Source organism: Sphingomonas yabuuchiae (assembly GCF_014199595.1).
GTDB classification, from domain to species: Bacteria; Pseudomonadota; Alphaproteobacteria; order Sphingomonadales; family Sphingomonadaceae; genus Sphingomonas; species Sphingomonas yabuuchiae.
On record NZ_JACHNX010000003.1, the window covers coordinates 226,542 to 283,730 of the forward strand.

The following is a 57,189-nucleotide window of genomic DNA, read 5'->3' on the forward strand; positions in this document are numbered from 1 at the left end:
CTTGACCAGCAGGGTCGCCGACTTGATCCCGGCCTGTTCGCCCGCATGATAGTCGATCAGCTCGACCTTCATGCCGTGCCGCTCGGCCCAGCGCGTGTACATGCGCTGGAGCATCCCGGCCCAGTCCTGGCTCTCGGTTCCGCCCGCGCCCGCGTTGATCTCGATATAGCTGTCATTGGCATCGGCTTCACCGGCCAACAGCGCCTTGATCTTGTCGGCCTCGGCCTTCTTGGCGAGTTCGCCCAGGCTGGCGACGGCTTCCTTCTCGAGATCCTCGTCGCCCTCCATCTCGGCCAGCTCGATCAACTCGACCGTGCCCGACAGCTCGTTCTCGATCGCGCGGGTGGCGGTGATGGCCTCGTCCAGGCGGCGACGCTCGCGCATCACCTCCTGCGCCTGCTTGGGGTCGTTCCACAGGGCCTGGTCCTCGACGCGCGCGTTCAGCTCGTCCAGGCGACGCAATGCGCGGTCCCAGTCGAGGAAGCGGCGCAGCAGCTCCAGGGCGTCCTTGATCTTGTCGACATGAGCCTGCGCTTCAGCGCGCATGAAAATTCTCCGAATCGGTCGTACGGCCGCCCGAACGGGGACGGCAAAACGAATATGGGAAGCGGGCTAGTAGATTCCGCCTTCTCTTTGCAAGAAATCGCTGTCGCGCGGGGGCGCTGGCCGAGCCGGGCCGGTCGGCGTCGCGGGCGCCTCGGCAGCCGCGGCACGGCGCGCGCGGCGGCGCGGCTCGCTCTCCGGCTTGAACGCTTCCCAGATCACGGCGGGCTTGGGATCGTCGCCGGTCGGGAAGGTGCCATAGACCGGCCGCCCGCTCGCGCGGTCGATGCGGACCATGCGAATGCCGGGCGCCGCGCGGAAGGGCAGCTTCTCGAGCCCCTCATAGGCCTTTTCGGCGAACTGGCGGAAGATCGGCACCGCGATGGTCCCGCCCTGCGCATAGCCGCCCAGCGAGCGCGGCGTGTCATAGCCGATATAGAGGCCGCCGACGAATTGCGGCGTGCCGCCGACGAACCACACATCGGTCGGGCCGTTATTGGTGCCGGTCTTGCCGAACATCGGGCGGTTCAGGTCGCGCAGGCCGGTGGCCGTGCCGCGCTGGATCACGCCCTCGGTGATGTGGACCATCTGATAGGCGGTCATCGCGTCCAGCACCTGGCGCTGGCGCGAGACCGGGCGCGGCATCGGCTTGCCGTCATAATCAGCGGCGTTGCAGCGGTCGCAGGCGCGCCAGTTTTCCGGCCAGATCACTTTGCCGTGCCGGTCCTGCGCGAAGTCGATCAGCGAGGGATCGCCGCCGCGCCCGTTATTGGCGAGGATCGCATAGGCGTTGACCATCTGCCCCACCGTCGTTTCGCCCGCGCCCAGCGCATAGGCGAGATAGGGCGGAAAATCGCCGATCCCCATCTGCTTGATCGTCGCCACGACATTCTTCATGCCGACGGTCGAGGCGGTCCGCACGGTCATCAGGTTGCGCGACTGTTCGATGCCCCAGCGCATCGTGTGCGGCCCCGCCCCGGCCGAATTGCCGAAGTTGCGGAAACACTTCGTCCCCAACCCGGCCCCCTGATCGACGCAGAACGGACCGTCGACGATGATCGAGGCGGGCGTCATGCCGTTGTTCAGCGCGGCGGAATAGACGATGGGCTTGATCGTCGAGCCCGGCTGACGCTCGGCCTGGGTGGCGCGGTTGAACGCCTGGAGCCGGGCGTCGAAGCCGCCCTGCATCGCCAGCACGCGGCCGGTCGCGGGCTCCTCGACGACGAAGCCGCCCGAGATGCGCGGGATGGAGCGCAGCTGGAACTGCTCGCCCGCCGGCGACACGGCGATGATGTCGCCGACCTTCAGCGCGCTGAACGCGGTCGCCGCCGTGCCCCGGCGCGGCATCTGCGCGAAGCTGCGGGGCAGCGTGCCGGTGCGGCCATTGGCGAAGCCGATCGTCGCCTCGCCCGAGGTCTTGGCGGTGACGATCCCGGCGCGCCAGTCGCGATAGTCGAGACCGATATTGGTGTTCAGCAGCACCTGTTGCCAGTTGCCGTCCTCGATATCCTCATGCCGGATCGGCCCGGACCAGCCGCGCCCGCCCTCGAACCGGATCAGGCCGTCGCGCAACGCTTCGGCCGCCAGATCCTGCAACCGGGTATCCAGCGAGGTGCGCACCCAGAGGCCACCGTCATAGACGCTGTTCGGTCCGCTCTCCGCCTTTTCGCCATAGCGCTTGATCAGCTGGCGGCGGACCTCCTCGACGAAATAGCCGCCGACCTGCGCATATTTGGGCGTGCGGCGCAGCACGGTGCCCAGCGGCTCGGCCATCGCCGCGTCATATTGCGCACGGGTGATGAAGTTGTTCGACAGCATCTCGCGCAGCACATAGGCGCGGCGCTCCAGCGCGCGGTCGGGGTGGCGAACGGGATCGTAATTGGCCGGTCCCTTGGGCAGAAGCGCCAGATAGGCCATCTGCCCCAGCGTCAGCTCGTCCAGTTCCTTGTCGAAATAGGCATGGGCCGCCGCCTCGACGCCAAAGGCGTTCCGGCCGAGCGCGATCTGGTTGAGATACAGCTCCAGGATCTGCGGCTTGGTCAGCGTGTCCTCGATCTTATAGGCGAGGATCGCCTCCTTGATCTTGCGGGTCGGCGAATAGGCGTCGCCGATCAGCAGGTTCTTGGCGACCTGCTGGGTAATGGTCGAACCGCCGCGCGCGCGCCGCCCGCTCCCGAATTTCTTGGCATAGTCGATGACCGCGCCCGCCAGGCCGGGATAATCGACGCCGCCATGCTCGAAGAAGCTCTTGTCCTCCGCCGCCAGGAAGGCACGGACAAGGAGCGGCGGATATTCATTGTAGGACAGCTCGACCCGGCGCTCGCGCGCATAGGATTGGATCGGGGTGCCGTCGATTCCGCGCACATGGGTCGGCAGCGGCGGCTCATAGGCCTTGAGCGCGTCGACCGAGGGCAGGTCGCGGATGAACACGAACCAGAACACGCCGCCACCGATCGCCGCGAGCAGCGCAAGGACGGCGAGCACCCGCACCCACCAGCGGCGCCAGAGCGGGCGACGCGGCGGTTCGGCGGGTTCGGAGGGGGAAAAGGTTTCGACGGCCATGGCTTTGCGGGGCTTCGTGTAGCAGGTTCGCCCCGGCTTGCCACCCGCCTGCGGATCGGTTGCGCGTTACAGGGGCTGCGGTTCGTCGCGCGCATCTTCCGCGGACGGATAGCGTGCGCCGACATGCGCCTGCCCCCGCGCCGCCGCCAGCGCTTCCTGACGGTGCCGTTCGGCATAGGCCGCCAGCCGCTCCGCGTCGCGCGTGCCGTGACAGGCGGGGCAGCTCACCCCCTCGACATAGAGCGGCGAGGCGCGATCCTCCGGGCTGACCGGCATCCGGCAACCATGGCACAAGCCGTGCGATCCTTGCGCCAGCCCATGGCCGACCGCGACGCGCGCATCGAAGACGAAGCATTCGCCGTTCCAGCGGCTCTTCTCTTCCGGCATCGTCTCCAGATATTTCAGGATGCCGCCGTCGAGGTGGAAAACGTCCGCCACCCCTTCCGCCTTCAGGAACGCCGTCGCCTTTTCGCAGCGTATGCCGCCGGTGCAGAACATCGCGACCTTGGACTTGCCCGCCATCAGTTCGTCGCGATTCTGGCGGAACCAGTCGGGGAAATCCCGGAAGCTGCGCGTCCCCGGATCGACCGCGCCGTCGAACGTGCCGATCGCGACCTCGTAATCATTGCGCGTGTCGATCAAGAGGGTGTCGGGATCAGCGATCAGCGCATTCCATTCCTCGCCCGCGACGTAAGTGCCTACCTCCCGCGTGGGGTCGATCCCCTCCACGCCCATCGACACGATCTCGCGCTTCAACCGCACCTTCATCCGATGGAACGGCATCGTCTCGGCGCTCGAGTCCTTATAGTCGACATCGGCACACCCCGGCAGCGTCCGGATATGCGCGAGCAGCGCCTCGATCGCGTGTGTGCTGCCCGCCACCGTGCCGTTGATCCCCTCGCTCGCCAGCAGCAGCGTGCCGCGAATCCCGTTCGCCTCGGCGATGGCGAGTAGGGGTTCGCGCAAGGCGGCGGGGTCGGGGAAGGACGCAAAACGATACAGGGCACAGACGCGGATCATGCCCGCGCCTTTACGCGGATCGGGTGAAAGGGGCCAGATGCTCGACCGGCAAGCCCCTGCGCGACGCAGTCACTTTCCCCGAAACTGTCGATTTTGATGGAAAAACGGGAAAGATGGCAATGCTGCTCTACCGCGCCGCCATCCGCCGGGCGAAGTGGACTTCGACCGCCTGCAGTACCGCCTTGGCGATCCGCTCGCGCCCCTCTTCGCTGGCGAGGAACGCGGCGTCCTGCATGTTCGAGATATAGCCGGTCTCGAACAGGATGGACGGCATGTCGGGCGCCTTCAGCACCATCAGAGAGGCCATGCGGTGGAAGGTCGGCTTGACCGGGATGAGCGGCTGCGCCTCGCGGCCGAGCAGACGCGCAAAGCTGGCCGAGGCGTTCATCGTCTCGCGCTGGGTCAGGTCGATCAGGATCGAGGAGACGTCGCTGTTCCCGCCCAGGTCGACACCCGCGATCACGTCCGCCTTGTTCTCGCGCGCCGCCAGCCGTGCGGCTTCCTTGTCGGAGGCCACGTCGGACAGGGTATAGGCCGTCGCGCCGCGTGCTTCCCCTGCCCCTGCGCTGTCGCAATGGATGGAAATGAACAGGTCGGCATGCAGCCGCCGCGCAATGCCGTAACGCTCGCGGTGGAGGATGTAGCGGTCGTCCTCGCGGGTCAGCGCGGCGCGCACCCGGCCCGAGGCGACCAGCGTGTCGCGAATTTCCTTCGCGATGGCCAGCGTCACGTCCTTTTCGCGCAGCCCGGTCTGCGGATTGATCGCGCCGGGATCGACCCCGCCATGCCCGGCGTCGATCACCACCAGCGGACGGTTGTCCGCCCCCTTCACGCGCGGCAGCGGCAAGGCGCGCGACGGGCTCGGCACCGGGACGGTCAGCGTGTAGGCGGGCTTGCGCTGGAAATGGAACGGGAAGAAGTCGAGCACGCCCGCAAAGCTCGCCTGGGTATAGCGGCCGACCATGGGCTTCAGCGTCAGCGACAGGGTCTTGCCGTCATCGTCGAACCCGCCGTCGAAGATCGCCGCATCCTGCGCCAGCGCGAAGGTCAGCCGGGTGACGCCGGGCTGGATCCGGGTCTGGGTCAGCCCGCGCACCACACCGTCGTCGATCGTGGCGGGGCCGGGCGACGCGCCGGTCACGTCGATCGCGACGCGGCGCTGTTCGGTCAGCATGACGCTGCGCGCGCGTTTGACCGGCGTGTCGAACCGGATGATCAGGCGCGCGCCGCGCACCACCACTTTCTGCACCGTCGCGGCCATCGCGCTCATCGGCGCGAACAGCCCGATCAGGAATGTGAACAGCATCAGCACGACACGGCGTCCATGCCGTGCCCGTGCGTCGCTGGTCCAGCGAAAAGCCATTACCGCTTACCCTTTTCCACGATCCGGGGATCGAAACGCCGGGATAGCGAAACGTGCCTGTCTCCAGGCTTTCGGCCATTGGTTAACCGAAAATTCGGCATGTTTTGGCCGCTCGATCGGCAGATTTCCGCCTGTTGCGCAAACGTTCCGATGATGCTAGCACTCCTGCGGACCCCGGCCTCGATCACCTCTCCCACGATCGGGACGGGGCCATCTCTAAAAGGGCTGGGACTGCGAGGATTTCGCGCCCGGACCAACCAGGTTGACGCTCGCATGACGCATATGATCCACCCCGCTGACCGACCGGCCTTTGCCGGTGGGATCGCGGTGTCGTGGGTCCGCACCGGCCCCGTTGCCGATGCTGCGGCTGCGACCGGCACGCATTCCGTTTTTTCCAGCGGACCGGCGCCCCGCGCCGCCGCCCACCTTATTTACCGCGCGCGACGGCTGCCACCAGGCCCGGCGCGCGCGTGGAGACTTCACAATGACCACGCGTATGCTGATCGACGCACGCCACCGGGAAGAAACCCGCGTGGCCGTCGTCAAGGGTAACCGGATCGAGGAATTCGACTTCGAGTCGGCCGAGCGCAAGCAGCTCAAGGGCAATATCTACCTCGCCAAGGTGACCCGCGTCGAACCGTCGCTGCAGGCGGCCTTCGTCGATTACGGCGGCAACCGTCACGGCTTCCTGGCCTTTTCGGAAATCCACCCCGACTATTACCAGATCCCGAAGGAAGATCGCGAAGCCCTGCTGCGCGAAGAGGCCGAGCATGCCGCGGAAGAGGCCGCGCTGCGCGCCGAACTCGACGCCGAGGATGATGACGATCATGACGGCGAGGATCATGACGATCACGCCGACGACCATCACGATGACGAGGACGGTGAGGCCGCGCCGCGCGCCCGCAAGTCGACCGTCAACGACGATCAGGTCGAGGCACTGCGCCAGCGTCGCCAGAATTTGCGCCGCCGCTACAAGATTCAGGACGTCATCCATCGCCGCCAGGTGCTGCTGGTCCAGATCGTCAAGGAAGAGCGCGGCAACAAGGGTGCGGCGCTGACCACCTATTTGTCGCTGGCGGGCCGCTATTGCGTCCTGATGCCCAACACGTCGCACGGCGGCGGCATCAGCCGGAAGATTTCGAACGCGGCCGACCGCAAGCGCCTGAAGACCATCATGGCCGAGATGCAGCTGCCCTCGACCATGGGCTGCATCGTCCGCACCGCGGGCCTTCAGCGCACCAAGACCGAGATCAAGCGCGATTTCGACTATCTAGCGCGCCTGTGGGACGGCATCCGCGAAAAGACGCTGCATTCGTCGGCGCCCGCGCTGATCTATGGCGACAGCGACCTGATCAAGCGTGCGATCCGCGACATCTATAATCGCGAGATCGAGGAAGTCATCGTCGAGGGTGAGGAAGGCTATCGCCAGGCGAAGGACTTCATGCGCCTGCTGATGCCTGCGCACGCCCGTCGGGTGAAGCAGTATGCCGATGCCGTGCCGCTCTTCCAGCGCGCGCATGTCGAGGACCAGCTGGCCGCGATGTACAATCCGGTCGTCCAGCTGAAGTCGGGCGGCTATCTGGTCATCAACCCGACCGAAGCGCTCGTCTCTATCGACATCAACTCCGGTCGTTCGACCCGCGAGCATAATATCGAGCAGACAGCGACCGCGACCAACCTGGAAGCCGCGCAGGAAATCGCGCGCCAGCTGCGTCTGCGCGACATGGCGGGCCTCGTCGTCATCGACTTCATCGACATGGACAACAACTCCAATGTCCGGAAGGTCGAGAAGGCGATGAAGGAGGCGCTGAAGAACGATCGCGCCCGTATCCAGGTCGGCCGCATTTCGTCCTTCGGCCTGATGGAAATGAGCCGCCAGCGCCTGCGCACCGGCGTGCTCGAAGCCTCGACCCGCCCCTGCCCGCATTGCGAAGGCACCGGCCTGGTCCGCACCGCCTCGTCCTCGGGCCTGTCGGCACTGCGCCTGATCGAGGACGAGGCCGCGCGCGGTCGCGGCTCGATCCTGACGCTGCGCGCCAGCCAGGAAGCGGCCGTCTATGTGCTGAACCGCAAGCGCGCCGACATCGCCGAGATCGAGGATCGCTACGGCGTGACCGTCGAAATCATCCCCGACCGCGAGGAAGAGGGTGCGCGCATGACGGTCGAGGCCTCCGGCCCGCCGCCCGCCTATGCGCCCAAGATCGACATGCTCCTTCCCGTCGAGGAAGATGAGGACGATCTGGTCGACGAGATCGAGGAGGAAGAAGAGGACGAGGTCGAGGAGGAAGCGACCGAGGCGCCCCGCCCGCGCGAATCGCGTGACGAGGGCGACGGCAATGGCCGCAAGCGCCGTCGCCGCCGTCGTGGTCGCCGCAACCGTGGCGAGGGTGAAGGCAGCGAACAGGCCGAGGGCGAAGAGCAGGCGGACGACGCTGGGCAGCACGAGGCCGAGCAGGACGAGACCGACGCCGAGGAATCGGCCGAGGACGACACCGCCGAGACGGTCGAAGCCACCGAAGCCGAGCCGCGCGAAGGCGGACGCCGCCGTCGTGGTCGTCGCGGTCGCCGTGGCGGTCGTCGTGGCGAGGGTGCCGCGAACGACACGGCCGAGACCGCTGCCGAAACCGTGTCGGATGACGACGCGTCGGACGCGCCGCTGCCGATCGTCGAGCCGATCGAGGCAGGCGATGCCGCACCGGTGACGACCCCGCTCGCAGTGGCCGAGGCCGAAGCGAGTGACGCGCCCAAGACCCGCCGCCGTCCGCGCGCCCGCAAGGCCGCGCCGGTCGTCAGCGAAACGGTCGAGACGCCGGTCGTCGAGGAAGCCCCTGCTCCGGTCGCGCCGGTGGCGGAAGTCGAGGCGGAAGCTCCGGCCAAGCCCAAGCGTGTCCGCAAGAAGGCCGCTCCCAAGGTTGCCGCCGAGGAAGCCGCTCCGGTCGCCGAGGCGGAAGCCGAAGCCCCGGCCAAGCCCAAGCGCGTCCGCAAGAAGGCGGCCCCCAAGGTCGCCGCCGAGCCGGTCGCCGAGGAAGCCCCTGCCGCCGAGGCCACTCCGGCCGAGGAACCGGCCGCGACGGAGACCGACGCCGAAAACGCGACCGGGGAAACCCCGCGCCGCGGCTGGTGGCAGCGCACCTTCGGCGCCTGATCGCCCCGGCACTGAACGGCAAGACGCCCTCCTTCCCCAGCGGAAGGGGGGCGTTTTTCGTTTGCGCCCTTCTTTCCCATTCCTCCCCTGCAAGGGAAGGTGGCAGGCCAAAGGCCTGACGAAGGGGGGGCACCTTTTGCGAGGGCGGTGATGCGCCTTGAAGCGGGACACCCTCCCCTACAGGGGAGGATTAATGGCTGGGATCAATCGACGGGAAAGGTCCGGCTGCTCTTCACCACCCCATAGGCAAAGGTGGTATCCAGGCTGGCGATCCCGGCGATTGCGTGCATCTTGCGGCGGATGAAGCGCTCATAGGCCTCCAGATCGGCAACGATGACCCGAAGCAGATAATCCGCATCCCCGGTCAGCAGGTGACAGTCCATCACCTCGTCCAGTTGCCGGATCGCCTCCTCGAACTGCTGCACCAGATCGCGGGCATGGCGCTCCAGCCGAACCCGAATGAACGCGGTCACCGGGAGGCCATAGCGCTGCTGATCGACGATCGCGCCATAACCTTGAATCACCCCCGCCTGTTCGAGCAGCCGCACCCGCCGCAGACAGGGAGACGGCGACAGGCCGACCCGTTCGGACAATTCCTGGTTGGTGAGGCGTCCGTCCTGCTGGAGCAGGCGAACGATCTGGCGATCCTTGGTGTCCATGCCCGATCTTAGCAGATTCTGCCAATTCGGCATGCATGATTGGCAAAGAACGCAATTTCGGCGCGTGGCTTCCGCCCTAGAATAGTGGCATCACGCAGAGAAAGCCTGTCTACCATGTCGACCCCCGCCCCCTTCGGTTTCGCGACCGCCGCCATCCATCATGGCTATGATCCCCAGGATCATGAGGGCGCGCTGACCCCGCCGCTTCACCTGACCTCGACCTTCGCCTTCGAAAGCGCGGAAGACGGCGCGGCGCGCTTCTCGGGCGAGGCACCGGGCCATGTCTATAGCCGCATCTCCAACCCGACGCTCGACCTGCTGGAACGGCGCATCGCGCATCTGGAAGGCGCCGAAGCGGCGCTGGGCACGGCATCGGGCATGGGGGCGATCACCGCCACCCTGTGGACGCTGCTGCGTCCCGGTGACGAAATCCTGACCGACATGACGCTTTATGGCTGCACCTTCGCCTTCATGCAGCATGGGCTGGGCCGGTTCGGCATCCGCGTCACCCATGTCGACATGACCGACATCGCCGCGGTCGAGGCGGCGTTCGGGCCGGACACCAAGCTCGTCTATTTCGAGACGCCCGCCAATCCCAATATGCGGCTGGTCGATATCCAGGCGGTCTGCGCCCTCGCCAAGGCGCATGGCGCGTGGAGCGTGGTCGACAACACCTATGCCACACCGGTCATCACCCGCCCGATCGCGCTGGGTGCCGACTTCGTCGTGCACTCCGCCACGAAATATCTGGGCGGACATGGTGATCTGGTGGCGGGCATGGTGCTGGGCCGGGCGGCGGATATCCAGCAGGTTCGGCTGTTCGGCGTGAAGGACATGACCGGCGCGGTGCTGTCCCCGTTCAACGCCATGCTGATCCTGCGCGGCCTGAAGACGCTGGAACTCCGCGTACAGCGTCATGCCGCCTCGGCACAGGCGATCGCCGAGCGGCTTCAGGCGCATCCGGCGGTGCATGCGGTCCATTATCCGGGGCTGGAGAACTTCCCCCAGCATGACCTAGCCCGGCGTCAGATGGCGCTGCCCGGCGGCATGATCGCCTTTCAAGTGTGCGGCGGGTTCGAGGCGGGCAAGCGGGTGATGAACCGGCTAAAGCTGATCCAGCGCGCCGTGTCGCTGGGCGATGCCGAGACGCTGATCCAGCATCCCGCCAGCATGACCCATTCCACCTATCCGGTCGAACAGCTCATCGCGCATGGCATCATGCCCGATCTGGTCCGGCTGTCGGTCGGGCTGGAGGATGTGCGGGATATCTGGGCCGACCTGGGTGCGGCCTTGGATGCTGAGTTAGGCACTTTGTCGCACGCGGCGTGATGCAAGCGGGGCCGGTCGCTAACGGCGCTGCCGCCACCTCGTACCCTCCGTTCAGCGCCTAGTCGCGAGTCGATCAGCTTCATGTTTCAGGCTCGGCATTCCGCCCCCTTGCCGGAGAAGAGCGACGGAAAGCCGAAAACGGGTATCAGCGGATCGCCGGGATCGTCCGTGCGATCGCGTAACCGAACACGACCGAAGCGGCCAACCAGGTCACACCAATCTCGATTGCCAGCGCCATAAAACCCCTCCTGCTCCCTATGGCGCTTTCAATATCGCACGAACCCCTATCGCGCTAACGGACTTGTCCGCATTCTGTGATCGGATTTGCGATATAATCGGCGCGCCGGGTTGGGCGATTGGCAATGTCGATGGTCGCTCCCACGAAAAAGGGCCGGACGTTTCCGTCCGGCCCCGTTCCTGACTGGCTAGCCTGATTACGCCGCCTTCGAGCGAGCCGCACGCTTGCGCTCGTTCGGGTCGAGGTAGCGCTTGCGCAGACGGATCGACTTCGGGGTCACTTCGACCATCTCGTCGTCGTCGATATACGCAATGGCCTGTTCCAGCGTCATCTTCTTCGGCGGGGTCAGGCGGATGGCGTCATCCTTGCCGCCCGACGCGCGGAAGTTGGTCAGCTGCTTCGCCTTCATCGGGTTGACCTCGAGGTCATCCGTCTTGGCGTTCTCGCCGATGATCATGCCCTCATAGAGTGCCTCACCATGACCGACGAACAGGATACCGCGCTCTTCGAGCGGACCCAGGGCATAGCCCTGCGCTTCGCCCGCGCCGTTCGAGATCAGAACGCCGTTCTTACGGCCTTCGATCTTGCCCTTGTGGGGGCCATACTTCTCGAACAGGCGGTTCATGATGCCGGTGCCGCGCGTGTCCGACAGGAACTCGCCGTGGTAACCGATCATGCCGCGCGACGGCGCCGAGAAGGTGATGCGGGTCTTGCCGCCGCCCGAGGGACGCATGTCGGTCATCTCGGCCTTGCGCAGGTTCATCTTCTCGACGACCGTGCCCGAATATTCCTCGTCCACGTCGATGATGACGGTTTCGTACGGCTCGGTCTTCTTGCCGTCCTCATCCTCGCCGAACAGCACGCGCGGGCGGCTGATGCCCAGCTCGAAGCCTTCGCGGCGCATCGTCTCGATCAGAACGCCCAGCTGGAGTTCGCCGCGACCGGCAACCTCGAAGCTGTCGCGGTCGTCGCTCTCGGTGACCTTCACCGCGACGTTCGATTCCGCTTCGCGCATCAGGCGGTCGCGGATCATGCGGCTGGTGACCTTCGAGCCCTCACGGCCCGCCATCGGCGAGTCGTTGACGGCGAAGCGCATCGACAGCGTCGGCGGATCGATCGGCTGCGCCTTCAGCGGCTCGCTGACGCTGGTGTCGGCGATGGTGTTCGCCACGGTGGCGACCGCCAGACCCGCCAGCGAGATGATGTCGCCCGCCTTGGCTTCCTCGACCGGCACGCGGTCCAGGCCACGGAACGACATGATCTTCGACGCACGGCCGGTCTCGACGATGTTGCCATCGGCGTCGAGCGCGTGGATCGCCTGGTTCAGCTTGACCGTGCCCGAGTTGACGCGGCCGGTCAGGATACGACCCAGGAAGTTGTCGCGGTCGAGCAGCGTCACCAGGAAGGTGAAGGGCACGTCCTCGACTTCGACCTTGGGAGCGGGCACGTGATTCACGATCGTCTCGAACATCGGGATCAGCGTGCCTTCGCGCGCGTCCATGTCGGTCGAGGCATAGCCGTTGCGGCCCGAGGCGTAGAGGACGGGGAAGTCCAGCTGCTCGTCATTCGCGTCAAGCGAGACGAACAGGTCGAACACTTCGTCCAGCACTTCCTGGATACGCGCGTCGGCACGGTCGACCTTGTTGACGACGACGATGGGCTTCAGGCCCAGCGCCAGCGCCTTGCCGGTCACGAACTTCGTCTGCGGCATCGCGCCTTCCGACGAATCGACCAGCAGGACGACGCCGTCGACCATCGAGAGGATGCGCTCCACCTCGCCGCCGAAGTCGGCGTGGCCGGGCGTGTCGACGATGTTGATACGGATCGACTCGTCGCTGCCCGGGGGAGTCCAGTCGACCGAGGTCGGCTTGGCGAGAATGGTGATCCCGCGCTCCTTTTCGAGGTCGTTGGAATCCATCGCGCGCTCTTCGACGCGCTGGTTGTCACGGAAGGTGCCCGACTGGCGGAACAGCTGATCGACCAGGGTGGTTTTGCCATGGTCGACGTGCGCGATGATCGCCACGTTGCGGAGGCTCATGCAAATTTCTCTTGTTCGGAGGGTATGTCGCCGCGCGCCATAGCCGAAAGCCAAGCAAAGCGAAAGGGCGGCGCGGATATTGCGGCGCACAAAGGTGGTTGCCGCGAAAAACGTGCGGGAAAGCGACTGGTTCCTCCCCGGCACGGGGAGGTGGCAGGCCGAAGGCCTGACGGAGGGACTTCCCCATAGGACGTCCCTATCGGCACACCCCCTCCACCACCGCTACGCGGCGGTCCCCCTCCCCGCCAGCGGGGAGGATCACTTGGCCCTTGGCACCACCTTCAGCGTCCAGTCGGTATCCAGGCGCAGATATTTCGCCGCGACCGCCTGCAGGTCGGCCGGACCGATCGATACGAAATCCTGCGCCAGACGCTTGGTCGCCTCGATCCGTTGCGGATCATAGGTCGCACCGCCCAGCCGCTGCATCCAGAACAGATTGCCCGAGGCCATGCGCGCGAGCCGCTGCGCCATGGGTCGCTTGATGCGTTGCAGTTCGTCGGCGTCGATCGGCTTGGACGCCAGATCGGCGGCGATCGAACGGGCGGTCGACAGGAAGAAGTCGACCTTGTCGGGGGCGACCATGCCGATGGCGATCATCCGCCCGCCGCCGGGCAGGCCGATCGGCCATTGGCTGGCGACCTGCGGGCTGTAGCTGGCCCCCGCCTGCGACCGCAGCCGGTCGAACAGCCGGTCGGCAAAGACCTGCGCCAGCACGTCCAGCCGGTTGCGGATGCGGTCGTCGGCCGAACCGCCGCCGGTCGGCCAGGCGATCACCGCCGCCGCCTGATCCGCCGGGCCGGTATGGGTGCGGACGACGGGCGTGGCGACATGCGCGGGAAAGCGGATCGGCGGCACCGGGCCGGTCGTGCCTTTACGCGCCGGGATCGCCCCGAAGCTGTCGGCCACCGCCTTGATCGCCTCGTCCGCCTTCACGTCGCCGAACACCGACACCTCGATCGGGCCGGAGGCGAGCAGCGGGGCCCAGAGCGCCTTGAACGACTGGGGCGTGGTCGCCACCACCGCGTCGCGCGGCGGCGTGCCCCAGCGCGGATCGCCGTCGCGCAGCAACCGCTCCAGATCATGGCCGAGCACGCCGTCGGGCGACGAGTCGAACCCGTCATAACCCGCCAGCATCGCCGCCTTGGCCCGGTTGACCGGTGCCGCGTCCCAGCGCGGCGCGATCAGCTTGGCCGCCATCAGCTTGAGGTTGTCGGCATAATCGCCGGGCGACGACAGCGCGTTGAAGGCGAAGGCATCGTCATCGACGTCGAAGTCCAGCCCCATGGTCCGCCCGGCGGTCAGCCGGTCGAGATCGCCCTGGTCGAACTTGCCGATGCCGCCCGCGACCAGCGCGAGGTCGGCCGCCCAGGCCGGGCTTTCCCGGTTCGCGGGCAAGGCGTCATAGCCACGCCCGAACCGGACCCGCAGATAGACGCGGGCCGTCTCGCCGTCATTGGCGAACAGCAGCAGCCGCGTGCCATTGGCGAAGGTCACCTTCTCCAGCCCCAGCTCGGAGACTTTCTCGCGCGATACGACCTTGCCGGGGGTACCCAGCTTGGGGAGCTGAGCGAAGGTCACCGTGCCCTGACGGCGACGCTGTTCGGCGAGCGGGCGGACATCGGCCTTCAGCGCGGCGGTCAGCCTGGCGACCGCATCGGCTTGCACATTGCGGGTGTTGACCAGCGCGCGGGTCGCGGTGCCCTGGAAAATCTTGCGCGTCGAGGCCAGCACCGTGTCGGGCGTGAACATCCTTTTGTCGATCGCCTGACGCAGGATCTGATAGCTCGTCTCGGGCGCCGTCACCGTTTCGCGGATATCGAGTGCGCCGACCATGTCGTCGGCCTGTTTCGACCCCGCCTCGACCCGCGCGGTTTCGACCTGGTTGCGCAGGATCGCGTCGTAATCGGCGAGTTCGCGGTCGATCTCGCCCTGCGTCGGCGGGGTCGCCATCGCATCGGCGACGACCGCCCGCACATCCTTCAGCGCGGCTTCCCAATTGTCGCCGATCGGCACGACATTGACCGTGGTGAGATTGGCCGAGCGTGACACATCGTCGAGCGCGACGCTGGCCTGTAGGAAGCTGCCCCCGGCGCGGGCCCGATTTTCCAGACGGCGGCTGATCAGGCGGGCGGCGACCATGTCGACCATCCGCTTCTGGTTGAAGATCGCGGTATCGTCCTGATACTGCCACGGGCGCAGCACCGCCATGGCGACGACCGGCGGCATGGACGGCTCCACCAGCGCGCCCGCTACGGCCGCATCGGCGGTCGGCTTGCCGAAATCGGGATCGGGCGGATTGGGGCCGACGCCCTGCCACGACCCGAAATTCTTGGTGACGAGCCTGGCCAGCAGCGCCGGATCCATGTCGCCCGAGATGATGACGACCGCGCGTTCGGGGCGATACCAGCGGTCATGGAACGCCTTCACCGTCTCGGGCGTCGCGGCCTCCAGCGTCTTGAGCTGGCCGATCGGCGAACGTTCGGCCAGCGGCTGCCCCGCAAAGAAGGTCTCGCGCAGCTTGTCCGAATAGCGGACCTGCGGCCCCGGCTGCTCGCGGCGTTCGGCCAGCACCACCGGGCGCTCGGCATTCAGCGACTGGGCGGTCAGCGAGGGCGCGGCCATCATGCCGCTCAGGATCTTCAGGCTCTCGTCCAGCCCCGCCTCGGTCGCGCCGGGCAGGTCGAGCTGATAGACGGTCTGGGTCGGCGTGGTGGACGCGTTGGAGTCCGAGCCGAAGGTCGCGCCCAGACGCTGCCAGATACGCTTGGCCTCGCCGTCCGGCACATATTGCGATCCGCGGAAGGACAGATGCTCGATCAGATGGGCGAAGCCGCGCTCCGACGCCTGCTCGTTCAGCGCGCCCGCATCGATGCGCACCCGCACCGCCACCTGCCCCGGCGGCACGCCGTTGCGGCGGACCGCGAAGCGCAGGCCATTGGCCAGTCGCCCGAACTTCCACATCTTGTCCTGCGGCAGGTCCGAGCCCTTGTAGAGCCAGGGCGTCTGATCGACGCCGGGGATCGGCGGCAGCGGGGCGAGCGGATCGGCCGCTGGCGTCGTGGGGGGAGGCGCCACGCTGGCGGACACCGGCATGCCCTGCGGCACCGAACGATTGTCGGTCTGGCCGGGAACCTGGCCGATGACGGGGATCGCCAGCCCCAGAAGGACCGGCAGGGCAAGGCGGCGCATAGCGCGGGACGGAAATGCCATGCCCCCCTCATAACCCGCCGCACGCCGGATCGCCAGCCGCCCCTAAATCGCCCCAATGCACCGCTTTGCAACGGCCGGACGCCATTATTTCGACCCAGTGGCGGCCTAGGACGGCCAGACTGATCCCGCGTCACAAGGGCCGTCGATGCCCGGGCGCCGAGGGTCGGGCCGGGGATGTTCGGAACGTGATGACCAAGTCGATCAAGGCCAGTGCCCAGCGTCAGGGCCCGGCCACAATATGGCACAATTCGGGCGAGGCCGAGCGGCCCGTGCGGCCCGTCCCGACCCTGGTCGCCGCGATCCCCAGCCTTCCCTCGCCCCCCGCCCCGCCCCATCCCGCACTGGCGGCGCTGTGCCGGGTGTTCGACGGGGTGATCGCGGCATCCTCGCTGGTGCCCAACGACCCGGTTCTCGACATTCGCGACTTCGACTGGACGGCCGGGCTGCGGCGGCAATGGCGCGCGATCCGGGACGAGGCGGTTGCGGTATCGGGTCCGGCTTCGACCAATCGGATCGTCCCGCTGCTGCGGGATGGCGAGACGGCGAATCGCTGTCCCGTCGCGACGGCGGCGCTGGCCGAGGTGCCGGGGCTGCACGACGCCGCCTTCGCCCTGCTCGCGCCCGGTGCGCATGTCGAAATGCGGCGCGGCGCCACCAAGGGGCTGCTGACCTGTCATCTGGGGCTGGCAGTGCCGCGCGACGGCGGCGCGCGGATGCGGGTGCGTGACCGGATCGTGCGCTGGGCCGAAGGCGAAACGCTGATCTTCGACGACAGCTATCCGCATGAATTGTGGAACGAAGCCGAGGCCGCGCGGATCGTCCTGCGGCTGCGTTTTGCCCGCCCGCTGCGACAGCCCGGCCAAGCCGTGGCGGACGGCCTGCTGCGCCTGATCGGCAAGACGGCCTGACCTCGGCTTCGGCCGATCCGGTACGAAAACCGGACACTCTTAACCTTTTGGTAACCCGTGACCACGACAAGCCGCGCCGCCTGTCGCCCCCGGTTTTGTCACGGAATTGTCATGTTTATCAAGAGCGTAGCAGCCCGTCTCATCGCGCCCGTGCTGGTGTCGATGCTGTTGCTGGCGATCCTGTCGGCCGTCACCCTGCAAACCGAGGGGCGGGTCGCCCGTGCCAATCAGGATGCCGCCCATGCCGAGGCGGTGATGCTGCGGCTGGCCGAACTCCGCTCGCTCAGCCGGTCGCTGCAACGCGATGCGCTCAACCTGGTGATCGAAAGCGATCCCGCCGAGCGAAAGGTGATCCAGGGCAAGTTCGACACGCGGCTGGGCAAGTTTGCCGACCAGCTGGGTACGCTGCAAGGCGATGCGGCGCGCTATGCGATCACGCCCGCCTATTTCACCTCGCAGGCCCGCGTCCGCCGCGAACTGACCGAGGTCGGCCGCCTCGCAGGCACCGGGGACCGCGCCGCCGGTCTTTCCCATTTCCGCCAGCGGGTGCGCCCGGCCGAACGACTGGCATCCAGGATCGCCGACGCGCGGATCGATGCGCTGACCGACGAGGTGAAGGCGCTGCACGTCCGCGCCGATACCGTCGCCGAACAGGGACGCTGGATCCTGATCGGTGCGACATTGCTGCTCGCCATCGCCGGGCTGGCGACCGGCCTGTACATGGCGCTGCGCACCGTCGTCCGGCCGCTGCATGAGCTGCGCCAGGCCATGGGGCAGCTGGCGGAAGGCCAGACCGAGCGCGCCATTCCTCATGCCGAACGCGAGGACGAGGTGGGGGAGATGGCACGCTCGATGGTCGCCTTTCGCGACCAGCTCGCCCGCGCCGAGGCGGACAAGACCGCCCAGACCCAGCTGATCGTCGCCAGTATCGGCCAGGGCCTGTCGGCACTGGCGAAGGGCGACCTGACGGCGCGGATCGACGCGAGGCTGGACGAGCCCTTCGCCCGGCTGAAGAACGACTTCAACACGGCGATGGCGGCGCTGCATGCGACCATGGCGCGCGTCGTGGGCGCGACCAGCGGCGTGCGGGCGGGCGCGATGGACATACGTCAGGCCTCGGACGACCTGTCGCAACGCACCGAGCAGCAGGCCGCCAGCCTGGAGGAAACCGCCGCCGCAATGGACGAGATCACCGCGACCGTCCGTCATGCCGCGACCGGCGCGAGCGATGCCGCGCTGGCGCTGGAACAGACCTGCGCCGACGCGCGCGACGGCGGCGCGGTGGTCGTCCGGGCCCGCGCGGCGATGGTCGATATCGAGCGCGCCTCGTCCGAGATCGAGGAGATTATCGGCGTCATCGACGGCATCGCCTTCCAGACCAATTTGCTCGCGCTCAATGCCGGGGTCGAGGCGGCACGCGCGGGCGAGGCCGGGCGCGGTTTTGCGGTGGTCGCCTCCGAGGTACGCGCCTTGGCGCAGCGTTCGGCCGATGCCGCGCGCGACGTGAAGCAGCGCGTGCTCGCCAGCGCCAGCGGCGTGCAGAACGGCGTCGCGCTGGTCGGCGAGACGGGCGTGGCGCTGGAGAAGATCAACGAGGGCATGGGTCGGCTGGGCACGCTGATGACCGGCATCGCCGACGATGCGAATCGTCAGGCCAAGGGGTTGGGCGAGGTGAACACCAGCCTGTCCCAGATGGACATGGTGACGCAGCAAAATGCCGCGATGGTCGAACAGGCCACCGCCGCCGCGCGCAGCCTGGCCGAGGAGGCGGAGCAATTGTCGCAGGCGGTCGAACGCTTCGTGCTCGACATGCCACCCGCGCCGCTGCGGGTCGTCGAGTCGGTGAAGGAACGGGTCGTGCCGCTGCCCGTGCGACGCGCGGCGAACGAGGACTGGTCGGCCTTCTGATCGCCGGCCAAAGCGGGCTGGCCAAAGCGGGATTGCCTCCGCGGAAACGCATCCTTTCCCGCGTCCTGCTTGATCCCCATCGCAACCCGCGCCACATGGGGGTCATGCTGATCGAGACCGAACCGACGCCCAATCCGGCGACGCTGAAATTCCTGCCCGGCCGCAAGGTCATGGACAGCGGCACCCGCGACTTCGCCTCGCCCGAGGAAGCCGCCGCCAGCCCGCTGGCCGAGGCGATCTTCAACCTGGGCGACGTGACCGGCGTGTTCTTCGGCCGCGACTTCGTCTCGGTCACGGTTGCGCCCGGCACTGACTGGTCGGACGTGAAGCCCGATGTGCTGGGCATCCTGCTCGACCATTTCTCGGCGCAGATGCCGCTGTTCCGCCAGGGTGCGGCGGACTTTTCGGTGCCGTCGGAGGACAGCTTCACCGACGATCCCGAGGATGCCGACATCGTCGCCCAGATCCGCGAGCTGATCGACACGCGCGTTCGCCCGGCGGTGGCCAATGACGGCGGCGACATCGTCTATCGCGGCTTCGACAAGGGCAAGGTCTATCTGAAGATGCAGGGCGCCTGCGCCGGTTGCCCCTCGTCCACCGCGACGCTGAAGAACGGTATCGAGCAGCTGCTGCGCCATTATGTCCCCGAAGTCACCGAAGTGAGGGCCGTCTGATGAACCCCATCGACGATGCCAGCCTCGACCGGCTGTTCCGCGAGGGCCGCACCTTCAACCATTATCTCGACAAGGCCGTAGGCGAGGACGAGATCCGGGCGATCTGGGATCTGATGAAGATGCCGCCGACCTCGACCAACCAGAACCCGGCGCGCATGGTGTGGTGCCTGAGCGCGGACGCGAAGGAAAAGCTCGCGTCCTGCGCCTCGGACAGCAATGCCGACAAGATCCGCAACGCGCCCGCCGCCGTCATCATCGGCATGGACGTGAACTTCCACGAAACCCTGCCGCAGCTGTTCCCGCATGTGGACGCCAAGAGCTGGTTCGACGGCAATACCGAACTGCGCGAAGCCTCGGCCTTTCGCAACAGCTCGCTCCAGGGCGCCTATCTGATCCTCGCCGCGCGCGCGCTGGGGCTGGATACCGGTGCGATGTCGGGCTTTGACCAGGGCGCGGTGGACAAGGCGTTCTTCGCCGACCAGCCGGGCGTTCGGTCGAACTTCATCGCGACGCTGGGTTATGGCGACACGTCGAAGCTGCACCCGCGCAACCCCCGGCTGGCGTTCGACCAAGCCAACCGGATCGCCTGAGCCGAACTTGCGCACGCTGGTCATCGACACCGCCACCGCCGCCTGCTCGGTCGCCCTTCTCGACGGCGACCGGGTGGTCGCGCATGGCCATGACGTGGTCGGGCGTGGCCATGCCGAGCGGCTGGTACCGATGATCGCGGCCTTGCCCGATGGCGGCCGGGCGGCGCGCATCCTGGTCGATTGCGGGCCGGGCAGCTTCACCGGCATCCGCGTCGGCATCGCGGCGGCGCGCGGGCTGGCCCTGGGCTGGGGCGTGACCGCGACCGGCTATCAATCGCTGGCGCTGGTCGCCGCCGCCGGGTTCTCCGCGCGCGACGACGCCGCGCTGACGGTCGTGCTGGAAGGCGGGCATGGCGAGGTCTTCGTGCAGGCCTTTGCCCGCGACCTGACCGCCCTCTCCCCCTTCGCCTCGATGAAGCCCGATGCCGCGCTTGCCGCGCTGGAGGGCCGGGTCGCGATCGGCAACGGGGTTCGCTGGCTGACCGCCTTGGCGCCCGATCTGCCGGTGGTCGAGGCGCTGCCCGATGCGTCGGAGGCTTGGCGGCTGCCCGCCGACCTCACCGCCCTGCCTCCGCGTCCCGTCTATGGCCGCGCGCCCGACGCCAAGCTGCCCGGCGGCATCACGCCCCCAGGGCTGGCCGCCTGATGGCGAGCATCGGCATCTCGCTTCGCCCCGGTGACGCGCGCGACGCCGGTGTCGTCGAACAGGTCATGGCCGCCGCCTTCGACCCGCAATGGGGCGAGGCCTGGACCCGCTCGCAATTGCTGGGCGTGATGGCGCTGCCCGGCATCAAGCTGCTGATCGCCGAGGCGGGTGAGGAACCGGCGGGCTTTGCGCTGACCCGTTCGGTGCTGGACGAGGCCGAACTGCTGCTGCTGGGCGTCACGCCGGAGCATCGCCGCGCGCGGATCGGCAGCCTGCTGGTCGAGGCGGTCGTCGCCGACTGCGCCGCACATGGGGTGGAAACGCTGCATCTGGAGGTGCGGTCGAACAATCCCGCCATCCTGTTCTACTCCGCGCATGGCTTTGCCAAGTGCGGCGAACGGCGCAATTATTACAAGGGCGCCGACGGGCGCCATTACGACGCGCGCACCTATCGACGGTCGATCGCAACCCGGGCCATCGGCTGACCCGATCACTGTTTCCGGGTTATTGCGAGTCGCTATCCCCTTTTCGCAATTAGGCTTTGGGGGTAGAGAGGGGTTTGCCCGAGGAGTTGAAACGTTACCATGGCCCGCAAAATCGATCTCGAAGCGCTGTGCGCGCAAAAGGGACTGCGCATCACCGAACAGCGCCGCGTGATCGCCCGCGTCCTGTCGGAGGCGGAGGACCATCCCGATGTGGAAAAGGTCTATGAGCGCGCCGCCAAGATCGATCCCGGCATCTCGATCGCGACCGTGTACCGCACCGTCCGCCTGTTCGAGGAAGCGGGCATCCTGGACCGCCATGATTTCGGCGACGGCCGCGCCCGCTACGAACCTTCGCCCGAGGCGCATCACGACCATCTGATCGATGTCGAGACCGGCCGCGTGATCGAGTTCGTCGACCCCGAACTGGAACAGCTGCAAAAGGCGATCGCCGAGAAGCTGGGCTTCCGCCTGGTCGATCACCGGATGGAGCTTTACGGCGTCAGTCTCGACCGCAAGGGATGATGGCGGCGGCCGTCCCCGACGACGCCGACAGCAAGGGCGGCCTGCGAGCAGCGGGTCGCCTTTTGTGTATCGTGGGCGTGCTGCTGATCGCGCTGGCGCTGCACGGGGCGTGGCGGCTGGCCGGACGCACCTCGCCCTGGCCGCCCCGCTTCCTGCGCCGGGTCGCGATGATCCTGGGCGCGGACATTCGCGTCGTCGGCACGGCCGAACGCCGCGATGTGATGATTGCGGCCAATCACCTGAGCTGGATGGATATCCTCCTGCTGGCGGGCACGTCGGGCACCCGTTTCGTCGCCAAGGCGGAGGTGGCGGCGCTGCCGCTGGTCGGCTGGCTCGCCGGGCTCAACCGCACCCTGTTCGTCGAGCGCGGCGATCGGTTGGGCGTGGGCGATCAGGTCGCGACGATTCGCGCCGCCCTGACCGAAGGGCAGCCGTTGGCGGTGTTTCCGGAAGGGACGACCGGCGACGACCTCAGCCTGTTGCCCTTCAAGCCCGCGCTGTTCGCCGCCCTGGTGCCGCCCGTCCCCGGTATCCGGGTGCAGCCGGTGCGGATCGACTATGGCGCGGCGGCGGGCGATCTGGCCTGGCTCGGCGCCGATCCGGGGGACGCCCATGTCAAACGGGTGCTGCGGCGGCGGGGGCGGTTTACCGTCACGCTCCATTATCTCGCGCCATTCGACCCGGCGGACTTCCCCGACCGCAAGGCGATCGCGGCGGAGGCCCGGCGGCGAATCGTCGAAACCTGATCTCCGTCGCGGCCAGTGCGCCTTCCCGAAGCTGGCGAGCGGGCGACTTTTACGATAAGGGCCGCGTCATGCCCGCATCTCCCAAGACCTTCCACGTCAAGTCCTTCGGCTGTCAGATGAACGTCTATGACGGCGAGCGCATGGCCGAATTGATGGCCGCGCAAGGCCTGTCGACGACCGACGATGCCAGCGCCGCCGATCTGATCGTCCTCAACACCTGCCACATCCGCGAGCGCGCGACCGAGCGGGTCTACTCGGAGATCGGTCGTCTGCGGAAGGATGCGGGCGAGCAGGGCCGCAAGCCGATGATCGCGGTCGCAGGCTGCGTCGCCCAGGCCGAAGGGGCGGAGATCGTCCGCCGCGCCAAGGTCGATGTGGTCGTCGGCCCGCAGGCCTATCACAACCTGCCCGATCTGGTCGCCAAGGCGGCGGCGGGCGAGGCCGCGCTCGACACCGACATGCCGGTCGAGTCCAAGTTCGTCCACCTGCCCGGCCGTCGCAAGGTGAACCCCTCCGCCTTCCTGACCGTGCAGGAAGGCTGCGACAAGTTCTGCACCTATTGCGTCGTGCCCTATACGCGCGGTGCCGAGGTCAGCCGATCCTATTCGGCGATCATGGACGAGGCGCGGTCGCTGGTCGATGCGGGCGCGCGCGAGATCACGCTGCTGGGCCAGAACGTCAATGCGTGGAACGATGCCGACGACCGCGGCCTGCATGGCCTGATCCGCGAGTTGGACCGGATTCCGGGGCTGCACCGCATCCGCTACACGACCAGCCACCCCAACGACATGACGCAGGGGCTGATCGACGCGCACCGCGACGTCGAAAGCCTGATGCCCTTCCTCCATCTGCCGGTGCAGTCGGGCAGCGACCGCATCCTGAAGGCGATGAACCGCCAGCATACGCGCGACAGCTATATGCGGGTGATGGACCGCGTGCGCGCGGCACGCCCCGACATCGCGCTGTCGGGCGATTTCATCGTGGGCTTCCCCGGCGAGACCGAGGCGGACTTCGCCGATACGCTGAGCCTGGTCGACGCGATGGGCCATGCCCAGGCGTTCAGCTTCAAATACTCGCCCCGCCCCGGCACCCCCGCCGCGACGATGGCGGATCAGGTTCTGCCTGAGGTGATGGACGACCGCCTCCAGCGCCTCCAGGCCGCGCTCAACCGCGACCAGCACGCGTTCAATCTTGCCAGCGTCGGACGGACCTGCACCGTCCTGCTCGAACGGCGCGGCAAGCTGCCCGGCCAGATGCTCGGCAAGTCGCCCTGGCTTCAGTCGGTCCACCTGATCGGCGACCACCAGATCGGCGACTTGGTCGAGGTCGAACTGGTCGCCGCCGGACCGAACTCGCTGACCGGCCAGGCGAAGGTGAAGGCGGCGGCGTAAGCCCCAACCTCCGTTCAGGCTGAGTGAAGTCGGAGCCTACGCCTGCGCTTCCGCAATTTGTTCGCGCGGAGGCGCGGAGACGCGGAGGTGCCTGGCTCGTCGATGCTTCATCCGGCCCTCGCGACCGGGAGACCTATTTGAAAGCCAATGGCTCACAGGCCAAGATCGCGGCTAGATACACCCTCTCCGCGCCTCCGCGCCTCCGCGCGAACCAAAATCTTCTTAATCGCGCAGAGGCGCAGAGAGCGCAGAGGAAGAAGAAGGTCTCCCGACCGCCACGCAGGGCTCTTCTTCTCCGCGCCCTCTGCGCCTCTGCGCGCAAAAAAGCCTCATCGCGTCACACCTATGTCACGCAATTTCGCTGGCGTTCCGACCGGTGCCACCCCATCTTGGGGAAACCACAGACGGTGAAAGGACCGCATGAGCCGCAAGCCCCTCCCCGCCCAGGCCGGTGAACGCAGCCGGGCGGAACTCAGCTTCGACAAGCCGCAAGTGCTGGCGCAGCTGTTCGGCCAATATGACCGCAATCTGGTCGCATTGGAGAATCGCCTCGGCGTGTACATCACCGCGCGGGGCAACCGGGTCGGCCTGGAGGGTACCGCCGAGCAGGTGGCGCTGGCCCGCGACGTGCTGAACGACCTCTATGCCCGTATCCAGCGCGGCGAGGAGGTGGATACCGGCCTGGTCGACGCCTCGATCGCGATGGCGTCCGAGCCGACGCTCGACGGCATCCTCAGCGCCGAGCGCAGTTCGACCCCATCGGTCATGATCCGCACGCGCAAGAAGACGATCGTACCGCGCACCCCCGCCCAGGCGCATTATATGAAGGAGCTTGTGTCCAACGACATGATCTTCGCGCTTGGCCCGGCGGGCACTGGCAAGACCTATGTTGCGGTCGCGCAGGCGGTGGCGCAGCTCATCACCGGCTCCGTCCAGCGGCTGATCCTGTCGCGCCCGGCGGTCGAGGCGGGCGAGAAGCTGGGCTTCCTGCCCGGCGACATGAAGGAGAAGGTCGATCCCTATCTCCGCCCACTCTACGATGCGCTGCACGACTGCCTACCCGCCGAGCAGGTGGAGCGGCGGATCGCCAGCGGCGAGATCGAGATCGCGCCGATCGCCTTCATGCGCGGCCGGACGCTGGCCGATGCCTTCGTCATCCTCGACGAAGCGCAGAACACCACACCCGCCCAGATGAAGATGTTCCTGACCCGCTTCGGCCAGAACAGCCGCATGGTGATCTGCGGCGACCCCAATCAGGTCGACCTGCCCGGCGGCGTCGCCGCATCCGGGCTGGCCGATGCGGTGCGTCGCCTGGAAGGTGTCGAGGGCATCGCGATGAGCCGCTTCACCGCCGCCGACGTCGTCCGCCATCCGATCGTCGGGCGGATCGTCGACGCCTATGAAGGGCCGAACGCCTGAGCCTGCTTTCGCCAACATCTGCTTTCGTTGGCGTAACGATGGAACTGTTGATAGGGGGCGGCGATTTTCACCATCACCGCCCCGCTGCCCTTGAAAGGCTCCCATGATCGAAATCGCGCTGATCCATGAAGAGCCCTGGTCGGGCGACGAGCAGAGCTGGGAGGCGTTGGCTACCACCGCCGCGCGTGCCGCGATCGAGCGGACGCCCTACGGCCCGTTGCTGACCACGCCCGCGCTGATCGAGATTTCGGTGCGGCTGACCAGCGATGACGAGGTTCAGTCGCTCAACCGCCAGTATCGGCAGAAGGACAAGCCGACCAACGTCCTGTCCTTCCCGATGGTCCAGCCCGACCTGATCGAAACGGTGACGCAGAACTCCGACGATGGCGAGGTTCTGCTGGGCGATATCGTGCTCGCCCACGGCGTCTGTGTGGCGGAAGCGGCCGAACGCGGGATTTCCGCCGAAACGCACGCGACTCATCTGCTGGTGCATGGCGTCCTGCATCTGCTAGGCTATGACCATATGAACGATGGCGAGGCCGAGGCAATGGAGGCGATCGAACGCGACGCGCTGGCCAGTCTCGGCATCGCCGATCCCTATCTCATACGCGAGGACTGACACCCCCCGATGGCCGACGGCCCCAGTAGCAGCACCGGCAACGGTGACTCCAACGAATCCAGCATCTGGCACGGGCTGAAAAGCCTGATCTTCGGCGGCGATCAGGAAGAGTCGCTCCGCGACCAGCTGGAGGATGCGATCGACCGGCATGAGGGCGATCCCGGCCCCGATGCCAAGGGCGACCTGACCCCGCTGGAGCGTCAGATGGTCCGCAACCTGCTGCATTTCGGCGAGCGCGATGCCGGTGACGTGGGCGTGCCGCGTGCCGACATCATCGCGGTCGAGGAGCGCACGACCTTCGACCATCTGGTCCAGATCTTTGCCGAGGCCGGGCACAGCCGCCTGCCCGTCTATCGCGAGACGCTCGATTCGATCATCGGCATGGTGCATATCAAGGACGTGTTCAATATCCTGGCGACCGGCGCGGAGCATCCCGCCACCATCGCCGGGCTGATCCGCGATCCGCTCTATGTGCCCATGTCGCGCGGGGCGCTCGATCTGCTGGCCGACATGCGCCAGAAGCGGGTGCACCTGGCCGTGGTGCTCGACGAATATTCGGGCACGGAGGGCCTCGTCACCATCGAGGACCTGATCGAGGAAATCGTCGGCGAGATCGAGGACGAGCATGACGAGGCGCCGCAGGCGCTGCTCGTGCCGCTCGATGGCGGTGCCTGGGATGCGGATGCGCGCGTCGGGCTGGAAGAGGTCGGCCGCGCCGTCGACCCGCAGCTTGAAGAAGCGGAGGACGATGTCGACACGCTGGGTGGCCTGACCGCCGTGCTGGCAGGACAGGTGCCTCCGGTCGGCACCTGTATCGACCATCCCAGCGGCTGGCGGATCGAGGTGACGGAGGCCGATGAGCGTCGCATCCACCGCCTGCGCCTCCATCCGGCGGTGGCCACGGTCGACGAGTGATCCGCGCCTATCGGGCCGGGGATCGCGACACCTGCCTGGCGCTGTTCGACGGCAATAGCGCTCCCTATTTCGCGCCGTCTGAACGCGCCGACTTCGCGCATTTTCTCGACCATGATGCGGCGAAGTGGGCGTTTCAGGTGGCGGAAAGGGATGGTCGCCTCGTCGGCTGCGGCGGGATGGCCATCGGCGCGAACGGACGTATCGCGCATTTCTGCTGGGGCATGGTCGACCGCACGCGGCACAGACAGGGCATCGGCACCGCGCTGGTTCGCGTACGACTGAACCGGGCCGCCCAAGCGGATGTCCGCGAGGTCCGGCTGGATACCAGCCAGCATAGCCGAGCCTTTTACGAGCGGCTGGGCTTTCGGGCCGAGAGCGTGATGGCGGATGGATATGGGCCAGGGCTCGACCGCTGCGATATGGTGCTGACGCTTCCCAAACTGGCATGATCGCAAAGGCCGACTTGCTGCATGATTGCGGCAAGTCGGCCATGAGGGTGATTGTCGGTTAGCGGAAACCGCCCTCCCGACGGAACGCGGTCCAGTCGTCACTGCCGCTCCAATAGGATGGCCCCCCCATGCATCGCCATGCCGTCTCTTCCTCGACGCATTCTTCATAGCTCGAATGGCGAGTATCGAGGCGAGGTCGTCCCTGAACGTCATAACCAGAGCAGCGAATCCGGACTTCCTGCTCGCAAGACGGCATGGCTGCCGCCGGTTGCGCGGCCGTCAGGCAGCCCAAGACGCCAATTGCGCCAAACATTGGAACCAGTGTGAGGACATTCTTCATCGGATACCTCCCTCGGGGCGCCCTTCGCGCTGTCAGGAGGTTGAATGGCCGGTGCCATGTGCTGCAATGACGGACATATCCGATCCGGGGTAAGCCTGAGCCGACTCACCCATTTCGGGCTCTTCCCTCCGCAATGATAATCATTCAATCGATTACAGAGCGCGCTTTATTCTATTATCCTCGACCGTGCGGCTGACCTATACGTCATGGTACAGACGATTACTCCCAAGGCTCCCCGGTTCGAGGATGCGGATAAACTCCCTGACATTCGCGTCCTCGACGGCCGCCGGTGCGCTCCCCGTGGCACCGGCGGCCAAAATTCATGCGCAGGGAATGCGGCACCTGGCTCACCCGACCGGCAGCAGGGTATCGACGCCGCGCGCCGCCACGACCCAGCGATAAAAGGCATCGGTCAGCGCGTATCGGAAATAGAGCGGTTCGACTTCGATCGCCCCCTGGCGGCCCAGGCAATGCCGACCCTGATCGAGAATGCGATAGACATATTGGGTCTGCAGCGCCGGATGGCCATGCGCCCTCACCATCCGGGTGGTGTTTTCCGGTTCGGACCGTACCAGACATTGCAGCGCCCGGGCGCGAAGCCGCTCGTCGGGATAGGCTAGCGACAGCCTGTTTGCTTCCATGGCCTCCAGCCGCGCCTGAACGGCGGGATCATCCACTTGCCGGGTCGTCAACTCCGCGTCAGGTGCGAAACGCGCGATCGCCTCCTCCAGGACGGCACCCCGATCATAGACGCTGCGGCATACCGGCAGCCCCATGCTGGTAGTGGCCGGCCAGCAGCTTGCCAGATCAGGCGGTGCAGGGATGGGTGAGTGCGGAAGATCGGGCCAGCAGGCCATGTTGGCCCGGATGAAGCCGTCCATCGCAAATAGAGGCGCCGGACTGTTCGGCTTTCCGTCGATCACCCGGTGCAGCAGCTTGACCGGGAAGAACCGGGCACAGCGCACGAACATCTGCGCCTTCTCGTCCAGAATGCGGTTCGTCAGCCGATCGGGTTGGATCGTGATACCCGGCGGGGGCGGAGCGTTGGTTGGCGGAAGCCTCTCTGCCTCGACGACGACTTCACGGCCCTGGACGGGTGTGGGTCGATCGTGATCCTGAACCGCCCCTATGGACGGCACGGCCGCCATCATCACGGCCACCAAACCCCATTCCATCGATCCCATGCGCATGACATGCCCTCCCAAGCCTTCAGAACGCGCCAGGATGGTGCCGTCAAAGGCCATAGAAGGCCAGCGCGACGTCACGCTTTTCCCTTCCCCCCACGCCGCGCCCACCCTATCCTCGGGCCATGCGTAAACATGTCCTGATTGTCCTCGGCATCATCGTCCTGATCGGCATCGGTGTCGTCACCTGGCTTGCCTGGCCCGACACGGCGCGGTTGAGCGTCGATCAGGTTGCGGGCGCGCGTCCGACGATCGAGACGCCGCGTGAGCAGACGATTCCCACGGTCGACATCGCCAAGCCCGTCGGCTGGGCGAACGGCGCCAAGCCGAGCGTCGCGCCGGGCTTGGCCATCCAGCCCTTTGCGAGCGGTCTCGACCATCCGCGCTGGCTGTACCAGTTGCCCAATGGCGATGTACTGGTCGCCGAAACCAACTCGCCGCCGCGGCCCGGTTCGGGGATCGTGCAGCGGGTGATGAACTTCTTCCTCGGCCGGGCGGGCGCGGCGGTGCCTTCGGCCAATCGGATCACCCTGTTGCGCGACACGAACGGGGACGGCGTGGCGGATATGAAGACGCCGTTCCTGACCGGGCTCAACTCGCCCTTCGGCATGGTGCTGTTCGACGGGCAGCTCTACATCGCCGACACCGATGCACTGGTCCGCGTGCCGTATCAGGATGGCGTGACGAAGATCGCCGCCAAGCCGGAAAAGGTCGTGCCCCTGCGCCCGGCGGGCAATCACTGGGCGCGCAACGTGATCGCCTCGGGCGACGGCAAGACGCTGTTCGTGTCGGTCGGCTCGTCGAGCAACGTCGCCGAGAATGGTCTGGATCTTGAAAAGAACCGCGCCGCGATCCTGCAGGTCTGGCCGCAGGACAAGAACTGGCGAATCTATGCGGCGGGGCTGCGCAACCCGAACGGCATGGCGCTGAACCCGGTCAACGGGCGGCTATGGACCGTGGTCAACGAGCGCGACATGCTCGGCTCCGACCTGGTGCCCGATTATTTGACCCAGGTGGAGTTCGGCGATCACTTCGGCTGGCCCTGGTATTATTGGGGCGGCTATCCCGACAATCGGGTCCAGCCGGCCAATCCGCCCCTCCAGCAATATGTGAAGCGCCCCGACTATGCGCTGGGGCCGCACGTCGCGGCGCTGGGCCTGACCTTCTCCGAGGGCGCGAAGCTGGGCGACAGGTTCGCACGCGGGGCATTCATCGGCGAGCATGGCTCGTGGAACCGCAAGCCGCCTTCGGGCTACAAGGTCGTGTTCGTGCCCTTCGCGAACGCCTTTCCCGTACCCAAAGCCAAGCCGGTCGAGGTGGTCGGCGGCTTCCTGAACACCAAGGGCGAGGCGCAGGGACGGCCCGTGGGCGTGATCGTCGACAAGACGGGCGGCCTGCTAGTCGCGGATGACGTCGGCAATGTGGTGTGGAAGGTCAGCGCGGCGAAGTAATTATTGAGCTGGAAACAGTCCCCCGCCATGGCGATCGTCACAGGGCTTTCCCCGAAAATTGCCGTTCCGGCGATCGTTGCTCTGGTCATGATCGCCACCGCAGCTGGCCTGCCCAGCATGACCCGCAGAAACGCGGGGCCAAGCTATGATTGGGGTGAACGGGTCCCGGCATCCATTTATGAATGGCCGCCGGGTTGCCTGAAACGGGACTATAGAAAGCATGATCGTCTTCCAAAGACATGCACGTACCGGCGCCGGTATAAGCTGACCAATCCTACGGACCTCGGCCTATCGGTAAGCAAGGGTGAAGTCTGGTATCGGATTGGAGATGACGCACTGTTGCTGGATTGTCAGACTTGGGGGCGGGACTGTATCATCAGGAACAGCGTTCCAGGGAAATTCACGACCGAGCGACAATAAAATAGATCGCTTGCCGCCCCGCTCGCTGCGCTACTTCAACAGCTTCGGAGCCTCCGAGCGGATCACCGCCTCCAGCTGGCCGGAAAAGAGTGCCAGGAAGGCGGGCAGGTTGACCACCGCATGGACCTTGTCCTCATAGACCGTCGCCTGTGCGCCGATCGACTGGCCCATCGCGCCAACGGTGAAGTGCATCGTGTCGCCGTCCCAGCGATGCTCGACGGTGGCGCCGCCGGGGATCATGCGGCCGATCTTGCCGATGCCGCCATCCAGCCGCTGGCGCACGCCCTCCTTGCCGAGCTTGTGCGGGATATCGAGCGAAATGGGGGCGCTCATGCGGTCATCTCCGTAGCAAAGAGCATCGCGTCGTCAGCAAAGGCCTTGAACTCTAGAGCGTTGCCGCTGGGGTCGCGGAAGAACATCGTCGCCTGCTCGCCCGGCTGGCCCTTGAACCGGACATAGGGGGCAATGCCGAAGGAGATGCCCGCCGCCTCGACGCGCGCGGCCAGTTTTTCCCAATCCGGCATGGTCAGGACGACGCCGAAATGCGGCACCGGCACCTGATGGCCGTCGACCGCATTCTCGACCGCAATTGGCTTGGCGGCGGGATCGAGATGCGCGACGATCTGATGACCGAATAGGTCGAAGTCGATCCAGTGATCGCTCGACCGGCCTTCGGGGCAGCCCATGACTTCACCATAGAAATGGCGGGCGGCGGCCAGGTCGTGGACCGGGAAGGCGAGATGGAAGGGGCGTAAGGTCATGAGGGAAAGCTAGGGTGGCGGGGCGGGTTTTTCCACCTCTTCGCGACGGGATGCCCCTCCACCATCGCTGACGCGATGGTCCCCCTCCCCAAGCCAAGCTTGGGGAGGAATGGGCTACTCAAATCCTCCCCAAGCTGTGCTTGGGGAGGGGGACCGCCCGGCACAGCCGGGTGGTGGAGGGGCATCGCCACACATCCCGCATTGCTCCTGTCACAGGCCCGCGCCATATCCTGCCGCCGTGACCCGCTATCCCGCTCTCCTCGCCCTGATCGCCGGGGCCGTCGCCGCCTGTGGCTTTGCCCCGCTGGACCTCTGGCCGCTGTTGCTGGTCGGGCTGATCGTCCTGCTCGCGCTGGTGCAGGATGCGCCCAGCATCCGGGGCGCGCTGTGGCGCGGATGGGCGTTCGGGGTCGGGCATTTCACCGTCAACAACAACTGGTTCCAGCACGCCTTCGACTTTCAGGACAAGATGCCGCCGGTGCTGGGCTATTTCGCGGCGGTCGGACTGGCGCTCTACCTCGCGATCTTCCCGATGGCGGCGGCGGGCGTGACCTGGAGGTTGCGGGGGCGGCGACCGGATGCGGCCTATGTGCTGATCTTCGGTGCGGCATGGATCGCGACCGAATATTTACGCGCGCGTCTGTTCACCGGCTATGCCTGGGACCCGTTGTCGGTCGCGTGGCTGCCAGTGATCGGCGTGGCGCGGATGAGCGCCTTTATCGGCACCTATGCCCTATCGGGTCTGACCGTGGTGCTGGCGGGCGCGATCTGGCTGGCGCTTCGCAGGCATTGGCATCTGGCGGCGGTGATGGTGCCCGCGACCGGGCTGGCCGCGCTGTCCGCTCCGCTGACCCGCGCCGCCGATCCCGCCCCTGACGCGCCGCTGGTCCGCGTCGTCCAGCCCAATGTCAGCCAGGACCAGCGCGGGCAGAGCGACGGGCCGCTGCTGCTCGAACGCCTGACGCAATTGTCGGGACGTCCCGGCCCCCGCCCCCGGCTGATCGTCTGGCCCGAGGGCGTCGTGCGCGACATGATCGAGGATGGTTACCCAGACTGGGCCTATTTCGGGTTCAACTATGCCCCGCCCTTCTGGACGCGCCGCCAGATCGCCCGCGTGCTGGGACCGCGCGACACCGCGCTGGTCGGGGGCACCGCGCTGCTCTTCTCGCCTGATCGCGCTCGGGTGAGCAGCGCGACCAACAGCGTCTTTGCGATCGGCCCTTCGGCACGGATCACCGGCCGCTACGACAAGGCGCATCTCGTGCCTTATGGCGAATATCTGCCCATGCCATGGCTGCTGAAGCCGCTGGGTCTCGCCCGCCTCGTCCCCGGCGACATGGACTTCACCCCCGGCCCCGGTCCGCGCAATCTGCGCGTGCCGGGCTTCGGGCCGGTCGGGGTACAGCTCTGCTACGAGATCATCTTCTCCGGCCAGGTAGTGGACGAAGCGCATCGCCCGCGCCTCCTCTTCAATCCGTCCAATGATGCCTGGTTCGGCCGCTGGGGCCCGCCGCAGCATCTGGCGCAGGCGCGGATGCGGGCGATCGAGGAGGGGCTGCCGATCATTCGCGCCACCCCGACCGGCATCTCGGCGATCATCGCCGCCGATGGCCGCCTGATCGCCACCGTACCCCATGAGACGGCGGGCGCGGCGCAAGCCCCCCTGCCCGCCGCCCTGCCGCCCACGCCCTTCTCGCGCATCGGCAACATGATGGCGCTGGCCATCGCCGCAGGCCTGACCGCGATCGGCGTTGCCTTCCGCCGCCGTGGCCGCTAGGACCGATATAAAGCTATCTTTATATCCTTATGAGGACGGGAATGCGGAACTCGTACATCTTTACCTCGGAATCGGTTTCCGAAGGTCACCCCGACAAGGTCGCAGACCAGATCAGCGACTCGATCGTCGACCTGTTCCTGTCCAAGGATTCGGAAGCGCGCATCGCGTGCGAGACCCTGACCACCACCAACAAGGTCGTGCTGGCGGGTGAAATCCGCTGCAAGGGCGTGTTCGAGAACGACCAGTGGGCCGAGGGCGCGCTGGAAGAGATCGAGCGGACCGTGCGCGATACCGTCAAGCGGATCGGTTACGAGCAGTCGGGCTTCCACTGGCAGACCTTCGACTTTTCGAACAACCTGCACGCCCAGTCGGCGCATATCGCGATGGGCGTGGACGAGAGCGGCAACAAGGACGAAGGCGCTGGCGACCAAGGCATCATGTTCGGTTACGCGACCGACGAGACGCCCGGACTGATGCCCGCGACCCTCTATTACAGCCACAAGATCCTGGAAAAGATGGCGGCCGACCGCCACTCCGGCGCGGCCCCCTTCCTGGAGCCCGACGCCAAGAGCCAGGTGACCCTGCGCTATGAAAACGGTGTGCCCGTCGGCGCGACCGCGATCGTCGTGTCGACCCAGCATTCGGCCGAACTGTCCAACGAAGCGGGCCAGGCCAAGCTCCGCGACTATGTGAAGTCGGTGCTGACCGACATCCTGCCCGAAGGCTGGCTGCCCGAAGACAAGCAGATCTACGTCAACCCGACCGGCCTGTTCGAAATCGGCGGCCCGGACGGTGACGCCGGTCTGACCGGCCGCAAGATCATCGTCGACACCTATGGTGGTGCGGCCCCGCATGGCGGCGGCGCGTTCAGCGGCAAGGACCCGACCAAGGTCGACCGCTCGGCGGCCTATGTCGCGCGCTACCTCGCCAAGAACGTCGTTGCGGCGGGTCTGGCCAAGCGCTGCACCATCCAGCTCTCCTACGCCATCGGCGTCGCCGAGCCGCTGTCGGTCTATGTCGACCTGCACGGCACCGGCCAGGTCGAGGAAGCCAAGCTGGAGGCCGCGCTGCCGAAGCTGGTTCGCCTGACGCCGAAGGGCATTCGCGAGCATCTGAAGCTGAACGCGCCGATCTATTCGAAGACCGCGGCTTATGGTCACTTCGGTCGCGAGGCCGAGGGCGCGCTGTTCACCTGGGAAAAGACCGACCTGGTCGACCAGATCAAGGCCGCCGTCGCCTGATCCCGTCCATCCGGTAAAGCAAAGACGCCCGTGCGGAGACGATCCGCGCGGGCGTTTTTCTTGGCCCTCGCCCAGCGCCGGAACCGCCATTTCATCAGGTCTTAACCCATATTGGGCCTGATGGCGTCGATGGCATCGATGTCGACATGGGGAAAAGAGGGCGGCCCGGTCCGTTCGGTGCCGGACGCCGGGGGCCGTGGCTATCCCGCGCTGGACGGCCTTCGCGGCCTGGCGGCGATCATCGTCGTCTATTACCATGTCACGGGCGTGGCGACCGGGTTCCGGGGCGGGATATTCGGTCATGGCTATCTGGCCGTCGACCTGTTCTTCGCGCTCAGCGGCTTCGTGCTGTTCCACGCCTATGAAGAGCGGTTCCGCCAGGGCCTGTCGGTCGGCGCGTTCCTGTGGCTGCGGTTGATCCGGCTCTATCCTCTCTATGCGATCGGCCTGTCGATCGGTCTGGCGGCGAACGGGCTTATCCTGCTGATCGACCCGACGCAGGGGATCACGGGCGGACATTTGCTGTCGAGCATCGCGACGGGGCTCGTCCTGCTGCCGTCTTTGCCCCCGACGGGAGACCTGTTCCCGCTGAACGGGCCCTGCTGGACGCTCATGCTGGAATTGATGGCCAATATCCTGATGGCGATCCTGTGGCGGCGGATCAGCGTGCGGACCATGGTCGTCCTTTGCGCAACGCTCGCAGTGATCCTGACGGTCTATGTCACCGCCCATGGCGATGTGGCGGCAGGCGACAAGTGGAGCAATCTTTTGTTCGGCCTCGTCCGCTGTGCCCTGTCCTTCTCCATCGGGATTCTGGTTCGCCTTCTCTCTGGCGGCCGAACGCCCGGGACGGCTCCGGGTAATGTCATGCTGGGCCTGCTGTGCCTCGCGCTAGCCGCCCTACTGATTTGCTCGCCCCCCGCGCAGTACGCCGGGCCCTATGATTTGGCCTTCATCCTCGTCGCGTCGCCGCTCTTCATCCTGCTGGGATCGCGCATCGCGCCGACGGGATCAACGGCCCGCCTTTGCTCCCTGTCCGGCGGGACGTCCTATGCGCTTTACGTCACGCATTGCCCCATGATCGGCGTCGTCCTTCTGTGGAGCTACACCACCGGGACGCTCGTCTATCGGGACCATCTGTTGCTGTTCGCCAGCGGCTATACGCTCGTCTTTGCCGCGCTGGCCTATGCCCTGGACCGCCTGTACGACGTTCCGGTGCGGCGTTGGCTGGGGCGCCAGCGAGGGTCGATGGCCCCGAATGCTATTCCCGTGCCTCGCCCTGTACCTGACCATGGGCGAGCAGCGTAAACAGCCCCGCCCCACCGACCAGATTGCCCAGGATCGCCGGGAGCATCAGCCCGAACATCGCCCGCTCGACGGACACCTGACCGGTGAACAGCAGCAGGAACGCCTCGTCCGCGCCGACGATCGAGTGGCTGAATCCGGCGATCGCGATGACATAGGTGATGGCCAGGATGATCCAGAAGGCCTGGGTCCGGCCATTGGGCAGGATCCAGGCGACCACCGCGATCAGGAACCCGGCTGGGATGGCGTTGACGAACGTGTCCCATCCGCCCAGCTCCAGGATACGGACCGACACCGCGACCATCGACTCGCGAATCTCGGCATTGCCCAGCGCCCCCGCCGCCACCATGCCCGCGGCCAGCGCCGTGCCGATCAGATTGGCGACCAGCACGATCCCCCAGAGCCGCAGCGTCCGCTGAAGCGCCCAGGCCGATGGCTTCGTCACCAGCGGCAGCATCGCGGTGATGGTGCTTTCGGTGAACAACTGCATCCGCCCGAGAATGACGACCAGAAACCCCACCGGATAGCCCAGCGACGCGACCAGTCCGCGCCACGGCGCCTCAGGCAGCCCGGCGTGAAGTGCGCCCTCGGCGATCAGCGAGCTGTGGATCGCGATCCCCGCCGCCAGCCCCGACCAAAACAGCGCACCGGCGGGCCGGTCCAGTTCGCTCTCCCCCGCCTCACGCACCGCGCGGTGGAGGTCCTTGGCATCGGCGGCCTTCTGCGCCTTTCCATCGGGTTGGGGAGCATCGTCTTGCATGGTGGAAGCGCAACGAGCGACCCCACCCTTGGCTCCCTGTCCGACCCGCGCTAAAGGCCCGGCGATGAACGATCCGACGACGATCCGCCGCCTTTATGGTCGGCGTCAGGGCCATAAGCTTCGCCAGGGCCAGGCCGCGCTGGTCGAAGAGATGCTGCCGACGCTGAGCGTGCCCGAGGAAGGCCCGCTGGATGCCGTGCGCCTGTTCGGCGAGGATCGGCCGCTTCAGGTCGAGATCGGCTTCGGCGCGGGCGAGCATCTGGCCGGACAGGCCGAGGCGACGCCGGGCACCGGCTTTATCGGCTGCGAGCCGTTCCTGAACGGCGTGGTCGGTGCGCTAGGCCATATCCGCGACCGCGAGCTGACCAATGTCCGCCTGCACATGGGCGACGCGCTGGAGGTGATCGAGCGGCTGCCCGATGCCAGCCTGGAGCGCGTATATCTGCTCCACCCCGATCCCTGGCCCAAGGCCCGCCACGCCAAGCGGCGGATGATGAACCACGGCCCGCTCGACACCATCGCGCGCAAGCTGAAGTCGGGTGGCGAATTCCGCCTGGGCACCGACGACCCGACCTATTGCCACTGGTCGATGATGATCATGAACGGCCGGGCCGATTTCGAATGGCAGGCCCGCACGCCCGCCGACTTCCTCACCCGCCCCGCCGACTGGCCCGAAACGCGCTACGAACGCAAGGCCCGCCGCCAGGGGCATGAGGTGTGGTATTTCCGGTATATCCGGCGGTAAGTCCTCCTCAGGATAGTGTATCGAAGCGGTCGGGGTGAAGCGCGACCCCGATCAATTCCCCTTTTCGAGCTTGTCGGCTTCCATCTCCATGGCATCGGCCAGTGCATCCATCTGCGCGTCGTCTTCCTCGGGCTTCGCCACTGCGGGTTCCGGCGGGGCGAGCGCCTTCAGGCGTGCGGCCTCGGCCTTGTACTGGCGTGCGGCGGCTTCCGCCTTGGCGACCTCGGCGTCGACCTGATCGGGGGCGACGCCCAGTTGCCGCAGGACCTCCGGGCGCTGCGGTATCGGCTGTGCCGGGTCGAAGAGAATGACGGTCGCTCCCGAGCGTTTCAGGGCGGTGCGAACGGGTTCGGCCTGCGACGCGGGCAAGGCGATGAACAGGCGAGATCCGGCGAGCGACCCGGGCCGTCCGTGTGACGCGCTGTCGATCAGCAAGCGGGCCAGGGCATCGGGTGCGTTCGGGCTGGAGAATTGATAGTCCTCCTTCTCGCTCGGCTCCATGAAAAGGGACCGGATGAGCTCGGCATTCTCGGCAAACTGCGGGTCGCCGGCTGGAGGCAGGACCCATTCGGTCCCCAGTCCGATGCTGACACCCGGCGGGGAAGCGAGGCGCTCGGCCGCCGCACACATATAGCGCGTCCACTCCAGTTCGGCGGTGCCCGTCGGCGCCGTGAGAGGCGCGAGGGTTCGGGCGCGGTCTTCCGCCTCGCTCTCCTTGGCCGATGCGATCAAGGGGGCCGCCACCGCCTGGGCCATGTCCCAGTTCGGCCCCGCCAGGGGAGCGACCGTTCCCGTCGCAAGCTCGACCGGAACGTCGAGATAGCCCCGGGGCTCGGTAGCGCCATGTGACGAGCCGGGTATGACGATCTTCAGGATGACGGACCGGCCGTCCGGCGACAGGCTGTGCTTGCCGCTCCACCAGAGCGAACTGACGCTCCGGGGCAGGATCCGGACATAATCCTCGGGCATGATATCGGCGAGCCTCAGCGACCGAACCACCGTCCCATCGGCGCGGTAGATGACGACGACATTGTCGCCGAAGCCCTTGGAATGCCAATTGTCGAACGTGACCACATAGCGTCCGTCATCGGCGACCAGGGCACTCACGGGCGACACGTCGTTGACCAGGCGCCCCTCCCAGATGCGGATCCAGGTCGTGCCGGAACGCCGTTCCCACAGCCCTCTCGCATAGGATGCGGCACCGCGCCGTTGCCCGGCCGGTTCCCTGCCCTTCACCTTGTCGGTGAAATAGGCAAGCTGATCCTGCAATCCGCGCGGAACCACGGTGAAGCGCACATTGCCGTCAGCGGATCGATAGGTTTCCTTCGTCGGCGGCGCCCAGCTGTCGGCGGATACCGGCAAGGCCCAAAGCATGGCCATCGCCACCGTGATCCCGCGCAACCATTTCATCGCTCATCCCCCCATTATCGGGGCAAGCTGACGCATTTGCGCAAGTCTGTCGAGCGTGGCCCTTTATCGTCATGGCGGCCGACGACGGCGGCGCGTTAGAGGCGAAGCTGTGTGCTCCGGTGGTCGGTACGTGCCACGTCGAGCAGCCCCGGCATGGCCGCGATCGGGCGCAGGCCCCGTCGGGTCATCTCGGCCTGGATCGCCTGGGCATCGCCGCCGCCGGGCTCGGCACTGGCCATGGCGAAGGCCAGTAGCAGCGACTCGTCGTCCATGAACTCCATGAGATCGGGGTCCAGCATCGGGTTCATCACCATCCTCCCATTCTATATCTGCATCAATAACAAGCAGATCGCCCGCTGGTTGCCAATGCCGCCGGTTTCGATGGCGATGCGCACGCCCTCTGGCGGGGCGGGGCCGCGTCGTTATAGACGGCGACCTCGGAATTTGAGGCAAGACATGGTCGATGACAGCTGGGGCGTGACGCCGCCGCGCGGCGGACTGCGCGTCCGGACGAATGACAGTTTGGAGGAGCGCGCCGCCGCACGGGCCAAGGCGCGCGAGGCACGGGCGGGCGAGCGCAGCACGCTGATGGCCGGGCGGATGGAGGCGCGCGCCGCGTTGCGCGAACGCGAGACGCTGGCCCGCGAAGCCGAACGCGCCGCCCGGCGCGAGGCGGAGGAAGCCGCCGCCGCCAGGGACCCCCATGCCGCCGCCGCCAAGCGCCACCGCACCTCGGGTCGCAAGGACGTGGTGCGCGAGCAGCGCGATACGCGGGGATACGCCACGGTGGTCGACGAGGGGCGGATTCGCGAATTGTCCAAGCGGGGGGCGTCGCTGTCGGGGCTGGCGGCGGCGTTCGGGATTACCGCCGAAGAGGTCGCGCAGATTCTGGCGACGGCGGAGGAATGATCTTCCTGGAACCGATCGACATTCATCCTCCCCCTTCTTCCCTCTCCCCTGGACAGGGGAGAGGGTTAGCGAAGCTTGCCAGCTTGCTGGCTAGCGCAGCTTGGGTGAGGGGTTGAGCGAGCCGAACGGCTCGCGCGCTCGGCCAGCGAGCGCTCCACCCCTCACCCAGCTCCGACCAAGCCTTTGCTTTCGCAAAGGCCAAGTCTGTGCAACCCTCTCCCCTCTGCGAGGGGCGAGGGAAGAAGGGCATAGCTGCATGTCGATCCACCCTAACGCCTTGCTTACCGAATTACGCTAAAGCCTGCATTCCATGGCCGATTCCGCCCCGCACTCCCCGCGCCCGCCGCGTCCCCGCTCCGCCGTCAGTCGGGGTGTCGGGCTGGCCGGGCTGGCGGGTTCGCTGGGCTGGATCGCTTTCGCGCGGTGGCGGCATCTCGACGGGCCTTATGCGGCGTTGCTGCATCTGGTCTGTGCGGGTGTGCCGATGCTGCTCTGGTCGATACTGGTCGACAAGGTGCATCGCCATGCCTCGACCGGGATCGACTGGACGAATCCCCGTCCCGCCCGTGAGACGCTGGACATCAGCCTGACCAAGCTGGCGGGGCTGTGGGCGACATTCGGCGGGATCGCGCTGATCTTCGCGACGGGGCGCTTCTATTGGCAGGGGATTTTCGCCTTTGCCATGTGGTGCCTGGGCTGGATCGCGCCGGTGTTGTTCCTGCTGTCCATCCCGTACGTCATCTGGCTCGACCGGCGGCTGGTCGAGCCGAAGGACGGTGCGTGGATGCTGGGCACATGGCTGACCGGGCAGCCGGGCGTTGATCGGCACGCCATCTACGCGCATCTGCGATCCTGGGCGGTGAAGGCGTTCTTCCTGCCCTTCATGCTCGGCGTGGTGCCGGGCGGGTTCGGGACGTTCGTGCGGACCGACCTGAGCGTCGCGCTGCACGATCCGGTGGCGCTGGCCAATTGGCTGATCACGCTGATGTTCCTGATCGACGTTGCCTTTGCGACGATCGGGTACATGCTGACCATGCGGCCGCTCGATGCGCATATCCGCTCGGCCAATCCTTATGCGGCGGCCTGGGCGGCAGCGCTGATCTGTTATCCGCCGACGATCCTGATGGGCGATAATGGGCCGCTCAACTATCGGCCGGGGACCGCCGAGTGGAGCTACTGGTTCGCGGGGCACCCGCTGGTGCTGGCGGTGACGGGCGCGGTGCTGGTCGCCCTGACTGCCATCTATGCCTGGTCGACCGTGGCGTTCGGCATCCGCTTTTCCAACTTGACGCACCGGGGCATCCTGACCCACGGGCCCTATGCGGTGTCGCGGCACCCGGCCTATCTGTCGAAGAACATCTTCTGGTGGATCGCGACGATCCCGATCCTGTCGACCGGGACCTGGGTGGATGCAGGCCGCAGCACGTTGCTGCTCGGGGTGGTCAGCGGGATCTATTACTGGCGCGCGCGGACCGAGGAGCGGCATCTGTCGGCCGATCCGGCCTATCGGGATTATTATGACTGGATGGAGCGGTACGGAGTGGTGCCGCGATTCTTCAGCTGGGTTTTGGGGCGGGGGTAGGACCTTGGCCTTCGACGGGAAGGTCCACCTTCACGGCATGGGTCTGGATCGGCATGAACGCCAGGATCAGCCCACTGGCGATCCCCAAGACCCCCCAGACATAATGCCCGCGCCGACAATCCAGAACACCGCGCACCAGACAGAACACCGAAGCCCCGACGGCGGCGATCATCCAGAGCGCGAAGACCGTCATTAAAAGCTCGCCTCGCCATACACCCGCGAGATGTCGCCGCCCCATTCGCCATGATAGCGGTCGAGCAGCACCTGCGCAGGCACCTTGCCCGAGCGGACGATCTCGCGCAGCGGATCGAGGAAGCCGGTCTCGTTATCCCCCGCCCCGTTCAACCGCCCGCGCGCCGCCAACCCGGCATGCGCGATATCGAGCACCTCGCCCGCGATATCGCGCAACCGCCCGCCCCCCGGCAGCGGCGCGTCCAGCGCCAGCTCGGGCACCGAGTCGCGCAGCGCCTGCCGCTCGTCGAGCGACCAGTCCTTGACCAGATCCCATGCCGCATCCAGCGCGCCGTTGTCGTACAACAACCCGACCCAGAGCGCGGGCAGCGCACAGATGCGGTTCCACGGACCACCATCGGCGCCGCGCATCTCCAGGAAGGTCTTCAACCGCACTTCGGGGAAGGCGGTCGAGAGGTGATCGTTCCAGTCGTCGATCGTCGGCAGCTCGCCGGGCAGGACCGACAGCTCGCCCTTCAGGAAGTCGCGGAACGACAGACCCGCCGCGTCGATATACTTGCCCTCGCGGTAGACGAAGTACATCGGCACATCGAGCGCATAGTCGGCATAGCGCTCATAGCCGAAACCCTCCTCGAACACGAAGGGCAGCATGCCGGTGCGCGCCGGGTCGGTGTCCGACCAGATATGGCTGCGGAAGGACAGCTTGCCGTTGGGCTTGCCTTCGGTGAAGGGCGAGTTGGCGAACAAGGCAGTCGCCAGCGGCTGGAGCGCCAAGCCGACGCGGAACTTCTTCACCATGTCCGCCTCGGACGCGTAGTCGAGGTTCACCTGGATCGTCGACGTCCGCAGCATCATGTCGAGGCCGAGCGAGCCGACGCGCGGCATGTGGCGCAGCATGATCGCATAGCGACCCTTGGGCATGATGGGCAGCTCGGCGCGGGTCTTGTCCGGCCACATGCCCAGCCCCAGGAAACCGACGCCCAGCTTGTCGCCCGCCGCCTTCACCTGTTGCAGGTGGCGCCCCGTCTCGGCACAGGTCTGGTGCAGATTGTCGAGCGGCGCGCCCGACAATTCGAACTGGCCCGCAGGCTCCAGGCTGATCGAGCCGTCCGCGCCGGTCAGCGCGATGACGTTGCCGCCCTCCATGACCGGTGCCCAGCCATATTGCTCCAGTTGCCCAAGCAGCGCCCGGATGCCCGAGGCTTCGTCGTAGGACGGCGCGTGATGATCGCCCAGCGCATAGACGAACTTCTCGTGCTCGGTCCCTATCCGCCAGCGATCGCTGGGTTTTTCGCCGCGCGCGAAGCTGGCGATCAACTGGTCGCGCGACTCGATGATGGCGCTCTTGGCTGTGCTCGCGGTCTTGGTGCTCATGAACCGCGCCTTACGCGGGCGCGCGCGTCCACGCCATAGGCTGAATCAACGCCAGTCCCCCGCCGCCGCCATCCAGAGGGACACCGCCGCCGCCGCCGCAGTATCGGCGCGCAGGATACGGGGGCCCAGGCCGATGCCGATGGCGGCGGGATGTGCGCGGATCGCCTCGCGCTCCTCCGCGTCGAAACCGCCCTCGGGCCCGATCAGGATCGCCGCCGGGCCGTTATGCGCGCGCATCGCCTCCAGTGCGGGCACGCCGCCGGTCTCGTCGGCGAAGAACAGCGCGCGTTCCGGCGACCAGTCGCGCAGCAGCGCCGCCAGCTTCACCGGCTCGGCCACCTCGGGCAGCGCGGTGCGGCCGCATTGTTCGGCCGCTTCGATCATGTGCGCACGCAGCCGTTCGGTATTGGGCTTGTCAACCACGGTACGGCGGGTGACGACGGGGACCAGCCTTGCCACGCCCAGCTCGCACGCCTTTTCCGCCAGCCAGTCGACCCGACCTTTTTTCAGCGGCGCGGCGCATAGCCACAGATCGGGCACCGCCTCACGCTCGCGAAGCATTTCCGTCACGTCCAGCGTCAGGTCGCGCTTGCCGACCGAGGCGGCGATGCCCAGCCACTCGCCGGTCCGGTCGTCGAACAGCTTGACCGGATCGCCGACCTTGGTCCGCATCACCGACACCAGATAATGCGCCGCCGGGCCGTCGATGCGGATCGGCCCCTCGGCCAGGGGCTGGTCGACGAACAGGCGGGGCGTGGATTGCGGCGGCCAGGCGGGGGTAGCGGGCATGGGCCTCGCTTACACGGGTCGCGCGGCACTTGCCACTTTTGCGGCTTCGGGTGTTGTCTGTCGCGAAAGGACGGACGATGGGCAAACATTACCAAGAGGAACTGGAATCGCTGCAACTCGCGCTGGTACGCACCCAGATGGCGATGGCGGGATCGGACGAACGCGTGGTGATCGTGCTGGAAGGCCGCGACGGGGCGGGCAAGGACGGCACGATCAAGCGGATCACCGAACATCTCTCGGTCCGCGCCACCCGCGTGGTCGCACTGCCCAAGCCGTCCGACCGCGAACGCACGCAATGGTATTTCCAGCGCTACGCCACGCACCTGCCCGCCGCCGGGGAAATCGTGATCTTCAACCGCAGCTGGTACAATCGTGCAGGCGTCGAGGTGGTGATGGGCTTCTCCACCGCCACCGAGCAGGAGGCGTTCCTGCGCGACGCCCCCGATTTCGAACGGATGCTGGTCGAAAGCGGCATCAGGCTGGTCAAGATCTGGCTCGACATCTCGAAGAAGGAACAGGAAGAGCGGCTGGAGGCGCGGCGCACCGATCCGCTCAAGGCGCTGAAAGTGTCGGACATGGACAAGGTCGCGCAGGCCAAATGGGCCGATTATTCGGCGGCACGCGACACGATGCTGACCCGCACCCACACCCCCTTCGCACCCTGGCATGTCGCGCGCGCCGACGACAAGAAGGATGCCCGGATCGCGATCATCCGCCACATCCTACGCGGCATCGCCCCCGCCGATATCGCGGGCGGCGTGAAGGCGCCCGACCCGGAGATCCTGTTCCCGTTCGACATGGCTGCGCTGGAGGACGGGCGGCTGGCCAAATTGGGTTACGGCCGCATTAGGCAAATCTTCACGGGGGCGGGGATAGCGTGTGAGCAAATCCCCAGCGTCGAGGATCGCCCAGGATGTTGCCCCCTGCCCCCCGTATCGCCGCGACCCTGATCGTCCGGAACGAGGCGCGCTGCCTCGCGCGCTGTCTGGAAAGCGTCGCCCCGTTCGTGGACCGCATCGTCGTGCTCGACACGGGTTCGACCGACCGAACCGTGGCCATCGCCAAGGCGGCGGGCGCCGAGGTGCATCACCTGCCCTGGCCGGACGATTTCGCCGAGGCGCGCAACCATGTGATGGCCTGCGCCGATGCCGACTGGAACCTGATGCTCGACGCCGACGAGTGGATCAGCGCGGGCGGCGAGCAGCTTCGTCGCTGGTGCGCCGGGCCGCCGCGACTGGGGTCGGTCTGCATCGAGAACGAGACGGATGGCAGCCCCCACCCGACGCGCAGCTGGATTGCCCGTCTGTTACCGCGCGGCACCTATTATGAGGGGCGCATCCACGAACAGGTCGTCTCTCCCCTGCCGATCACCCCTACCCCGCTCCATATCGGCCATGACGGCTATCTCGCGGCCCAGAAGGCCAGGAAGATCGACCGCAATTACCAGCTGTTGCAGCGCGAACTCGCCGAGCAGCCGGACAATCCCTATCTGATGTTCCAGTTCGGCATGGAAGCGCAGGCGCGGCGCGATCTTCCGACCGCCTGCGACTATCTGCAGCGCGCCCTGGCGACCGCGCCGCGCGATGCCGGGTGGCGGCACCCGCTGGTCACGAGCGCCATGACGCTGATGGCCTATATGGGGCGGCGCGACGAGGCGCTGGCGCTGGCCGATGCCGAATTCCCGCATTGGCAGCACTCGCCCGACTATTTCTGCGTACTGGGGGACATATTGTTCGATCAGGCGCTGGCCGACCCCGCACAGGCGATCGACCACTGGCTGCCGCTGGCGCAAGGGGCCTGGGAACGCTGTCTCGCAATCGGCGAGCGACCCGATCTGGACGGCAGCGTCGCCGGACGCGGCAGCTATCTGCCGCAGCAGAACCTCGACATCGTGCGGTCGCAGCTGGCGACGCTGGTCGCCTGAAATCAGAGCCTTAGGGCATTGTTTACGATCGCTGTGCCTCAAGGCGGATCATGTCCCCACCCGTATCGATCGCTGCGACCCTGATCGTCCGAAACGAGGCGCGCTGCCTGGCGCGCTGTCTGGGGAGCGTCGCGCCCTGGGTCGACAAGATGGTCGTCCTCGATACCGGATCGACCGACGATAGCGTTGCCATCGCCCAGGCCGCCGGGGCCGAGGTCCATCACCTGCCCTGGCCGGAGAGCTTCTCGATCGCGCGCAATCATCTGCTCGATCTGGCCGACAGCGACTGGGCGCTGATGCTGGATGCCGACGAATGGCTGGTCACGGGCGGCGAGCTCTTGCGCGAATGGTGCGACGGCCCGGCGCGGCTGGGGCGGGTTTGCATCCATAACCAGCATGACGATGGCGAGACGGCGACGCGCAGTTGGATCACCCGGCTGATCCCGCGCGGCGCGCACTATCAGGGCCGCGTGCACGAACAGGTCGCGTCACCGCTGCCGCGCGTTCCCCTGCCCCTGCATGTGGCGCATGACGGCTATCTGGCCGCGCAGATCGCCCCCAAGCGGAACCGCAACCATATCCTGTTGCTGCGCGATCTCGCCGAGCAGCCGGACGATCCGTACCTTCATTACCAGATCGCCCGCGACGCCCGGATGCGTGACGATCTGGATGCGGCCTGCACCCATTTCACGCAGTCCCTGGCGCTGACTCCGGCGGATGCGAACTGGCGGCACGAGCTGGTCGTCACGGCGATCACGGTCCTGACAAAGGCCGGGCGGCTGGACGAGGCGCTGGCGCTGGCCGACCGGGAAATGCCGCATTGGCCGGAATCACCCGACTTCTTCTTCGTGCTCGGCGACCTGCTGCTCGACCGGGCCATGGCCGATCCGGCCAATGCGATCGGGCATTGGCTGCCCTTGGCGGAAGGGTCCTGGCAACGCTGCCTGGCGATTGGCGAGCGTCCCGAGCTGGAAGGCAGCGTGGCGGGGCGCGGCAGCCATCTGGCGCAGCATAATCTGGACGTCATCCGCTCGCAGCTGGCGCTGCTGGGGGCCTAACGCCGCCGCCGGATCGCCCACCACATCACGCCCAGCACGACGCCGACGAGCAGGACCACGCCGCCGACCATCCCGGCGACGCGCAGGATCGCCCAGAACAACGCCTCGACGAAACGGCCGACCGCGACCGACAGGCCGATCATGAGGCGAGGCTATGGCGGGAAGACACGGGCAGACGATAGCGGCGAACGCCCTTGCGCGCCACGGGTCGCGGTCATAGGCCGCATGCCATGACCATCGAGCCCATGACCGTCGAGATCGTACCCGATAGCGAGCATAAGGGACTGGTCGGGCGGCTGCCGCCCCGGCTGCGCGGGCTGGCGCTGCTGGCCCGGTTCGACCGGCCGATCGGCTGGTGGCTGCTGTTCTGGCCCGGCGTCTGGGCGATCGCGTTGGCGGGCGGGCTGCCGGATCGCTGGCCGCTGATCTTGTGGTTCCTGCTCGGCTCGATCGCGATGCGCGGGGCGGGATGCGTGTTCAACGACATCGTCGACCGCGATCTGGATGCCCAGGTGGCGCGGACACGGGCGCGGCCGATCCCGTCGGGGCTGGTATCGGTGAAGCTGGCGGCGATCTGGCTGGTCGCGCTCTGCCTGATCGGGCTGGTCGTCCTCGTCCAGCTTCGCCCGCTCGCCGCGATCGTCGCGGTGGCCAGCCTGGCGCCGGTCGCGGCCTATCCGTTCATGAAGCGGATCACCTGGTGGCCGCAGGCGTGGCTGGGCATGGTGTTCAGCTGGGCTGCGCTGGTCGGCTGGGCCGAGGTGGCGGGTTCGCTCTCGGCACCTTTGTGGCTGCTTTATGCGGGGTCGATCGCCTGGGTGATCGGCTATGACACCATCTATGCGCTGCAAGACCGCGAGGATGATGCGCTGATCGGGGTGCGCTCGTCCGCGCTGCGTATGGGCGCGCATGTGAAGCCGGGGGTCGGGGCGTTCTACCTTGCGGCGGTGCTGTGCTGGGCGGGGGCGATCTGGCTGGTGCGACCGGACGTGATTGCCCTTGCGGCACTGGTGCCGGTGGCGCTGCATCTCGGGTGGCAGGTGGCGACGTTGAAGCCAGACGATGGCACGGGGGCGCTTCACCGCTTCCGATCGAATCGCTTTGCCGGTTTGCTGATGGCACTGGCCTGTGCGGTGGTGGGGTCTTCTCTCTAAAATCGATCGACATTCAGCCCCCCTCTTCCCTCTCCCCTGGACAGGGGAGAGGGTTAGCGGAGCTTGCCAGCGTGCTGGCTAGCGTAGCTTGGGTGAGGGGTCGAGCGAGCCAAAGGCTCGCGCGCTCGCGGATGCGAGCGCAGCACCCCTCACCCAGCTCCGACTAAGCCTTTGCTTTTGCAAAGACCAAGTCTGCGCAACCCTCTCCCCTCTATGAGGGGCGAGGGAAGAAGGGCACGGCTGAATGTCGATCCGCTCTAAATCCTTCCTGGGACGAGGATTGTTGTATCGCGCAACGCTTTGGCGGGTTGTCGGTTTTTGGAAACTCCGTCACATCTGAAGGTCGATGACCGTAGCCACGCCCGCCACCCGCTCGCTTGCCGAAAGCCATCGTTCGATCGCCATACCGGAGGGCGCGTCCTTCCTGCGGCGGTTGTTCGCCTTTGCCGGACCCGGCTATCTGGTCGCGGTCGGCTATATGGATCCCGGCAACTGGGCGACCGACATCGCGGGCGGTTCGGCCTATGGCTATGCGCTGCTGTCGGTCATCCTGCTGTCCAACATCATGGCGATGATCCTGCAGGCGCTGTCGGCGCGGCTGGGGATCGCCGCCGGGCTGGACCTGGCACAGGCGTGCCGGGCGGCATACTCCAAGCCGGTTTCGCGCATCCTCTGGCTGCTCTGCGAGATCGCGATCATCGCCTGCGACCTGGCCGAGGTGCTGGGCACCGCCATCGCGCTGCAACTGCTGTTCGACCTGCCGCTGGTCTGGGGCGTGCTCATCACCGGGTTCGACGTCTTCCTGATCCTGGCGCTCCAGCGTTACGGATTCAGGAAGGTCGAGGCGTTCATCATCGCGCTGCTCCTCATCATCGGCGGCTGCTTCCTCTATGAGCTGATCGCCTCGCGCCCCGATCCGGGCGCCGTCATGGCGGGCTTCATTCCGACGACGCGGATCGTGACCGACCCGGCGATGCTCTACATCGCGATCGGCATATTGGGCGCGACGGTGATGCCGCATAATCTCTACCTCCATTCCTCGGTGGTGCAGACCCGCGCCTTCGGCCTGACCACCGAAGGCAAGCGCGATGCGATCAAGATGGCAACGATCGACAGCACGGTGGCGCTGTTCTTCGCCTTCTTCATCAATGCCGCGATCCTGATCGTGGCGGCGGCCACCTTCCATGTCGCAGGCCGCACCGATGTCGCCGAGATCGACCAGGCGTACCGGCTGCTCGCCCCGATGCTGGGCGCGGGCGCGGCGAGCGTGGTGTTCGGCGTGGCGCTGCTCGCCTCGGGCCAGAACTCGACCGTCACGGGGACACTCGCCGGGCAGATCGTGATGGAGGGCTTCCTCGACCTGCGGCTCGCGCCCTGGCTGCGGCGGCTGATCACGCGCGGGCTGGCGATCGTCCCCGCCGTGCTGGTCGTGGGGGCCAGTGGTCAGGCGGGCGCGACCAAGCTGCTGGTCCTCAGCCAGGTCATCCTCAGCCTGCAACTGCCTTTCGCGGTGGTGCCGCTGGTCCGCTTCACCGCGAACAAGGGGATGATGGGGCCCTTTGCCAGTCCCGTATGGCTGCGCATCTTAGCGTGGATCATTGCGGCGATCATCATCGGCCTTAACCTGACCTTGTTGTGGGGTCTGGCAACGGGCTGATCTCGTTTTCGCAGTTGCGAAGGAATGCCGCGTGACTTCACCCCTTACGCGACTAATCTGGGTGCAACTGGATCGACAGGGACGCCCGAATCAATGACGACCACCATCACCACCTTGCATGTCGACGACACCGGGCCGCTGGCCGACGCCATTGTCGACACGCTGGTGCACCGGATCGGCAAGGACGCCGCCAATGCGCGGCGGCACGACTGGTTGGCCGCAACCATCCTGACCGTCCGCAACGACATCATCGAACGCTGGATGGCCTCCACCCGCGAAGCCCATGCGGCGGGTGCCAAGCGGGTCTATTATCTCAGCCTGGAGTTCCTGATCGGCCGGCTGCTGCGTGACGCGCTGTCCAATATGGGCGTGATGGCGCAGGTGGCGGGCGCGCTTCAGACCCTGGGCGTCGACCTCGCCGAGCTGGAGGAGATCGAACCCGACGCGGCGCTGGGCAATGGCGGCCTCGGCCGACTGGCCGCGTGCTTCATGGAAAGCCTCGCCAGCCTCGACCTGCCCGCCTATGGCTATGGCATCCGTTATGTGAACGGCATGTTCCGCCAGCGCATCGACGATGGCTGGCAGGTCGAACTGCCCGAAACCTGGCTCAGCCATGGCAACCCCTGGGAGTTCGAGCGTCGCGAGAGCGCCTATTTCGTCGGCTTCGGCGGCGAGGTGATCGGCACCGAGAGCGGCGCGGTCCATTGGAAACCCGCCGAGGCGGTCGAGGCGGTGGCGGTCGATACGCCCGTCGTGGGCTGGCGCGGCAAGCGGGTCAACACGCTGCGCCTGTGGACCGCGCAGGCGATCGACCCCATCCGGCTCGATCGCTTCAACGCGGGCGATTATACCGGCGCGCTGGCCGGACAGCTGGCGGCGGAGACTTTGGTCCGCGTCCTCTACCCCTCGGACAGCTCGCCCGCGGGGCAGGAATTGCGGCTGCGCCAGGAATATTTCTTCTCCTCCGCCTCACTCCAGGACATCGTCCGGCGGCATATCCAGTATTTCAAGGATATCCGCACCCTGCCCGACAAGGCGGCGATCCAGCTGAACGACACCCATCCGGCGGTGTCGGTCGCCGAGCTGATGCGTCTGCTCGTCGATCATCACGATCTGGGTTTCGAGGAGGCGTGGGAAATCACCCGCCGCACCTTCGGCTATACCAACCACACGCTGCTTCCCGAGGCGCTGGAAAGCTGGCCGCTGCACCTGTTCGAGCGGCTGCTGCCACGTCACATGCAGCTGATCTATGCGATCAACGCCAAGCTGCTGCGCGAGGCCCGCGCCGTCGAGGGCATGGACGACCGCGCCATCGCCGCGATCAGCCTGATCGACGAAGGCGGCGAGCGCCGGGTGCGCATGGCGAACCTGGCCTTTGCGGGCAGCCACAGCGTCAACGGCGTCGCCGCGCTTCATACCGAGCTGATGAAGAAGACGGTCTTCGCCGACCTGCATCGCCTCTATCCGACGCGGATCAACAACAAGACCAACGGCATCACGCCGCGCCGCTGGTTGCAGCAATGCAATCCGCAACTGACCGCGCTGATCCGCGAGGCGATCGGACCGGGTTTCGAGGATGACGCGGAAAAATTGATAGCGCTCACGGAATTTGCGCAGGACGCGAATTTCAGGGAACGCTTTCTGACGATCAAACGTTCCAACAAAGTGGGGCTTGGGAATTATCTTCGGGAATCGACGGGACTTCGGGTGGACCCCGATGCGTTGTTCGACGTCCAGATCAAACGTATCCACGAATATAAGCGCCAGCTGCTCAACATCATCGAGACGGTGGCGCTGTACGACCAGATCCGCAGCCATCCCGAGCGTGACTGGACGCCGCGCGTCAAGCTGTTCGCGGGCAAAGCGGCCTCCAGCTATCACAATGCCAAGCTGGTCATCAAATTGGCCAATGACGTCGCTCGCCGGATCAATTCGGATCCGAGCGTCGGCCATCTGCTGAAGGTCGGGTTCATCCCGAACTACAATGTCAGCCTGGCCGAGAAGATCATTCCCGCCGCCGATCTGTCCGAACAGATTTCGACCGCGGGCATGGAGGCGTCGGGCACCGGCAACATGAAGTTCGCCCTCAACGGCGCGCTCACCATCGGCACGCTCGATGGCGCCAATGTCGAGATCAAGGAACATGTCGGCGACGATCATATCGTCATCTTCGGCCTGACCGCCGACGAGGTCGCTGAGAAGCGCCGCGATGGCTACAACCCGCGCAAAGTGATCGAGGGCAGCCCGGAACTGCGCCAGGCCGTCTCCGCCATCGCCTCGGGCGTGTTCTCGCCCGATGATCCCGGCCGCTACGCCGGGCTGATGGGCGGGCTGTACGATGGCGACTGGTTCATGGTCGCCGCCGATTTCGATGCCTATGCCGCCGCGCAACGCAGCGTCGACACGCGCTGGCGGGACCAGGCGGGCTGGGCGACCTCGGCCATCCACAATGTCGCGAAAGTCGGATGGTTCTCCTCCGATCGCACCATCCGGCAATATGCCGAGGAAATCTGGAACGTGATGTGAAGCCACCCCGTGCCGCTCTGGATGCCCTGATCGAGGGCCGCAACGCCGATCCCTTCGCGTTGCTGGGACCTCATGAAGGACCGGGCGGCACGTTCCTGCGGGCGCTGGTGCCGGGTGCGGAGGCGGTCACGGCCTTCGACCTGTCCGGCACGGCGCTGGGCGACCTGAAGAGCGTCGATACGCGCGGCCTGTTCGAGGGCGCGGTCGACGGCCCCGCCCAGCCGGTCAAGTACCGCGCCCGCGGCCACGGCGCGGAATGGTGGATCACCGATCCGTACAGCTTCGGCCCCGTGCTCGGCCCGCTCGACGACTTCCTGATGGGCGAAGGCAATCACTTCCGCCTTTACGACAAGATGGGCGCGCACCTGATCGAGCATCAGGGTGTGGCGGGCGTGCACTTCGCCGTCTGGGCCCCCAATGCCGAGCGGGTCGCGGTCGTCGGCGACTTTAACGACTGGAACCCCGGCCGCCACGTCATGCGCCGCCGCCTGGATGTCGGCGTCTGGGAAATCTTCATCCCCGATATCGGCGAGGGCCGCGCCTACAAGTTCGCCATCACCGGCCCGCATGGCGCGGAACAGCCGATGAAGGCCGACCCCTTCGCCTTCGCCGCCGAGCTTCGCCCCAAGACCGCCTCGGTCACGACCGCGCCGCCCCAGCATGTCTGGAAGGACGCCCCCCACCGCGAGCATTGGTCGAAGATCGACCCGCGCCGTGTGCCGATCAGCATCTACGAGGTCCATGCCGGATCGTGGGACCGCGACGAGAATGGCTGGTATCTCAGCTGGGATGCGCTGGCCGACCGGCTGATCCCCTATGTGGTGGAGATGGGGTTCACCCATATCGAATTCCTGCCCATCTCCGAGCATCCATATGACCCGAGCTGGGGCTATCAGACGACCGGGCTCTATGCCCCGTCGGCCCGGTTCGGCGATGTCGAGGGCTTTTCGCGCTTCGTCGACGGCGCGCACCGCGCCGGGGTGGGCGTGATCCTCGACTGGGTGCCCGCGCACTTCCCCACCGACGCGCATGGCCTGTCCCATTTCGACGGCACCGCGCTCTACGAGCATGAGGACCCGCGCCAGGGTTTCCACCCCGACTGGAACACCGCCATCTATAATTTCGGGCGGCGCGAGGTTTCGAGCTTCCTGGTCAACAACGCGCTGTTCTGGCCCGAGCGTTATCATATCGACGGGCTTCGCGTGGATGCCGTCGCCTCGATGCTCTACCGCGACTACAGCCGCAAGGACGGTGAGTGGGTGCCTAACGAGCAGGGCGGGCGCGAGAATTGGGAAGCGGTCGAGTTCCTCCGCCAGGTCAACCGGCAGGTTTACGGCCAGCATCCCGGCGTCTTCACCGTCGCCGAAGAGTCCACCGCCTGGCCCGGCGTCTCGGCCCCCGCGCATGACGGCGGGCTGGGCTTCGGCTTCAAGTGGAACATGGGCTTCATGCACGACACGCTCCAGTACATGGCGCGCGAACCCGTGCATCGGCGGCACCATCATGGCGAGATCCTGTTCGGCCTCCACTACGCCTTCGACGAGAATTTCGTCCTGCCGCTCAGCCATGACGAAGTGGTCCATGGCAAGGGCAGCCTGCTGACCAAGATGGCGGGCGACGACTGGCAGAAATTCGCCAATCTGCGCGCCTATTACGCCTTCATGTGGGCCTATCCCGGCAAGAAGCTGTTGTTCATGGGCCAGGAATTCGCCCAGCGCGAGGAATGGTCGGAAGACCGTCCGCTCGACTGGCATCTGCGGTGCAGCCATGCGCATGAAGGCGTCCGCTCATTGGTCCGCGACCTGAACCACCTGTACCGCGACACGCCCGCGCTCCATGCCCGCGACTGCGAGCGCGAGGGTTTTGAATGGCTGGTCGCCGACGACAGCGCGCAATCGGTCTTTGCCTGGCTGCGCAAGGCACCGGGTGAAAAGCCGGTCGCGGTCATCGCCAACATGACGCCGGTCGCCCGCGCGCCCTATCGCCTGCCGCTGCCGCATGACGGCCGCTGGACCGAGGTGCTGAACTCCGACGCGACGCAATATTGGGGCTCGGGCCTTGGCAATATGGGCGGCGTGGATGCCAGCGACGGCGCGGCCTGGGTGACGCTGCCGCCGCTGGCGACTGTCATGCTGCGCTTCGACGGCTGATCTGGATCGAGACTTTTACAAGAATACCAACGCCTCGCCTGCGCGTTGCGACATGAACACAAGGGACGGGAGACGGACGATGGACCTGAGGCGCGGACAACCGCTGGCGCGCGATGCCATGGCCTATGTGCTGGCGGGCGGCCGTGGCAGTCGCCTGATGGAACTGACCGACACCCGTGCCAAGCCCGCCGTCTATTTCGGCGGCAAGGCCCGGATCATCGACTTCGCTTTGTCCAACGCGATCAACTCGGGCATCCGCCGCATCGGCGTGGCGACCCAGTACAAGGCGCACTCGCTGATCCGCCACCTCCAGCGCGGCTGGAACTTCCTGCGCGACGAACGCAACGAGAGCTTCGACATCCTGCCCGCCAGCCAGCGGATCAGCGAATTCCAATGGTATGAGGGCACGGCCGACGCGGTGTTCCAGAATATCGACATCATCGAAAGCTATGCGCCCGAATTCATGGTCATCCTGGCGGGCGATCATGTCTACAAGATGGACTATGAGCTGATGCTCCAGCAGCATTGCGACAGTGGTGCCGACGTCACCGTCGCCTGTCTGGAGGTCTCGCGCGAGGAAGCGAGCGCGTTCGGCGTGATGCATGTCGACGAGACCGACCGTATCGTCGATTTCGTCGAAAAGCCCGCGGATCCGCCCTCCATTCCCGGCAATCCGGGCGTGTCGCTGGCGTCGCTGGGCATCTATGTCTTCCGCACCGCCTTCCTGTTCGAGCAGCTGCGTCGCGATGCCGAGACGCCGGGGTCGAGCCGCGACTTCGGCAAGGATATCATCCCCTATCTGGTCGAGCATGGCAAAGCCCAGGCGCACCGCTTCTCCGCCAGCTGCGTCCGCTCGGAGGACGAACCCGGCGCCTATTGGCGCGACGTCGGCACGGTGGACGCTTACTGGGAGGCCAGCCTGGACCTGACCGACGTGGTGCCGCAGCTCGACCTGTACGACCGCAGCTGGCCGCTCTGGACCTATGCCGAGATCACCCCGCCCGCCAAGTTCGTCCATGATGTCGAGGGACGGCGCGGATCGGCGGTGGCCAGCCTGATCGCGGGCGACTGCATCGTGTCGGGATCGTCGATCAACCGCTCGCTGCTGTCGACCGGGGTTCGCACGCACAGCTATGCGTCGCTCAACGAGGCCGTCGTCCTGCCCTTCTGCCAGATCGGACGGGGCGCCCAGTTGCGGCGGGTGATCCTCGATCGTGGCGTCAGGATTCCCGACGGCCTGGTGGTCGGGGAAGACCCGGTGCTCGACGCGCATCGGTTCCGGCGCACCGACAAGGGCATCTGCCTGATCACCCAGCCGATGATCGACCGTCTGGCCAACTGAAAGTCCCCATGACCCTTTCCGTCCTGTCGGTCGCCTCGGAGGCGTTCCCGCTCATCAAGACCGGCGGCCTCGCCGATGTGGTCGGCGCGCTGCCCGAGGCCCTGGCGCCGCACGACATCGCCGTCACCACGCTGATCCCCGGCTTCCCCAAGGTGATGCGCGCGATCGGCGAGGACGCCCCGCGCGTCCATCACTGGACGCACATCATCGGCACCGAAGCATATCTGCGCGAGGCGATGATCGGCACGCACCGGCTGCTGGTGATCGAGGCGCCGCAGCTTTGGGAGCGCGAGGGGCTTCCCTATGTCGATACCGGCGGAAATGACTGGCACGACAATTGGCGGCGCTTCGCGGTGCTGGCGCGCGCGGGCGCGGACCTCGCCTCGGGCGCTGTGCCGGGGTACGATTTCGACCTGCTCCACGCGCATGACTGGCAGGCCGCGCTCGCCCCCGCCTTTCTCCATTACGCGCCCGGCCCCGGCAAGGTCGCCAAGAGCATCGTCACCATCCACAATATCGCCTTTCAGGGTTCGTTCGCGGCGCACCACTTCCCCGATCTGGGCCTGCCCCCCGAGGCGTGGAGCGTCGACGGCGTCGAATATTATGGCCAGATCGGCTATCTGAAGGCGGGCCTGCGGACGGCGGATGCGATCACCACGGTCAGCCCGACCTATGCCGAGGAAATCCACCGGGTTCAGTATGGCATGGGGCTGGAGGGCCTGATCGCCGCGCGCGCCGAATGCGTCAGCGGCATCGTCAACGGCATCGACCCCGCCATCTGGAGTCCCAAGGCCGACCCCGCCCTGCCCGCCCCCTTCACCGTCGACACGCTGGACGATCGCATCGCCAACAAGCGCGCGGTCGAACAGGCGTTCGGGCTGGACGAGGATGACAGCCCGATCTTCACCGTCATCAGCCGCCTGACCTGGCAAAAGGGCATGGACGTGCTGGTCGAGGTGATCGACGATCTGGTGGCGCTGGGCGGACGGCTGGTCGTACTGGGCACCGGCGACCCGGCGCTGGAGATCGCCTTCGCCACGGCGGCCCTCCGCCATCCGGGCCGCGTCGCGGTGCGCATCGGCTATGACGAGCCGGTCTCGCATCTGCTCCAGGGCGGATGCGATGCGATCGTCATCCCCTCGCGGTTCGAGCCGTGCGGGCTGACCCAGCTCTATGCGCTCGCCTATGGCTGCGTCCCCGTGGTCGCGCGTACGGGCGGGCTGGCCGATACGATCATCGACGCCAATGAGGCCGCGCTGGCCATGGGCGTGGCGACCGGGCTTCAGTTCGATACTGTCACCGCCGACAATATTGTTGCCGTGCTGCGTCGCACAATGAGACTCTATGCCGACCAAGACCAATGGCGGACCATCCAGGTCAATGGCATGAATGCCGACTATAGCTGGCACCATAGCGGCCGCCACTATGCCGAACTCTATCGATCCGTGCTGGGGTACCCATGATCAAGACCGTCGCGACTGAGCCCTATCTCGACCAGAAGCCGGGCACCTCGGGCCTGCGCAAGAAGGTTCGCGTCTTTCAGCAGCGCAACTATGCCGAGAATTTCATCCAGTCGACGTTCGATGCGCTGGGCGATGAAAAGACCGGCCAGACGCTGGTGATCGGCGGCGACGGTCGCTTCCTGAACCGCGAAGTGATCCAGGTCGCGATCCGCATGGCGGCGGCGAACGGCTTTGCCCGCGTCGTGGTCGGCCAGGGCGGCATCCTGTCGACGCCTGCGGCCAGCAACGTGATCCGC

Annotated in this window: 50 protein-coding genes (2 of these 50 running past the window's edge); 32 read left to right on the top strand and 18 right to left on the bottom strand. The window is 66.6% G+C overall.

Features of this window, described 5'->3' with window-relative positions:
* The 4 genes from prfB to GGQ89_RS06495 all read right to left on the bottom strand — a co-directional run.
* Positions 1–546: the start of a peptide chain release factor 2 gene (gene prfB / locus GGQ89_RS06480; protein ID WP_056436615.1), read on the bottom strand. 582 nt of this gene lie to the left of the window's left edge; only the first 546 of its 1,128 coding nucleotides appear in the window; its start codon is at positions 544–546; its stop codon lies beyond the left edge, outside the window.
* Between the two features lie 66 nt (positions 547–612).
* The gene (locus GGQ89_RS06485; protein ID WP_221238870.1) at positions 613–3,105 is read right to left on the bottom strand and encodes a penicillin-binding protein 1A; all 2,493 of its coding nucleotides are present in this window, start codon (positions 3,103–3,105) and stop codon (positions 613–615) included.
* Between the two features lie 66 nt (positions 3,106–3,171).
* A complete protein-coding gene (trhO, locus tag GGQ89_RS06490; protein ID WP_184105002.1) occupies positions 3,172–4,125 on the bottom strand; it encodes an oxygen-dependent tRNA uridine(34) hydroxylase TrhO in 954 nt (317 codons plus the stop codon).
* 127 nt (positions 4,126–4,252) lie between these two features.
* On the bottom strand, positions 4,253–5,488 hold the full coding sequence (locus GGQ89_RS06495) for an N-acetylmuramoyl-L-alanine amidase family protein (RefSeq protein WP_184105004.1): 1,236 nt from the start codon (positions 5,486–5,488) through the stop codon (positions 4,253–4,255).
* A 484-nt stretch (positions 5,489–5,972) separates the two neighbouring features.
* Here GGQ89_RS06495 and GGQ89_RS06500 point away from each other — a divergent pair, with 484 nt between their 5' ends.
* Positions 5,973–8,633, top strand: coding sequence for an Rne/Rng family ribonuclease (locus GGQ89_RS06500; RefSeq protein WP_221238871.1), 2,661 nt, complete (start codon positions 5,973–5,975; stop codon positions 8,631–8,633).
* Between the two features lie 203 nt (positions 8,634–8,836).
* On the opposite strand, the gene GGQ89_RS06505 is transcribed toward GGQ89_RS06500, so the two are convergent.
* On the bottom strand, positions 8,837–9,292 hold the full coding sequence (locus tag GGQ89_RS06505) for an Lrp/AsnC family transcriptional regulator (protein ID WP_056436604.1): 456 nt from the start codon (positions 9,290–9,292) through the stop codon (positions 8,837–8,839).
* 114 nt (positions 9,293–9,406) lie between these two features.
* On the opposite strand from GGQ89_RS06505, the gene GGQ89_RS06510 reads away from it, so the two are divergent.
* On the top strand, positions 9,407–10,621 hold the full coding sequence (locus GGQ89_RS06510; RefSeq protein ID WP_184105006.1) for a methionine gamma-lyase: 1,215 nt from the start codon (positions 9,407–9,409) through the stop codon (positions 10,619–10,621).
* A 434-nt stretch (positions 10,622–11,055) separates the two neighbouring features.
* Here the strand turns inward: GGQ89_RS06510 and typA are convergent, their stop codons facing one another.
* The gene (gene typA / locus GGQ89_RS06515) at positions 11,056–12,897 is read right to left on the bottom strand and encodes a translational GTPase TypA (RefSeq protein ID WP_042489612.1); all 1,842 of its coding nucleotides are present in this window, start codon (positions 12,895–12,897) and stop codon (positions 11,056–11,058) included.
* A gap of 258 nt (positions 12,898–13,155) precedes the next feature.
* On the bottom strand, positions 13,156–16,107 hold the full coding sequence (locus GGQ89_RS06520) for a M16 family metallopeptidase (RefSeq protein WP_240456528.1): 2,952 nt from the start codon (positions 16,105–16,107) through the stop codon (positions 13,156–13,158).
* Positions 16,108–16,295: 188 nt separating this feature from the next.
* On the opposite strand from GGQ89_RS06520, the gene GGQ89_RS06525 reads away from it, so the two are divergent.
* The 13 genes from GGQ89_RS06525 (at position 16,296) to GGQ89_RS06585 (ending at position 27,379) form a co-directional block, all read left to right on the top strand.
* Positions 16,296–17,015, top strand: a complete 720-nt coding sequence (locus tag GGQ89_RS06525) for an aspartyl/asparaginyl beta-hydroxylase domain-containing protein (protein WP_056436594.1) — start codon at positions 16,296–16,298, stop codon at positions 17,013–17,015.
* A gap of 111 nt (positions 17,016–17,126) precedes the next feature.
* Positions 17,127–18,923, top strand: coding sequence for a methyl-accepting chemotaxis protein (locus GGQ89_RS06530; protein ID WP_184105008.1), 1,797 nt, complete (start codon positions 17,127–17,129; stop codon positions 18,921–18,923).
* Between the two features lie 104 nt (positions 18,924–19,027).
* Positions 19,028–19,597, top strand: coding sequence for a NifU family protein (locus GGQ89_RS06535; RefSeq protein ID WP_056437140.1), 570 nt, complete (start codon positions 19,028–19,030; stop codon positions 19,595–19,597).
* Positions 19,597–20,187 carry a malonic semialdehyde reductase gene (locus GGQ89_RS06540; RefSeq protein WP_184105010.1) on the top strand — a complete coding sequence of 197 codons (591 nt, stop codon included), beginning with the start codon at positions 19,597–19,599 and terminating at the stop codon, positions 20,185–20,187. Before GGQ89_RS06535 ends, GGQ89_RS06540 begins: the two co-directional genes overlap by 1 nt.
* A gap of 7 nt (positions 20,188–20,194) precedes the next feature.
* The gene (gene tsaB / locus GGQ89_RS06545) at positions 20,195–20,833 is read left to right on the top strand and encodes a tRNA (adenosine(37)-N6)-threonylcarbamoyltransferase complex dimerization subunit type 1 TsaB (RefSeq protein ID WP_240456527.1); all 639 of its coding nucleotides are present in this window, start codon (positions 20,195–20,197) and stop codon (positions 20,831–20,833) included.
* The gene (locus GGQ89_RS06550; protein ID WP_184105014.1) at positions 20,833–21,318 is read left to right on the top strand and encodes a GNAT family N-acetyltransferase; all 486 of its coding nucleotides are present in this window, start codon (positions 20,833–20,835) and stop codon (positions 21,316–21,318) included. The genes tsaB and GGQ89_RS06550 overlap by 1 nt, the downstream gene beginning before the upstream one ends.
* Before the next feature lie 99 nt (positions 21,319–21,417).
* On the top strand, positions 21,418–21,840 hold the full coding sequence (locus GGQ89_RS06555; RefSeq protein WP_007406973.1) for a Fur family transcriptional regulator: 423 nt from the start codon (positions 21,418–21,420) through the stop codon (positions 21,838–21,840).
* Complete coding sequence (locus tag GGQ89_RS06560; RefSeq protein WP_240456526.1) at positions 21,840–22,586, top strand: lysophospholipid acyltransferase family protein; 747 nt, start codon at positions 21,840–21,842, stop codon at positions 22,584–22,586. Before GGQ89_RS06555 ends, GGQ89_RS06560 begins: the two co-directional genes overlap by 1 nt.
* Positions 22,587–22,654: 68 nt before the next feature.
* A complete protein-coding gene (gene miaB, locus GGQ89_RS06565; RefSeq protein WP_184105018.1) occupies positions 22,655–23,977 on the top strand; it encodes a tRNA (N6-isopentenyl adenosine(37)-C2)-methylthiotransferase MiaB in 1,323 nt (440 codons plus the stop codon).
* Between the two features lie 420 nt (positions 23,978–24,397).
* The gene (locus tag GGQ89_RS06570) at positions 24,398–25,396 is read left to right on the top strand and encodes a PhoH family protein (RefSeq protein ID WP_056436576.1); all 999 of its coding nucleotides are present in this window, start codon (positions 24,398–24,400) and stop codon (positions 25,394–25,396) included.
* A gap of 103 nt (positions 25,397–25,499) precedes the next feature.
* Positions 25,500–26,015, top strand: a complete 516-nt coding sequence (ybeY, locus tag GGQ89_RS06575) for an rRNA maturation RNase YbeY (RefSeq protein WP_056436573.1) — start codon at positions 25,500–25,502, stop codon at positions 26,013–26,015.
* 9 nt (positions 26,016–26,024) lie between these two features.
* On the top strand, positions 26,025–26,930 hold the full coding sequence (locus GGQ89_RS06580) for a hemolysin family protein (RefSeq protein ID WP_056436571.1): 906 nt from the start codon (positions 26,025–26,027) through the stop codon (positions 26,928–26,930).
* Entirely contained in the window at positions 26,927–27,379 is a 453-nt protein-coding gene (locus GGQ89_RS06585) for a GNAT family N-acetyltransferase (RefSeq protein ID WP_206362774.1), read from the top strand. Before GGQ89_RS06580 ends, GGQ89_RS06585 begins: the two co-directional genes overlap by 4 nt.
* 58 nt (positions 27,380–27,437) lie before the next feature.
* On the opposite strand, the gene GGQ89_RS06590 is transcribed toward GGQ89_RS06585, so the two are convergent.
* The gene (locus GGQ89_RS06590) at positions 27,438–27,719 is read right to left on the bottom strand and encodes a hypothetical protein (protein WP_156361216.1); all 282 of its coding nucleotides are present in this window, start codon (positions 27,717–27,719) and stop codon (positions 27,438–27,440) included.
* A gap of 347 nt (positions 27,720–28,066) precedes the next feature.
* Positions 28,067–28,909 (bottom strand): hypothetical protein, encoded by an 843-nt coding sequence (locus GGQ89_RS06595; protein WP_184105020.1) that lies wholly within the window; start codon positions 28,907–28,909, stop codon positions 28,067–28,069.
* A gap of 119 nt (positions 28,910–29,028) precedes the next feature.
* On the opposite strand from GGQ89_RS06595, the gene GGQ89_RS06600 reads away from it, so the two are divergent.
* Positions 29,029–30,354, top strand: a complete 1,326-nt coding sequence (locus GGQ89_RS06600; protein WP_184105023.1) for a PQQ-dependent sugar dehydrogenase — start codon at positions 29,029–29,031, stop codon at positions 30,352–30,354.
* Between the two features lie 450 nt (positions 30,355–30,804).
* Here GGQ89_RS06600 and GGQ89_RS06605 read toward each other — a convergent pair whose 3' ends face one another.
* Both GGQ89_RS06605 and GGQ89_RS06610 read right to left on the bottom strand, forming a co-directional pair.
* Entirely contained in the window at positions 30,805–31,107 is a 303-nt protein-coding gene (locus GGQ89_RS06605) for a polyhydroxyalkanoic acid system family protein (RefSeq protein WP_184105025.1), read from the bottom strand.
* On the bottom strand, positions 31,104–31,535 hold the full coding sequence (locus GGQ89_RS06610) for a VOC family protein (protein WP_184105027.1): 432 nt from the start codon (positions 31,533–31,535) through the stop codon (positions 31,104–31,106). Before GGQ89_RS06610 ends, GGQ89_RS06605 begins: the two co-directional genes overlap by 4 nt.
* A 238-nt stretch (positions 31,536–31,773) precedes the next feature.
* Here GGQ89_RS06610 and lnt point away from each other — a divergent pair, with 238 nt between their 5' ends.
* The 3 genes from lnt to GGQ89_RS06625 all read left to right on the top strand — a co-directional run bounded on the left by lnt (position 31,774) and on the right by GGQ89_RS06625 (position 35,861).
* Positions 31,774–33,312, top strand: coding sequence for an apolipoprotein N-acyltransferase (lnt, locus tag GGQ89_RS06615; RefSeq protein ID WP_184105029.1), 1,539 nt, complete (start codon positions 31,774–31,776; stop codon positions 33,310–33,312).
* 41 nt (positions 33,313–33,353) lie between these two features.
* Positions 33,354–34,553 (top strand): methionine adenosyltransferase, encoded by a 1,200-nt coding sequence (metK, locus tag GGQ89_RS06620; RefSeq protein WP_184105031.1) that lies wholly within the window; start codon positions 33,354–33,356, stop codon positions 34,551–34,553.
* A gap of 138 nt (positions 34,554–34,691) precedes the next feature.
* On the top strand, positions 34,692–35,861 hold the full coding sequence (locus GGQ89_RS06625; RefSeq protein WP_184105033.1) for an acyltransferase family protein: 1,170 nt from the start codon (positions 34,692–34,694) through the stop codon (positions 35,859–35,861).
* On the opposite strand, the gene GGQ89_RS06630 is transcribed toward GGQ89_RS06625, so the two are convergent.
* Entirely contained in the window at positions 35,815–36,618 is an 804-nt protein-coding gene (locus GGQ89_RS06630; RefSeq protein ID WP_184105035.1) for a formate/nitrite transporter family protein, read from the bottom strand. The genes GGQ89_RS06625 and GGQ89_RS06630 overlap by 47 nt on opposite strands.
* 64 nt (positions 36,619–36,682) lie before the next feature.
* Here GGQ89_RS06630 and trmB point away from each other — a divergent pair, with 64 nt between their 5' ends.
* Positions 36,683–37,363, top strand: a complete 681-nt coding sequence (trmB, locus tag GGQ89_RS06635; protein ID WP_076717611.1) for a tRNA (guanosine(46)-N7)-methyltransferase TrmB — start codon at positions 36,683–36,685, stop codon at positions 37,361–37,363.
* 51 nt (positions 37,364–37,414) lie between these two features.
* Here the strand turns inward: trmB and GGQ89_RS06640 are convergent, their stop codons facing one another.
* Together GGQ89_RS06640 and GGQ89_RS06645 are read right to left on the bottom strand one after the other, a co-directional pair.
* Positions 37,415–38,773 carry a hypothetical protein gene (locus GGQ89_RS06640; RefSeq protein ID WP_184105037.1) on the bottom strand — a complete coding sequence of 453 codons (1,359 nt, stop codon included), beginning with the start codon at positions 38,771–38,773 and terminating at the stop codon, positions 37,415–37,417.
* A 95-nt stretch (positions 38,774–38,868) separates the two neighbouring features.
* A complete protein-coding gene (locus tag GGQ89_RS06645; RefSeq protein WP_184105039.1) occupies positions 38,869–39,081 on the bottom strand; it encodes a hypothetical protein in 213 nt (70 codons plus the stop codon).
* A gap of 148 nt (positions 39,082–39,229) precedes the next feature.
* On the opposite strand from GGQ89_RS06645, the gene GGQ89_RS06650 reads away from it, so the two are divergent.
* Entirely contained in the window at positions 39,230–39,682 is a 453-nt protein-coding gene (locus GGQ89_RS06650) for a hypothetical protein (protein ID WP_184105041.1), read from the top strand.
* 310 nt (positions 39,683–39,992) lie between these two features.
* The gene (locus GGQ89_RS06655) at positions 39,993–41,264 is read left to right on the top strand and encodes a methyltransferase family protein (protein WP_184105043.1); all 1,272 of its coding nucleotides are present in this window, start codon (positions 39,993–39,995) and stop codon (positions 41,262–41,264) included.
* Here GGQ89_RS06655 and GGQ89_RS06660 read toward each other — a convergent pair.
* From GGQ89_RS06660 to GGQ89_RS06670, 3 genes are read right to left on the bottom strand one after another with little or no spacing between them, the layout of a single operon-like run.
* Positions 41,239–41,457, bottom strand: a complete 219-nt coding sequence (locus tag GGQ89_RS06660; protein ID WP_240456525.1) for a hypothetical protein — start codon at positions 41,455–41,457, stop codon at positions 41,239–41,241. The genes GGQ89_RS06655 and GGQ89_RS06660 overlap by 26 nt on opposite strands.
* A complete protein-coding gene (locus GGQ89_RS06665) occupies positions 41,457–42,830 on the bottom strand; it encodes a glutamate--cysteine ligase (protein WP_184105045.1) in 1,374 nt (457 codons plus the stop codon). The genes GGQ89_RS06660 and GGQ89_RS06665 overlap by 1 nt, the downstream gene beginning before the upstream one ends.
* Positions 42,831–42,875: 45 nt before the next feature.
* Positions 42,876–43,619: a 16S rRNA (uracil(1498)-N(3))-methyltransferase gene (locus GGQ89_RS06670; RefSeq protein ID WP_184105046.1), complete on the bottom strand. Its 744-nt coding sequence runs from the start codon at positions 43,617–43,619 to the stop codon at positions 42,876–42,878.
* Positions 43,620–43,696: 77 nt separating this feature from the next.
* On the opposite strand from GGQ89_RS06670, the gene ppk2 reads away from it, so the two are divergent.
* Genes ppk2 through GGQ89_RS06685 form a run of 3 tightly spaced genes read left to right on the top strand, consistent with a single transcriptional unit; the run spans position 43,697 to position 46,601 of the window.
* Entirely contained in the window at positions 43,697–44,569 is an 873-nt protein-coding gene (gene ppk2 / locus GGQ89_RS06675) for a polyphosphate kinase 2 (RefSeq protein ID WP_240456524.1), read from the top strand.
* Positions 44,533–45,543 carry a glycosyltransferase family 2 protein gene (locus GGQ89_RS06680; protein ID WP_184105048.1) on the top strand — a complete coding sequence of 337 codons (1,011 nt, stop codon included), beginning with the start codon at positions 44,533–44,535 and terminating at the stop codon, positions 45,541–45,543. Before ppk2 ends, GGQ89_RS06680 begins: the two co-directional genes overlap by 37 nt.
* Positions 45,544–45,593: 50 nt before the next feature.
* Positions 45,594–46,601: a glycosyltransferase family 2 protein gene (locus tag GGQ89_RS06685; protein WP_221238873.1), complete on the top strand. Its 1,008-nt coding sequence runs from the start codon at positions 45,594–45,596 to the stop codon at positions 46,599–46,601.
* On the opposite strand, the gene GGQ89_RS06690 is transcribed toward GGQ89_RS06685, so the two are convergent.
* Positions 46,598–46,744, bottom strand: coding sequence for a hypothetical protein (locus tag GGQ89_RS06690; protein WP_167345453.1), 147 nt, complete (start codon positions 46,742–46,744; stop codon positions 46,598–46,600). The genes GGQ89_RS06685 and GGQ89_RS06690 overlap by 4 nt on opposite strands.
* A 102-nt stretch (positions 46,745–46,846) precedes the next feature.
* On the opposite strand from GGQ89_RS06690, the gene ubiA reads away from it, so the two are divergent.
* The 7 genes from ubiA to GGQ89_RS06725 all read left to right on the top strand — a co-directional run.
* Entirely contained in the window at positions 46,847–47,755 is a 909-nt protein-coding gene (ubiA, locus tag GGQ89_RS06695; RefSeq protein WP_184105132.1) for a 4-hydroxybenzoate octaprenyltransferase, read from the top strand.
* A gap of 346 nt (positions 47,756–48,101) precedes the next feature.
* The gene (locus GGQ89_RS06700) at positions 48,102–49,412 is read left to right on the top strand and encodes an Nramp family divalent metal transporter (protein ID WP_184105050.1); all 1,311 of its coding nucleotides are present in this window, start codon (positions 48,102–48,104) and stop codon (positions 49,410–49,412) included.
* A 93-nt stretch (positions 49,413–49,505) separates the two neighbouring features.
* Positions 49,506–51,938 (top strand): glycogen/starch/alpha-glucan phosphorylase, encoded by a 2,433-nt coding sequence (locus tag GGQ89_RS06705; protein ID WP_184105052.1) that lies wholly within the window; start codon positions 49,506–49,508, stop codon positions 51,936–51,938.
* On the top strand, positions 51,935–54,088 hold the full coding sequence (gene glgB, locus GGQ89_RS06710) for a 1,4-alpha-glucan branching protein GlgB (protein WP_184105054.1): 2,154 nt from the start codon (positions 51,935–51,937) through the stop codon (positions 54,086–54,088). Before GGQ89_RS06705 ends, glgB begins: the two co-directional genes overlap by 4 nt.
* A gap of 79 nt (positions 54,089–54,167) precedes the next feature.
* The gene (gene glgC / locus GGQ89_RS06715; protein ID WP_184105055.1) at positions 54,168–55,430 is read left to right on the top strand and encodes a glucose-1-phosphate adenylyltransferase; all 1,263 of its coding nucleotides are present in this window, start codon (positions 54,168–54,170) and stop codon (positions 55,428–55,430) included.
* 8 nt (positions 55,431–55,438) lie between these two features.
* On the top strand, positions 55,439–56,893 hold the full coding sequence (gene glgA, locus GGQ89_RS06720) for a glycogen synthase GlgA (protein ID WP_184105057.1): 1,455 nt from the start codon (positions 55,439–55,441) through the stop codon (positions 56,891–56,893).
* A protein-coding gene (locus GGQ89_RS06725; protein WP_184105059.1) for an alpha-D-glucose phosphate-specific phosphoglucomutase crosses the window boundary here: on the top strand, positions 56,890–57,189 show its 5' portion. The gene runs 1,326 nt beyond the window's last position; only the first 300 of its 1,626 coding nucleotides appear in the window; it begins with the start codon at positions 56,890–56,892; its stop codon lies off the right edge, out of view. The genes glgA and GGQ89_RS06725 overlap by 4 nt, the downstream gene beginning before the upstream one ends.

Bases quoted from the DNA above. Each gene is read 5' to 3' on its own strand.
- trhO (WP_184105002.1), bottom strand. From the start codon at position 4,125: ATGATCCGCGTCTGTGCCCTGTATCGTTTTGCGTCCTTCCCCGACCCC.
- GGQ89_RS06680 (WP_184105048.1), top strand. From the start codon at position 44,533: ATGTTGCCCCCTGCCCCCCGTATCGCCGCGACCCTGATCGTCCGGAAC.
- GGQ89_RS06510 (WP_184105006.1), top strand. From the start codon at position 9,407: ATGTCGACCCCCGCCCCCTTCGGTTTCGCGACCGCCGCCATCCATCAT.
- GGQ89_RS06535 (WP_056437140.1), top strand. From the start codon at position 19,028: ATGCTGATCGAGACCGAACCGACGCCCAATCCGGCGACGCTGAAATTC.
- GGQ89_RS06630 (WP_184105035.1), bottom strand. From the start codon at position 36,618: ATGCAAGACGATGCTCCCCAACCCGATGGAAAGGCGCAGAAGGCCGCC.
- typA (WP_042489612.1), bottom strand. From the start codon at position 12,897: ATGAGCCTCCGCAACGTGGCGATCATCGCGCACGTCGACCATGGCAAA.
- GGQ89_RS06580 (WP_056436571.1), top strand. From the start codon at position 26,025: ATGGCCGACGGCCCCAGTAGCAGCACCGGCAACGGTGACTCCAACGAA.
- GGQ89_RS06625 (WP_184105033.1), top strand. From the start codon at position 34,692: ATGTCGACATGGGGAAAAGAGGGCGGCCCGGTCCGTTCGGTGCCGGAC.
- GGQ89_RS06495 (WP_184105004.1), bottom strand. From the start codon at position 5,488: ATGGCTTTTCGCTGGACCAGCGACGCACGGGCACGGCATGGACGCCGT.
- GGQ89_RS06555 (WP_007406973.1), top strand. From the start codon at position 21,418: ATGGCCCGCAAAATCGATCTCGAAGCGCTGTGCGCGCAAAAGGGACTG.
- ubiA (WP_184105132.1), top strand. From the start codon at position 46,847: ATGACCGTCGAGATCGTACCCGATAGCGAGCATAAGGGACTGGTCGGG.
- GGQ89_RS06520 (WP_240456528.1), bottom strand. From the start codon at position 16,107: ATGGCATTTCCGTCCCGCGCTATGCGCCGCCTTGCCCTGCCGGTCCTT.
- GGQ89_RS06505 (WP_056436604.1), bottom strand. From the start codon at position 9,292: ATGGACACCAAGGATCGCCAGATCGTTCGCCTGCTCCAGCAGGACGGA.
- GGQ89_RS06700 (WP_184105050.1), top strand. From the start codon at position 48,102: ATGACCGTAGCCACGCCCGCCACCCGCTCGCTTGCCGAAAGCCATCGT.
- GGQ89_RS06530 (WP_184105008.1), top strand. From the start codon at position 17,127: ATGTTTATCAAGAGCGTAGCAGCCCGTCTCATCGCGCCCGTGCTGGTG.
- GGQ89_RS06525 (WP_056436594.1), top strand. From the start codon at position 16,296: ATGACCAAGTCGATCAAGGCCAGTGCCCAGCGTCAGGGCCCGGCCACA.
- GGQ89_RS06655 (WP_184105043.1), top strand. From the start codon at position 39,993: ATGGCCGATTCCGCCCCGCACTCCCCGCGCCCGCCGCGTCCCCGCTCC.
- GGQ89_RS06650 (WP_184105041.1), top strand. From the start codon at position 39,230: ATGGTCGATGACAGCTGGGGCGTGACGCCGCCGCGCGGCGGACTGCGC.
- ppk2 (WP_240456524.1), top strand. From the start codon at position 43,697: ATGGGCAAACATTACCAAGAGGAACTGGAATCGCTGCAACTCGCGCTG.
- GGQ89_RS06600 (WP_184105023.1), top strand. From the start codon at position 29,029: ATGCGTAAACATGTCCTGATTGTCCTCGGCATCATCGTCCTGATCGGC.
- GGQ89_RS06570 (WP_056436576.1), top strand. From the start codon at position 24,398: ATGAGCCGCAAGCCCCTCCCCGCCCAGGCCGGTGAACGCAGCCGGGCG.
- GGQ89_RS06610 (WP_184105027.1), bottom strand. From the start codon at position 31,535: ATGACCTTACGCCCCTTCCATCTCGCCTTCCCGGTCCACGACCTGGCC.
- GGQ89_RS06690 (WP_167345453.1), bottom strand. From the start codon at position 46,744: ATGATCGGCCTGTCGGTCGCGGTCGGCCGTTTCGTCGAGGCGTTGTTC.
- glgC (WP_184105055.1), top strand. From the start codon at position 54,168: ATGGACCTGAGGCGCGGACAACCGCTGGCGCGCGATGCCATGGCCTAT.
- GGQ89_RS06685 (WP_221238873.1), top strand. From the start codon at position 45,594: ATGTCCCCACCCGTATCGATCGCTGCGACCCTGATCGTCCGAAACGAG.
- GGQ89_RS06660 (WP_240456525.1), bottom strand. From the start codon at position 41,457: ATGACGGTCTTCGCGCTCTGGATGATCGCCGCCGTCGGGGCTTCGGTG.
- GGQ89_RS06560 (WP_240456526.1), top strand. From the start codon at position 21,840: ATGGCGGCGGCCGTCCCCGACGACGCCGACAGCAAGGGCGGCCTGCGA.
- trmB (WP_076717611.1), top strand. From the start codon at position 36,683: ATGAACGATCCGACGACGATCCGCCGCCTTTATGGTCGGCGTCAGGGC.
- miaB (WP_184105018.1), top strand. From the start codon at position 22,655: ATGCCCGCATCTCCCAAGACCTTCCACGTCAAGTCCTTCGGCTGTCAG.
- GGQ89_RS06705 (WP_184105052.1), top strand. From the start codon at position 49,506: ATGACGACCACCATCACCACCTTGCATGTCGACGACACCGGGCCGCTG.
- GGQ89_RS06640 (WP_184105037.1), bottom strand. From the start codon at position 38,773: ATGAAATGGTTGCGCGGGATCACGGTGGCGATGGCCATGCTTTGGGCC.
- GGQ89_RS06590 (WP_156361216.1), bottom strand. From the start codon at position 27,719: ATGAAGAATGTCCTCACACTGGTTCCAATGTTTGGCGCAATTGGCGTC.
- ybeY (WP_056436573.1), top strand. From the start codon at position 25,500: ATGATCGAAATCGCGCTGATCCATGAAGAGCCCTGGTCGGGCGACGAG.
- GGQ89_RS06550 (WP_184105014.1), top strand. From the start codon at position 20,833: ATGGCGAGCATCGGCATCTCGCTTCGCCCCGGTGACGCGCGCGACGCC.
- GGQ89_RS06670 (WP_184105046.1), bottom strand. From the start codon at position 43,619: ATGCCCGCTACCCCCGCCTGGCCGCCGCAATCCACGCCCCGCCTGTTC.
- GGQ89_RS06485 (WP_221238870.1), bottom strand. From the start codon at position 3,105: ATGGCCGTCGAAACCTTTTCCCCCTCCGAACCCGCCGAACCGCCGCGT.
- GGQ89_RS06645 (WP_184105039.1), bottom strand. From the start codon at position 39,081: ATGAACCCGATGCTGGACCCCGATCTCATGGAGTTCATGGACGACGAG.
- GGQ89_RS06500 (WP_221238871.1), top strand. From the start codon at position 5,973: ATGACCACGCGTATGCTGATCGACGCACGCCACCGGGAAGAAACCCGC.
- GGQ89_RS06665 (WP_184105045.1), bottom strand. From the start codon at position 42,830: ATGAGCACCAAGACCGCGAGCACAGCCAAGAGCGCCATCATCGAGTCG.
- GGQ89_RS06595 (WP_184105020.1), bottom strand. From the start codon at position 28,909: ATGCGCATGGGATCGATGGAATGGGGTTTGGTGGCCGTGATGATGGCG.
- metK (WP_184105031.1), top strand. From the start codon at position 33,354: ATGCGGAACTCGTACATCTTTACCTCGGAATCGGTTTCCGAAGGTCAC.
- glgA (WP_184105057.1), top strand. From the start codon at position 55,439: ATGACCCTTTCCGTCCTGTCGGTCGCCTCGGAGGCGTTCCCGCTCATC.
- GGQ89_RS06605 (WP_184105025.1), bottom strand. From the start codon at position 31,107: ATGAGCGCCCCCATTTCGCTCGATATCCCGCACAAGCTCGGCAAGGAG.
- GGQ89_RS06540 (WP_184105010.1), top strand. From the start codon at position 19,597: ATGAACCCCATCGACGATGCCAGCCTCGACCGGCTGTTCCGCGAGGGC.